The sequence below is a fragment of the Amycolatopsis sp. NPDC031561 genome (assembly GCF_055580625.1).
Genome location: NZ_JBVILA010000001.1, coordinates 828,686 through 870,049, shown reverse-complemented (window position 1 = coordinate 870,049; position 41,364 = coordinate 828,686). Strand labels below are relative to the sequence as shown.

At 68.5% G+C, this 41,364-nt stretch carries 36 protein-coding genes (1 of these 36 running past the window's edge); 20 read left to right on the top strand and 16 right to left on the bottom strand.

The window, feature by feature from the left end:
• The first annotated feature begins 213 nt into the window (after positions 1-213).
• Complete coding sequence (locus ACZ5IK_RS04220) at positions 214-678, top strand: pyridoxamine 5'-phosphate oxidase family protein (RefSeq protein ID WP_465486485.1); 465 nt, start codon at positions 214-216, stop codon at positions 676-678.
• 38 nt (positions 679-716) lie between these two features.
• Positions 717-1,463 (top strand): potassium channel family protein, encoded by a 747-nt coding sequence (locus ACZ5IK_RS04215; RefSeq protein ID WP_465486484.1) that lies wholly within the window; start codon positions 717-719, stop codon positions 1,461-1,463.
• Here ACZ5IK_RS04215 and ACZ5IK_RS04210 read toward each other — a convergent pair.
• The 3 genes from ACZ5IK_RS04210 to ACZ5IK_RS04200 all read right to left on the bottom strand — a co-directional run bounded on the left by ACZ5IK_RS04210 (position 1,420) and on the right by ACZ5IK_RS04200 (position 6,167).
• Complete coding sequence (locus tag ACZ5IK_RS04210; RefSeq protein WP_465486483.1) at positions 1,420-3,306, bottom strand: acyl-CoA dehydrogenase family protein; 1,887 nt, start codon at positions 3,304-3,306, stop codon at positions 1,420-1,422. The two genes, ACZ5IK_RS04215 and ACZ5IK_RS04210, sit on opposite strands and share 44 nt — an antisense overlap.
• Before the next feature lie 95 nt (positions 3,307-3,401).
• Complete coding sequence (locus ACZ5IK_RS04205; protein ID WP_465486698.1) at positions 3,402-3,962, bottom strand: hypothetical protein; 561 nt, start codon at positions 3,960-3,962, stop codon at positions 3,402-3,404.
• Between the two features lie 198 nt (positions 3,963-4,160).
• Positions 4,161-6,167 carry a thioredoxin domain-containing protein gene (locus ACZ5IK_RS04200; protein ID WP_465486482.1) on the bottom strand — a complete coding sequence of 669 codons (2,007 nt, stop codon included), beginning with the start codon at positions 6,165-6,167 and terminating at the stop codon, positions 4,161-4,163.
• A gap of 63 nt (positions 6,168-6,230) precedes the next feature.
• On the opposite strand from ACZ5IK_RS04200, the gene ACZ5IK_RS04195 reads away from it, so the two are divergent.
• Positions 6,231-7,598 carry a 3' terminal RNA ribose 2'-O-methyltransferase Hen1 gene (locus ACZ5IK_RS04195; protein ID WP_465486481.1) on the top strand — a complete coding sequence of 456 codons (1,368 nt, stop codon included), beginning with the start codon at positions 6,231-6,233 and terminating at the stop codon, positions 7,596-7,598.
• Positions 7,595-10,087: a polynucleotide kinase-phosphatase gene (locus ACZ5IK_RS04190; protein WP_465486480.1), complete on the top strand. Its 2,493-nt coding sequence runs from the start codon at positions 7,595-7,597 to the stop codon at positions 10,085-10,087. Before ACZ5IK_RS04195 ends, ACZ5IK_RS04190 begins: the two co-directional genes overlap by 4 nt.
• Positions 10,088-10,159: 72 nt before the next feature.
• On the opposite strand, the gene ACZ5IK_RS04185 is transcribed toward ACZ5IK_RS04190, so the two are convergent.
• A complete protein-coding gene (locus ACZ5IK_RS04185; RefSeq protein ID WP_465486479.1) occupies positions 10,160-10,504 on the bottom strand; it encodes a hypothetical protein in 345 nt (114 codons plus the stop codon).
• A complete protein-coding gene (gene mca, locus ACZ5IK_RS04180; RefSeq protein WP_465486478.1) occupies positions 10,505-11,404 on the bottom strand; it encodes a mycothiol conjugate amidase Mca in 900 nt (299 codons plus the stop codon). It lies immediately after the preceding gene.
• Positions 11,405-11,549: 145 nt separating this feature from the next.
• Between mca and ACZ5IK_RS04175 the strand changes: the two genes are divergently transcribed.
• The 3 genes from ACZ5IK_RS04175 (at position 11,550) to ACZ5IK_RS04165 (ending at position 13,761) form a co-directional block, all read left to right on the top strand.
• Positions 11,550-12,005, top strand: a complete 456-nt coding sequence (locus tag ACZ5IK_RS04175; RefSeq protein WP_465486477.1) for a DUF4307 domain-containing protein — start codon at positions 11,550-11,552, stop codon at positions 12,003-12,005.
• A gap of 202 nt (positions 12,006-12,207) precedes the next feature.
• Positions 12,208-12,708 (top strand): transcription elongation factor GreA, encoded by a 501-nt coding sequence (gene greA, locus ACZ5IK_RS04170; RefSeq protein ID WP_101610522.1) that lies wholly within the window; start codon positions 12,208-12,210, stop codon positions 12,706-12,708.
• Positions 12,709-12,957: 249 nt separating this feature from the next.
• The gene (locus ACZ5IK_RS04165; protein WP_465486476.1) at positions 12,958-13,761 is read left to right on the top strand and encodes an MBL fold metallo-hydrolase; all 804 of its coding nucleotides are present in this window, start codon (positions 12,958-12,960) and stop codon (positions 13,759-13,761) included.
• Here ACZ5IK_RS04165 and ACZ5IK_RS04160 read toward each other — a convergent pair.
• Positions 13,758-14,231: an Lrp/AsnC family transcriptional regulator gene (locus ACZ5IK_RS04160; RefSeq protein WP_465486475.1), complete on the bottom strand. Its 474-nt coding sequence runs from the start codon at positions 14,229-14,231 to the stop codon at positions 13,758-13,760. The genes ACZ5IK_RS04165 and ACZ5IK_RS04160 overlap by 4 nt on opposite strands.
• Positions 14,232-14,353: 122 nt before the next feature.
• Between ACZ5IK_RS04160 and hppD the strand changes: the two genes are divergently transcribed.
• The 8 genes from hppD (at position 14,354) to ACZ5IK_RS04120 (ending at position 22,930) form a co-directional block, all read left to right on the top strand.
• On the top strand, positions 14,354-15,553 hold the full coding sequence (gene hppD, locus ACZ5IK_RS04155; RefSeq protein ID WP_101610525.1) for a 4-hydroxyphenylpyruvate dioxygenase: 1,200 nt from the start codon (positions 14,354-14,356) through the stop codon (positions 15,551-15,553).
• 240 nt (positions 15,554-15,793) lie between these two features.
• On the top strand, positions 15,794-16,336 hold the full coding sequence (locus ACZ5IK_RS04150) for a YbaB/EbfC family nucleoid-associated protein (RefSeq protein ID WP_101610526.1): 543 nt from the start codon (positions 15,794-15,796) through the stop codon (positions 16,334-16,336).
• 31 nt (positions 16,337-16,367) lie between these two features.
• Entirely contained in the window at positions 16,368-16,682 is a 315-nt protein-coding gene (locus ACZ5IK_RS04145; RefSeq protein WP_101610527.1) for a type VII secretion target, read from the top strand.
• The gene (locus tag ACZ5IK_RS04140) at positions 16,682-20,692 is read left to right on the top strand and encodes a hypothetical protein (RefSeq protein ID WP_465486474.1); all 4,011 of its coding nucleotides are present in this window, start codon (positions 16,682-16,684) and stop codon (positions 20,690-20,692) included. Before ACZ5IK_RS04145 ends, ACZ5IK_RS04140 begins: the two co-directional genes overlap by 1 nt.
• Complete coding sequence (locus tag ACZ5IK_RS04135) at positions 20,689-21,129, top strand: hypothetical protein (RefSeq protein ID WP_465486473.1); 441 nt, start codon at positions 20,689-20,691, stop codon at positions 21,127-21,129. The genes ACZ5IK_RS04140 and ACZ5IK_RS04135 overlap by 4 nt, the downstream gene beginning before the upstream one ends.
• Before the next feature lie 64 nt (positions 21,130-21,193).
• The gene (locus tag ACZ5IK_RS04130) at positions 21,194-21,646 is read left to right on the top strand and encodes a hypothetical protein (RefSeq protein ID WP_465486472.1); all 453 of its coding nucleotides are present in this window, start codon (positions 21,194-21,196) and stop codon (positions 21,644-21,646) included.
• An 8-nt stretch (positions 21,647-21,654) separates the two neighbouring features.
• Complete coding sequence (locus ACZ5IK_RS04125; protein ID WP_465486471.1) at positions 21,655-22,521, top strand: ferredoxin; 867 nt, start codon at positions 21,655-21,657, stop codon at positions 22,519-22,521.
• 130 nt (positions 22,522-22,651) lie between these two features.
• Positions 22,652-22,930 (top strand): hypothetical protein, encoded by a 279-nt coding sequence (locus tag ACZ5IK_RS04120; RefSeq protein WP_101610531.1) that lies wholly within the window; start codon positions 22,652-22,654, stop codon positions 22,928-22,930.
• Between the two features lie 130 nt (positions 22,931-23,060).
• Here ACZ5IK_RS04120 and ACZ5IK_RS04115 read toward each other — a convergent pair whose 3' ends face one another.
• The 5 genes from ACZ5IK_RS04115 to ACZ5IK_RS04095 form a co-directional block, all read right to left on the bottom strand.
• Complete coding sequence (locus tag ACZ5IK_RS04115) at positions 23,061-24,218, bottom strand: cystathionine gamma-synthase (protein ID WP_465486470.1); 1,158 nt, start codon at positions 24,216-24,218, stop codon at positions 23,061-23,063.
• A 51-nt stretch (positions 24,219-24,269) separates the two neighbouring features.
• The gene (locus tag ACZ5IK_RS04110) at positions 24,270-24,851 is read right to left on the bottom strand and encodes a hypothetical protein (RefSeq protein WP_465486469.1); all 582 of its coding nucleotides are present in this window, start codon (positions 24,849-24,851) and stop codon (positions 24,270-24,272) included.
• Positions 24,852-24,940: 89 nt separating this feature from the next.
• Positions 24,941-25,498, bottom strand: coding sequence for a hypothetical protein (locus ACZ5IK_RS04105; protein ID WP_465486468.1), 558 nt, complete (start codon positions 25,496-25,498; stop codon positions 24,941-24,943).
• A 151-nt stretch (positions 25,499-25,649) separates the two neighbouring features.
• Positions 25,650-27,044, bottom strand: coding sequence for a hypothetical protein (locus ACZ5IK_RS04100; protein WP_465486467.1), 1,395 nt, complete (start codon positions 27,042-27,044; stop codon positions 25,650-25,652).
• 233 nt (positions 27,045-27,277) lie between these two features.
• A complete protein-coding gene (locus ACZ5IK_RS04095; protein ID WP_465486466.1) occupies positions 27,278-28,648 on the bottom strand; it encodes a cystathionine beta-synthase in 1,371 nt (456 codons plus the stop codon).
• 177 nt (positions 28,649-28,825) lie between these two features.
• Here ACZ5IK_RS04095 and ACZ5IK_RS04090 point away from each other — a divergent pair, with 177 nt between their 5' ends.
• Complete coding sequence (locus ACZ5IK_RS04090) at positions 28,826-30,046, top strand: acetyl-CoA C-acetyltransferase (RefSeq protein ID WP_465486465.1); 1,221 nt, start codon at positions 28,826-28,828, stop codon at positions 30,044-30,046.
• Positions 30,047-30,298: 252 nt separating this feature from the next.
• Here the strand turns inward: ACZ5IK_RS04090 and ACZ5IK_RS04085 are convergent, their stop codons facing one another.
• The 5 genes from ACZ5IK_RS04085 to ACZ5IK_RS04065 form a co-directional block, all read right to left on the bottom strand.
• A complete protein-coding gene (locus ACZ5IK_RS04085) occupies positions 30,299-31,831 on the bottom strand; it encodes a DHA2 family efflux MFS transporter permease subunit (RefSeq protein WP_465486464.1) in 1,533 nt (510 codons plus the stop codon).
• A gap of 235 nt (positions 31,832-32,066) precedes the next feature.
• Complete coding sequence (locus tag ACZ5IK_RS04080) at positions 32,067-33,335, bottom strand: YeeE/YedE family protein (protein ID WP_465486463.1); 1,269 nt, start codon at positions 33,333-33,335, stop codon at positions 32,067-32,069.
• 212 nt (positions 33,336-33,547) lie between these two features.
• On the bottom strand, positions 33,548-34,147 hold the full coding sequence (locus tag ACZ5IK_RS04075) for an LppU/SCO3897 family protein (RefSeq protein WP_465486462.1): 600 nt from the start codon (positions 34,145-34,147) through the stop codon (positions 33,548-33,550).
• 111 nt (positions 34,148-34,258) lie between these two features.
• Complete coding sequence (locus tag ACZ5IK_RS04070; protein ID WP_465486461.1) at positions 34,259-34,780, bottom strand: LppU/SCO3897 family protein; 522 nt, start codon at positions 34,778-34,780, stop codon at positions 34,259-34,261.
• Positions 34,781-34,856: 76 nt separating this feature from the next.
• Positions 34,857-35,693 (bottom strand): Bax inhibitor-1/YccA family protein, encoded by an 837-nt coding sequence (locus tag ACZ5IK_RS04065; protein WP_410664602.1) that lies wholly within the window; start codon positions 35,691-35,693, stop codon positions 34,857-34,859.
• A gap of 315 nt (positions 35,694-36,008) precedes the next feature.
• Between ACZ5IK_RS04065 and ACZ5IK_RS04060 the strand changes: the two genes are divergently transcribed.
• From ACZ5IK_RS04060 to ACZ5IK_RS04045, 4 genes are all read left to right on the top strand, one after another.
• Positions 36,009-37,478: a SpaA isopeptide-forming pilin-related protein gene (locus tag ACZ5IK_RS04060; protein WP_465486460.1), complete on the top strand. Its 1,470-nt coding sequence runs from the start codon at positions 36,009-36,011 to the stop codon at positions 37,476-37,478.
• A 13-nt stretch (positions 37,479-37,491) separates the two neighbouring features.
• Positions 37,492-38,175 carry a class F sortase gene (locus ACZ5IK_RS04055; protein ID WP_465486459.1) on the top strand — a complete coding sequence of 228 codons (684 nt, stop codon included), beginning with the start codon at positions 37,492-37,494 and terminating at the stop codon, positions 38,173-38,175.
• 98 nt (positions 38,176-38,273) lie between these two features.
• Positions 38,274-40,265: an SDR family oxidoreductase gene (locus tag ACZ5IK_RS04050; protein ID WP_465486458.1), complete on the top strand. Its 1,992-nt coding sequence runs from the start codon at positions 38,274-38,276 to the stop codon at positions 40,263-40,265.
• A gap of 118 nt (positions 40,266-40,383) precedes the next feature.
• Positions 40,384-41,364: the 5' portion of a cell division protein DivIVA gene (locus ACZ5IK_RS04045; RefSeq protein ID WP_465486457.1), read on the top strand. Its footprint extends 120 nt past the window's final position; only the first 981 of its 1,101 coding nucleotides appear in the window; the start codon lies at positions 40,384-40,386; the stop codon falls past the right edge of the window.

Below are 41,364 nucleotides of genomic sequence, written 5' to 3'. Positions count from 1 at the left end.
TGGTTTGAACACCCCCCCCCTCCGCCTCCTCGCGATCCCCCCCCCACCCCCCCGGGTTCTCCAAAACCTCCCTTTCCCCCACCTCTGTTTCCGCGAAAGTGGCTTTCGCGACACCGCCGCTGGGCACCACGAACTTGCGAACACCCGCACGCAGAATCCAGTAGGTACCTCAGGCGCCCTTGGTTCTAACCCGAATCGCCACTCACGACCCACGTGACCAGGACGGACACACGCGTGTTCCCTCTGGCACAAGAAAGTGCCTTCTTCCGCGCCTCCACCACGGGAGCCATGATCGCCACCATGGCCAAGAACCCACCGCCCCGCGCCCTCGACGACGCCGCCCTCAGCGCCTTCCTCGCCGAGCACACCTTTGGTGCCCTCGCGACCCTCAAGCGTGACGGCCGCCCGCATCTCTCCACCGTCGTCTACAAGTGGGATCCCGAGACCCGCGAAATCCGGATCAGCACGACCGAAGACCGTCTGAAGGTCAAGCAGATCCGTAACAATCCGCACGCGTCCCTTTACGTCTCCAGCGCCGATCACTGGAAATTCGCCGTCGTGGAAGGCGAAGCGGAACTCTCCGAAGTCGTTCGGACACAGGAAGACCCGGACGAGCGCAGGCTTTTCATCACCCTCAAAACCGGGAAACTCTATGGCACGGCCCTCGACATCGCTTAACGTACGCACCTGGAAAAGGCCAGGTGAGGAGACGCCCGATGTGGGAAAAGCGGATGGAGTGGCCGCTCAACGCCGCCGCCGTACTGTTCCTGGCCGCCTACGCGTGGCCGATCCTCCAACCCTCGCTCGGGCACACCGGCAGGGTCTGGTGCGAGGTGGTCACCTGGATCTCCTGGGCGGTCTTCGCCCTGGACTACGGCGTCCGCCTCAAACACGCCGAGGACAAACGGGTTTTCCTGAAGAACAACATCTTCGACCTGCTGATCATCGTGCTCCCGCTGATCCGGCAGTTGCGGCTGCTCCGGCTGGTCACGGTGCTCAACGTCCTCAACCGCAACGCCGGCCTGTCGCTGCGCGGCCGTGTCGTGATCTACACGGTGGGCGCGACGGCGCTCATCGTGTTCTGTTCGGCACTCGCCGTACTCGACGCCGAGCGCGCCGCGCCGGACGCGCCGATCTCCGACTTCCCGGACGCGGTGTGGTGGTCGATCACGACGATCACCACGGTCGGCTACGGCGACCGGTACCCCATCAGCGGCACCGGTCGCGTCGTCGCGGTGGGACTGATGGTGGCCGGGATCGCCCTGCTCGGTGTGGTCACCGCGACGCTGGCGTCGTGGCTGATCCGCCGGGTGACCGAAGCCGACGAGAACGCGCAAGCCGTCACTCGCGAGCACCTCGACGAGCTGACCCGCGAGGTCAAGGCGTTGCGGGTCGAGCTCGCCGAGCAGCGTGCCGGGCTCAGTCCTGCAACATCGGAGCCGCTAGGTACTGCTCGGGGATAGCGAAGGCGTCCACGAGCGTCCGCGCGTGCGGGCGCAGGTCGGCGCACAGCGCGTTCACCGCGGCGGTGACGGCCTTCGAGCGCCCCGAAGTCAGGCGTCCGTGTTCGAGGAACCAGCCTCGATCCGCCTCGATGTTCGCGAGCGCGTAGAGGTCGCAGACGCGCTCGAGCAGTTCCCGCGCCTCCGCGTCGGCACAGCGCTCGATCGCGCCGATGAACGCCTCCAGCACCACTCGATCGACGTGCACCCGTCCGGCGCGCAGCACGTGGTCCTGCGCGTCGTTGAAGACGCCGAAGGGGTCCGAGCCTGCCTTACGCAGACGTTGCGCGACTCCGCCGAGTACGTGCTCTTCGCGGTCTTCGAACAGCTTCAGGTGCCATTCCCGCGAGTAGAGGACGTCGCTGTCGTCGGCGTCGGTGAGCCGCTCGACGACCTTGCGCGCCGACGTCCGTTCGATCACGGCCTCGACGAACTGCTCCGCCACGAACCGCGCGGTCGCGAGCGGGCTCAGGTCTTCGAAATGGTCCTTGTAGCTGGTCAGCAGGCCCTTCGCGACCAGCTGCAGCAGCACGGTGTTGTCGCCTTCGAAGGTGGTGAAGACGTCCGTGTCGGCCTTCAGCCCGGCGAGCAGGTTCTCCGAGAGGTAGCCGGAGCCGCCGCACGCCTCGCGAGCGGCCTGGATGGTGGCCGTCGCGTGCCAGGTCGAGACGGCCTTGATCCCGGCGGCCCGCGATTCCAGCTCTCGCTGCTCTTCCTCCGGCGCGTCCTCGGCGATGTCGTGAAGTGTCGAGACGAGCGCTTCCTGTGCGAAGTGCAGCGCGTACGACGTCGCCAGCGCGGGCAGCAGTTTCCGCTGGTGGGCGCGATAGTCGAGGATCACGACCTCGTCACCCTCGGGGCGCGCGAACTGCCGCCGCTGTTCGGCGTACCGGACGGCCAGCGCCAAAGCGCGCTTCGTCGCGCTGCCGGCACTGCCCGCGACGCTGACCCGTCCGCGGATCAGCGTGCCGAGCATCGTGAAGAACCGGCGGCCGTCGCTTTCGATCGGGCTCGTGTACGTACCGTCCTCGGCGACATCACCGAACCGGTTGAGCAGCGCCTCGCGCGGAACCCTCACCTGGGTGAAAGTGAGCCGCCCGTTGTCGACGCCGTTGAGGCCCGCCTTGCGCCCGCAGTCCTCGATCTCGACACCGCTCGCGCCCTCACCGCGGATCGGCACCACGAACGCGTGCACGCCGCGCGACTCGCCGCCGGTGATCAGCTGCGCGAACACGACCGCGAGTTCGCCGTCGCGGGCGGCGTTGCCGATGTACTCCTTCATCGCGCCGCGGTCCGGCGTGTGCACGACGAACTCGCGCGTGGCCGGGTCGTAGGTCGCGGTGGTGCGCAGGTGCTGGACGTCCGAGCCGTGGCCGTGCTCGGTCATCGCGAAGCAGCCCAGCAGGTCCAGGTCCTTGATCTTGCGCAGGTAGCGCTCGTGGTGACGCTCGGTGCCGAGCAGCTGCACCGCGCCGCCGAACAGTCCCCATTGGACGCCTGCCTTGACCATCAGCGAGAGGTCGCCGAACCCCAGCATCTCGAACGACATCACCGAACCGCCGACGTCGCCGCCACCGCCGTGCGCCGGGTCGAAGCCGAGCCCCGGCCGGTCGGTGCGGGCGAGCAGCCGCAGCCATTCGAGGACCTGCGCGCGATGCGCCTCGACGTCGAGGTCGACGGGGTCCTTGAAGTTCTCCGCGGCCATCTGCGCGCGAACCGCGCGGCGAAGCCCGGCCCACCGTCCATCGAGGACGGTGGTCAGCGCGTCCGGGTCGATCTTCGCGGGAAGTCCCGGTGTGTCCACGATTCCTCCGATGCGGTGCGGTCTGCGCTCAGCCTGCCGCACCGCATCGGGGGGCGCAGCACGAATCGGACCGGCTTCCCGCGGAGACGCCCGCCTCAGGAAAGGTCCGGTCCCTGTGAGCGGAGATCGTCGACCTTGGTCATCGCTTCCCGGAGCTCGGCGAGCCACGTGTCCGCGTGCTCCCCGACCAGCCGGACCGCCCAGGCCAGCGCCTCGGACCGCGACCGCGCGACGCCTGCGTCGACGAGGGTGTCGAGGACCAGGCGTTCGGGCTGCCGCAACCTGGTCATCACCGGCGCCGAATGCGTGGTGAACAGGTGCCTCGTGCCACCGAGGCTCGCGCCCCAGGCGACCTTGCGCTGATACCGGTGCTCGGCCTGGCGCGCGATCTCGATCCGCTCGTCGCGGGTCTCCTCGCGGAACCGGCTGATCCGGCCGTCCTCGGCCGCCGCGCGGGCGGCGTCGTCGGCGTAGTCACCGGTGAGCGGCTGGAGCTCGCCGACGATGACGATCTCCTCGCGATCCACCGTGACCTGGGGGTCTCCGGTGAACCAGCTCTCCGGGAGCCGTCCGCCGAACCACGCCGCCGCGTCGTCCGCCGAGGGGATCTCCGCCTGCTGCCAGCCGCCCCGGCCCTTCCAGCCACCGCGTCCCATATGTCTCGCCGTCCTGAAGTAGGTGTGCATGCTCGACTCCGCGATTACATGATTACAACGCTACCGACGCTACGCTCGCAATGGCCGAAAGACAGCCGTGTTCTCCCCCGGCGAAACCTGCGGTCGTCGTACCCGCGCGCGCTAGGAAAGGCCCGTTACTTGCAAAATTTGCCAGTAACGGGCCTTTCATTGCACTGCTCAGCCGAGCTGGGCGCGCAGCTCCTCCACCGTCGTGACCGGGCGCTCGCACACGTACCCGCGGCACACGTAAGCGGCAGCGCCACCCTCGACCAGCGGGCGGTCGGCGAGCAGCGGCACGCCGTCGGCATCCGGAGTCCCGCTCACGACGACAGCGCCGTCCGGCAGCGAAGCGAGGGCCGCGGCCAGCAGATCCGAGCGCGAAGCGGCATCCGGACCGACGACGGCAACCTGCACCGGGCCGGCAACGGCGGCTTCGGCGGCGGTCAGCCAGTGCCCGGCGAAACGCGGCGCGCGCGAGGCGAGCAGTCCTGAGCGGGACAGCGCCTGCTCGGCCGCCTCGCGGTAGCGGCCCACCCGGTCGTGCCCGGCCAGCACGGACGCGGTCAGCAACGCGTTCGCCAGCTCCGAGGCTCCCGACGGGCTCGCGTTGTCGGTCGGGTCGGAGGGCCGCTGCACCAGCACCTCCGCGTCGTCGGCCGTGTCGTAGTAGGCACCCGGCGAGTCCGGGACGCCGAAATGCGCCAAGGCGAGGTCCAGCAAGGTGATCGCGTCCGCGAGCCAACGCGGCTCTCCGGTCGCCTGGTGGAGTTCGAGCAGCCCCTCGGCGAGACAGGAGTAGTCCTCCAGCACCCCGGCCGTCGTGCCGACGACGCCATCGCGCGAGGTTCGCCGCAGTCGTCCGTCCACGAAATGGGTGTCCATCAGGAAAGCCGCCGCGCGGGCGGCCGCATAGATCCACTGTGGACGATCGAGCCGGGCGCCCGCCTTGGCGAGCGCGCCGATCGCGAGCCCGTTCCAGGCGGCGATGACCTTGTCGTCACGGGCGGGCTGAGGGCGTCCGTCCCGCGTGGCCAGCAGGGCACGACGGACGCGCTCGTAACGCAATTCGTCCTCTGGATGCGGCTCACGCAGCCGCAGGGTCGACGCGCCGTGCTCGAAGTTGCCCCGCTCGGTCACCTGGAACAGCTCGGCCGCCCAGGCGCCGTCCTCCTCGCCGAGCACCTCGACGAGCTGCGCGGGGGTCCAGACATAGGTGAGCCCCTCGACGCCCTCGGTGTCCGCGTCGAGCGAAGCGGCGAATCCACCTTCGGCCGTCCCGAGGTCACGCAGCAGGAATTCCGCGGTCTCCTCGACCGTCCGCCGCGCGTACTCGAGCCCGGTCACGCCATGGAACTGAGCGTAGAAACGCAACAGCAACCCGTTGTCGTACAACATCTTTTCGAAGTGTGGAACTTCCCAGCGCGCGTCGACCGAGTAGCGCGCGAAGCCACCGGCGAGCTGATCGTTGAGCCCGCCGAGGGCCATCGCCTCCGCCGTATGCTCGACGGCGCCGAGATCGGATCCGGTGCGCTCGTGGTGCCGGAGCAGAAAGTTCAGCGCCATCGTCGGCGGGAACTTCGGCGCTCCACCGAAACCGCCGGTCTCGGCGTCGTATTCCTTGTGCAGCAGGGCGACAGCGGCGTCCAGCGCCGCGGCGTCCACAACGGACTCGGGCAGCGGCCCGCTCTTCTCCGTGAGATGCGCGATGATCTGCTGGGCGCCGGACCGCAATTCGTCCGGACGCTCACTCCATGCCTCGGCGACGGCGACGAGCAACTGGGAGAACGACGGCATCCCCGGCCGCGGCGACGGCGGGTAGTAGGTGCCGCAGTGGAACGGTTCACCCTCCGGGGTCAGGAAACACGTCATCGGCCAGCCGCCCTGACCGGTCATCGCCTGCGTGGCCGCCATGTACACCGAGTCGATGTCCGGGCGCTCCTCGCGGTCGACCTTGATGTTGACGAAGTTCGCGTTCATCAGCGTCGCGGTGGCTTCGTCCTCGAAGGATTCGTGCGCCATGACGTGACACCAGTGACAGGCCGCGTAGCCGACCGAAAGCAGGATCGGCACGTTACGCCGGTTCGCCTCGGCCAGCGCCTCTTCTCCCCAAGGCCACCAGTCCACCGGGTTCTCGGCGTGCTGCAGCAGGTACGGACTGGTCGCGGCCTTCAGGCGGTTCGACATGCCACCAGGGTCGCACGCGGAAAAGCGGGCGCGCGGAACGGCCGTCTGCGCGACACTGACGCGGTGTTGCTGACCATGACGACCACCCGGACACCCGCCACCGACCTGGGCTTTCTCCTGCACAAGCATCCGGAGAAGCCGCAGTCGTTCACGCTCTCGGCCGGGACGGCGCACGTTTTCTACCCCGAAGCGGCCGAAGATCGCTGCACCGTCGCTCTGCTGGCCGAGATCGACCCGATCGAGCTCGTGCGCGGCGGCGGGACGTCGTTGACCCAGTACGTCAACGACCGGCCGTACGCGGGCGGCTCGTATCTGGCGGTGGCGCTGCGGGCCGTTTTCACCACCGCGCTGGCCGGCCGGTGCGCGAACCGGCCGGAGCTGGTCGACGAGCGATTCCCGCTGGAGATCCACGTGCCGTCACTGACCGCGCGTGGCGGCGCCGAGGTCGTCCACAAGCTGTTCGAGCCGCTGGGCTGGCGGGTCGAGGCGAAGCCCATCCCGCTCGACCCCGAATTCCCGCGGTGGGGCGATTCCCGCTACGTCGATCTCCGGCTGACCGGGACGCAGCGCGTCGTCGACGCGTTGCGGCACCTGTACGTCCTGCTGCCCGCGCTCGACGGCGACAAGCACTACTGGATCGGACAGGACGAGGCCGACAAGCTGCTGCGGGTCGGCGAGGGCTGGCTGGCCGGACACCCGGAACGGGAGCTGATCACCAACCGGTACCTCGAACGGCGGCGGCCGATCGTCTCGTACGCGCTCGATCGGCTGGCCGAGGCGGACGACGTTCCGGCCGAGGCCGAAGCGCTGGTCACCGAGCTGCCGGACCGGCCGGAGCCGCTGGCCGTCCAGCGCCACGGCAGTGTGCTCGCGGCGCTCCGGGCCGCGGGCGCGCGGCGCGTGCTCGACCTCGGATGCGGCGCCGGCGCATTGCTGCGCGTGCTCCAGAAGGATCCGTCGTTCACCGAGATCGTCGGTGTCGACGTGTCCGCGAGCGCGCTCGACATCGCCGAAAAGCGGCTCAAGGACAAGGCCCGGATCACCCTCCGGCAGTCCGCGCTGACCTACGCGGATCCGTCACTGGCCGGGTACGACGCGGCCGTGTTGATGGAAGTGATCGAGCACGTCGACGAGGAGCGCCTGCCCGCGCTGGAGCACGCCGTTTTCGGCGTCGCCGCACCGCGGATCGTGCTCGTCACGACGCCGAACGCCGAGTTCAACCGGCATTTCGAATTCCTCGAAGAGGGCCGGTTCCGGCACGCCGACCACCGTTTCGAGTGGACGCGCGAGCAGTTCCGTTCGTGGGCCGAGGGTGTCGCGTCCCGGCGCGGCTACGAGGTCTCACTACTTCCGGTGGGACAGGAGTCCCAGGAATCAGGACCGCCGACCCAGATGGCGGTCTTCACGTCTCGAAAGGAGGCCGTGGCATGAAACTGACCATTCCCGACATGTCCCTCGTCGTGCTCGTCGGGGCCTCCGGCTCCGGCAAGTCCACCTTCGCGCGGACGCATTTCGCGCCGACGCAGGTGTTGTCCAGCGACTACTTCCGCGGTCTGGTGGCCGACGACGAGAACGATCAGAGCGCGTCGGCCGCCGCTTTCGACGTGCTCCATTACGTCGCGGCGAAGCGGCTCGAAGCCGGACGGGTCACCGTCATCGACGCGACGAACGTCCAGCGCGCCTCCCGGGCGAGCCTGCTGAAACTGGCGAAGGAGTACGACGTCATGCCGACGGCGATCGTGCTGGACCTGCCGGTCAAGCTCTGCCACGAACGCAACGAGTCCCGGCCGGACCGCGACTTCGGCGAACACGTCGTCCGCCGCCAGCGCGGCGAACTGCACCGTTCGCTGAAGTCGTTGGAGCGCGAGGGTTTCCGCCGCGTGCACGTGCTGCGGAGTGAAGCCGAGGTCGCCGAAGCGGAGATCGTCGTCGAGCCGCTGCGCAACGACCGCCGCGACCTGACCGGACCGTTCGACGTCATCGGCGACGTCCACGGCTGCCGCGAGGAACTGGAGGAGCTCCTCACCGAACTGGGTTACGTCGACGGCGTGCACCCCGAAGGACGCACAGCGGTGTTCGTCGGCGACCTCGTCGACCGCGGACCCGACACCCCGGGTGTGCTGCGCCGCGTGATGGCGATGGCCGAGGCGGGCAGCGCGCTGGTCGTCTGCGGGAACCACGAGCAGAAACTGGTCCGCGCGATGAACGGGCGCAAGGTAAAGGTGGCGCACGGTCTCGCGGAGTCACTGGAGCAGTTCGCCGCGCAGGACGAGGAATTCCGTGTCAAGGCGCGGGAATTCTGCGACGGCCTCATCGCGCACTTCGTCCTCGACGGCGGCAAGCTCGTCGTCGCGCACGCGGGCCTGCCCGAAAAGTTCCACGGGCGCGCGTCCGGTCGGGTGCGGAGCACCGCGCTGTACGGCGACACCACCGGCGAGACCGACGAGTACGGCCTGCCGGTGCGGCTGCCGTGGGCGCGCGACTACCGCGGGACCGCGACAGTCCTCTATGGACACACGCCGACGCTGGAACCGGAGTGGGTCAACGGGACCATGTGCCTCGACACGGGCTGCGTCTTCGGCGGCAAGCTGACCGCTTTGCGTTACCCGGAGCGGGAAGTCGTCTCGGTGAAGGCGAAAAAGGTCTGGTACGAACCGGCGCGCCCGCTCGAACCGGAGCGGCCGCTGGGCGGCCGCGAGCCCGCGGTACTGGAGCTGGGCGACGTCACCGGGAAGCGGATCGTCGAGACCCGCCACCACGGCCGGGTCGGGGTCTCCGCCGAGCAGTCGGCGGCGGCGCTGGAGGTGATGAGCCGGTTCGCCGTCGACCCGCGCTGGCTGCCGTACCTGCCGCCCACCATGGCGCCCTGTGCGACATCCGCCTTGGACGACTACCTCGAACACCCGGAGGAGGCCTTCGCCGAGTTCCGCGCGGCAGGCGTCCAATCGGTCGTGTGCGAAGAGAAGCACATGGGATCGCGGGCGGTCGTGCTCGTGTGCCGTGACGACGACGTGGCTCCCGCGCGATTCGGGATCCGGGGACCCGGCGCGGTGTACACCCGCACCGGGCGGCCGTTCTTCGCACCCGAACAGAACACCCGGCTGCTCGACGGCGTCCGCGAAGCCGCGTCGGCGCTGTTCGACGAGCTGAACACCGGCTGGCTGCTGCTCGACGCGGAGTTGCTGCCGTGGAGCGCGAAGGCGGACTCGCTGATCTCGGACCAGTACGCGTCCGTCGGCGCGGCGGCCCAGTCCGTGCTGCCCGCGGCCGTCGCTTCACTGGACGCCGCGGCCGCTCGCGGGGTCGACGTGTCGGAGCTTTTGGCGCGGACGCGGGTGCGCGAGTCCGCCGTCGACGCGTACCGGCAGGCCTACCGGCGCTACTGCTGGCCGACCGACGGCCTCGACGGCGTCCGGCTGGCGCCGTTCCAGGTGCTCGCGTCGGAAGGGAAGTCGTACCACGACCGGCCGCACGACTGGCATCTCGCGCGACTGGACCGGCTCACCGGCGACCTGTTCACGCGCACGCGGACCCTGTCGGTCGACACCACCGACCCGGCGTCGGTGGCCCGCGGCGTCGAATGGTGGCTGGACCTGACCGGCGCGGGCGGCGAGGGCATGGTCGTCAAACCGGCGGCGAACCTGTCGCGCGGCACGCGTGGCCTGGTGCAGCCGGGAGTGAAGGTGCGCGGGCGGGAGTACCTGCGGATCATCTACGGGCCGGACTACACGCTGCCGGAGAACCTCGCGCGGCTTCGCAAGCGCGGGCTGAACCGGAAGCGGGCGCTGGCGCTGCGCGAGTACGCGCTGGGGCTGGAGGCGCTGGAGCGGCTGGCGCGCGGGGAACCGCTGTGGCGGGTGCACGAGTGCGTGTTCGCGGTGCTGGCGATGGAATCGGATCCGGTCGACCCTCGCCTTTGACTCGGTCCGGAAACGCTATGAAAGGCCCGTTACTTGCAAAATTTGCAAGTAACGGGCCTTTCATAGCAGCGCTCAGTCAGATTTGACGGCCGGTTTCTCCGCGGCCCGAGCGGCGGCGGGCTCCTCGGCGACGGCCTTCTCGACAGGAGTCTCGTCGGCGGGCGTCTCCGAGGCGGCGTCCGACGAAGCGGCAGGCTCGTCGAAGCTCTCCGGGAGCCGCTTCAGGTGCTTGGTCATCGACCGCACCAGCAGCGCGACGGCGATCAGGAACAGGATCAGGATCAGGAAACCCACCGGCGACGACTTGCCGAAGTCCTCACCCTGGCCGCCGTTGTCGCCGTTGCCGGGCTGCTGTGCCAGGAACTGCGACGACACCGTCACCGGAACGACGGCGAACGCCGGCACGACAAAACTCATTTAGCCCACCTTCTCCTTCAAACCGGCGAACAGATCGTCCTCCGGCAGGGTGCTGTCCACCAGTGAGCGGACCAGCTCGTACTCCTCGGTCGGCCAGACCTCGCGCTGCAGGTCGCGCGGGACGGCGAACCAGCGGCTGTTCGGGTCGATCTGGGTGGCGTGCGCCTTGAGGGCCTCGTCACGCTGCTCGAAGTAGTCGCCGCACTCGACGCGGGTGGTCACCCGGTCCATGACGTCGGCCTTCTCCGGGTCCCACGACTTGAGCCACTCTTCGTACGGCGACTCGAGGCCACGCGCGAGCAGGCCCTCGTGGAACACGGTCATCCTGGCGCGCGAGAACCCGTGCACGTAGTAGAGCTTCAACGGCTGCCACGGCTCGCCCGCGTCCGGGTAGCGCTCCGCCTCGCCCGCGGCGTCGAAGGCCGCGACCGAGATCTCGTGCGTGCGGATGTGGTCGGGGTGCGGGTACCCGCCGTTCTCGTCGTAGGTGACGATCACGTGCGGGCGGAACTCGCGGATGACCTTCACCAGGGCACCGGTGGACTCTTCGAGCGGGACGACCGCGAACGAGCCTTCCGGGACCGGGGGCAGCGGGTCTCCCTCGGGAAGGCCCGAGTCGAGGAAGCCGAGCCAGACGTGGCTCACGCCGAGGATCTTGGCCGCGCGGGCCATCTCCTCCCGGCGGATCTCGGTCATGTTGGCCAGTACGTCGGGACGGTCCATGGCGGGGTTCAGCACGCTGCCCGCTTCGCCACCGGTACAGGTCACGACCATGACCTCGTGCCCTTCGGCGGCGTACCTGGCCATCGTGGCGGCACCCTTGCTCGACTCGTCGTCGGGGTGCGCGTGCACCGCCATCAGGCGGAGGCGTGACTTCGGCGGTTCATCGGCTAGCACCATGCTCCGAACGTCCCCTTCTCGTTCCCTATTCCCCTGCGACCCTGCCTGACGGCCCGCCCGACCGGGCGCGGATACTCGAGGGGAACCACTCGCATACGACCCCATTGTCCCTGCGAGCACGACGACACCAACCGGGAGGCCCGGGTTGAGCACGGGACAGGACGCTCCCACCGCGGAAAGCGCCCGGACGGACTCACTGGACGCCCGGTACGGCAAGACCCGCGCCGCGCGGCCCGCCCGCTGGCGGCGCCTGGTGTTCGGCGTGATCGCACTGCTGGTCAGCGGCGGTATCGCTTACGCCATGTACGTGAACTTCGGCAGCGCGCCCATCGACGGCGAACGCGTCTCATTCGCCGAGAAGCCCGGCGACGCGATGGAGATCACGATCAACGTGACCAGGGACGACGTGAACCGTCCGGGGGTGTGCGTCGTCCGGGTCCGTGACAAGGCGGGCGCGGAAAGCGGCCGCAAAGAGGTCCTGATTCAGCCTGGTTCGAAGAACAGCAGGGTGACAACCACCATCAAAAGCATCGGAAAGCCCGTCACGGCTGATATCTTCGGGTGCTCATACGACGTACCACGGTACCTGTCAAGGCCATAGCGGCCAACGGGGTGAAACGGGCGCCCAACGCCGAGGCGCGACCGAATTCCACCGGCGGCGATGCCTCGCGCCGTGTTACTCTGATCTACCGGCACGGCCCAAGACGGGCCGTGTTTTTCCTTTTATCTCACCCAGGTTCGGCACGCCATGCCGAACCTGGCGGCCGGCTTGAACACCCAAGCCTGGCAGGCCCCACGAGGAGATGGTGACCGTGAGCGACACAAAGGTGACCTGGCTGACCCAGGATGCCTACGACAGGCTCAAGCAGGAACTCGACCACTACATCGAGCTCCGCCCGGTCATCGCTGCGAAGATCAACGACAGCCGGGAAGAGGGCGACCTCAAGGAGAACGGCGGTTACCACGCCGCCCGCGAAGAGCAGGGCCAGCACGAAGCCCGCATCCGCCACCTCCAGGAGCTCCTCCGTTCGGCCAAGGTGGGCGAGCCGCCCGCCAACGACGGCAGCGCGGGACCGGGCAAGGTCCTCACCGTCCGCTACGACGGTGACGACGAGGACGAGAACTTCCTCTTGGCGACCCGCGAAGAGGGCACAGAGGGCGGTCTGGACGTCTACTCACCGGAGTCCCCGCTCGGCAAGGCGCTGCTCGGCGCCAAAGAGGGCGAAACCCGTGAGTACGAGCTGCCCAACGGCAGCATCCAGAAGGTGACGCTCGTCAAGGCCGTGCCGTACACCGACAAGTGAGTCGCTGGTCTCCCCAAGGGCGCCCAGCGCCCGACGGAGACTTCACCCGCGCGCCGCTTTGCGGCCGAAGGCCCCGGAAACTCGATGAAGAGGCGCCCTCCACACGCAGCGCGAGTTGACTGCGAAACGGCGCCTCTTCGGCGATTTTTCGTCAGCGCGCGACAATCGACACCGCGCGCCCGGCCCGATATGGCCGGGCGCGCATATGAGCCGTTAGCGTTTCCCTCCAGATCAACCTGGAGGGAAACGATGAGCGAGCTACCGATCTGCGTCGCCTGTGGCATGCAGTACGCGGAACCCCGGTCCGACTGCCCGGTCTGCGAAGACGAACGTCAATACATCCCGCAGGCCGGACAACAGTGGACCGATCTGAACACCATTCGCGCCAGTGGCACGTACACGGCCCGCGTCGAAGAGCAGGGCCCCGGTCTCCTCGGGGTCGGGTCCACCCCCAATTTCGCCATCGGCGAGCGGGCGTTGCTGATCAAGGCCGAATCCGGCAACTTCCTGTGGGACTGCGCGGGCTTCATCGACGACGACCTCGTCGCGAAGGTCCGCGAACTCGGCGGGATCACCGGCATCGCGATCAGCCATCCGCACTACTACACCACCATGGTCGAGTGGGCTCACGCCTTCGACGTGCCCGTCTACCTGCACGAGGGCGACAGGCAGTGGATCGGCAGGCCGGATCCGGCGATCAAGCTGTGGAGCGGCGCGACCCTCGACGTCGCCCCCGACCTGCGGCTGATCAACCTCGGCGTGCATTTCGACGGCGGGACCGTGCTGCACTGGCCCGGTGGGGAGAACGGCCGCGGCGCGCTGCTTTCGGGCGACATCCTGCAGGTCGTCCCGGACCGCCGGTTCGTCGGCATGATGTACAGCTACCCGAACCTGATCCCGGAGCGTCCGGAGATCGTCCGCCGCGCGGCCGAGATGCTCGAACCGTACGAGTTCCAGGCGATCTACGGCGCCTGGTGGGACGCGATCATCCGCACCGACGGGCACGAGGCCGTCCAGCGGTCGGCCGCGCGGTACCTGCACCAAGTGCGCTAGTTCCGCGCCAGCCGTTCGAGCAGCGGCCGTACGCGCGGCGGAACCGGCGTCGACAACGCGATCGACGTCGACGTCCGCCGCACGTACGGCGCGCCGACCACCTCGTCCACCACTCGTTGCAGGTCGTCGTTGTTGCGCGCCACCATCCGCACGAAGAGGTCGCCCTGGCCTGTCGTCGCGTAGACCTCGCACACCTCGTCGATCGCGGACAGCGCCTCCGCGACCTCGGCCCGGCGGCCCTGCGCGATCTCCAGGACGGCGAACGCGGTGAGGCCGTATCCCATCGCCGCGAGGTCGAGCTCGGGCGGGAATCCGCCGAGGATCCCGCGTTCGGTCAGCCGGTCCAGCCGGGCCTGCACGGTGCCCCGCGCGACGCCGAGACGCCGCGCGCATTCGAGCACTCCGAGCCGGGGCGAGTCGGTGAGCAACAGCAGCAGCCGTGCGTCCAGCTCGTCGAGCACTTCCGACATCGTGCCTACCTCCTACACAGGTTGTCCACTTTGACCGCGCAACCCCACACTCCACTGGACATAGTGCGCAGCGAAATCTTTGACCATTGCACATTTTGTCACGCGCTCGGATGCTTCATGGCATGACGCACACAGTGGAACCCCAGGGTGCTCTTGACGACGTGAGCTACGACCAGCTGCGTCAGCTCGTCGGCCTCGTCGACCACGACTCTTCGACCGATCCCTTCCCGGTGAAGTCGATGGACGCGGTGGTGTTCATCGCGGGCAACGCCACGCAGACCGCGTGGTTCTACCAGGTCGCGTTCGGGATGCGGCTCGTCGCGTACTCCGGCCCCGAGACCGGGAACTTCGAACGCAAGTCGTTCGTGCTGAAGTCCGGCTCGGCGCGCTTCGTGATCACCGGCGGCGTCAAGCCCGACTCCTCGCTGCTCGACCACCACCGCCGCCACGGCGACGGCGTCATCGACCTCGCGCTCGAGGTCGCCGACGTCGACCGCTGCATCGACCACGCCCGCGCGCAGGGCGCCACCGTCCTCGAAGAGCCGCACGACGTCTCCGACGAGCACGGCACCGTGCGTATCGCCGCGATCGCGACCTACGGCGAGACCCGCCACACACTGATCGACCGGTCGAAGTACACCGGCGTCTACCTGCCCGGCTACGAGCCGCGCGAGAGCAAGATCGTCCGCCCCGAAGGCGCGCCGAAGCGGCTGTTCCAGGCCGTCGACCACTGTGTCGGCAACGTCGAGCTCGGCAAGATGGACTACTGGGTCGACTGGTACCACCGCGTCATGGGCTTCGTGAACATGGCGGAGTTCGTCGGCGACGACATCGCGACCGAGTACTCGGCGCTGATGAGCAAGGTGGTCTCCAACGGCAACCACCGCGTCAAGTTCCCCCTCAACGAGCCGGCGATCGCGAAGAAGAAGTCGCAGATCGACGAGTACCTCGAGTTCTACGGCGGCGCGGGCTGCCAGCACATCGCGCTGGCCACCAACGACATCGTCGCGACGGTGAAGGCGATGCGCGCGGCGGGCGTCGAGTTCCTCGACACCCCGGACTCCTACTACGACGACCCGGAGCTGCGTGCGCGGATCGGCGAGGTCCGGGTGCCGATCGAGAAGCTCAAGGAGCACCGCATCCTGGTCGACCGCGACGAGGACGGCTACCTGCTGCAGATCTTCACCAAGCCGATCGGCGACCGCCCGACGGTGTTCTACGAGCTCATCGAGCGCCACGGCTCGCTCGGCTTCGGCAAGGGCAACTTCAAGGCCCTGTTCGAGGCCATCGAGCGTGAGCAGGAGCGCCGAGGCAACCTCTAACGGCGAGGCGCCGTCAACGCAGCCTCGCGGCAACCTCTGACCCCGGCAGTTCGCAGGGCGTGAAAGGGCTCTTCATCGCACTTTGTGTGGTGAAGGGCCCTTTCGCTGCGTGACGGGGCCGACTTTGTCGGCGCGGGGTGGTACACCGGACGGGAACTAAACTTCGAGCACTCCGGAACCGAAGGCTCCTTCGGACCGTCAGTGTGAAGACGTCAGCATGCAGCTTGTGGAAGGGTCCCGATGCCGGACAACGTCGACGCCAGCGAACAGATGGTGGACAACTGGACGAAGCAGATCCAGGAGACCGCCGCGCGCTATCAGGCGATGGCCGCCCGCATGCAGGGGCAGACCGTGACAGAGCGGTCGAAGGACAACACCATCGAGGTGACGATCGACTCGAAAGGCCTGCTGACGAACCTGGTCATCGCCGAAGCCGCGAGCGGCAAGCGGATGGCCGAGGTCTCGTCGCAGGTCATGCGGCTCGTGCAGCTCGCGCAGTCACGGATCCCGGAACTGCTGCAGGCGGCGATGGCCGAAACGGTCGGCACCACCGACGAGACGGCGAGCAGGGTGATCGCGGAGGCGCAGAGCACCTTCCCGGAAGCTCCGCCGGAAGAGGACCTCGCTCCGCCGGAACCCGAGCGGCACCACCGCTTCGGCCCGGAGGACGAAGAGCCCCCGCCGCCCGCGACGGGCACCCCGCCGCAGCCCAAGCAGGTCCCGCGCCGCCGCCGCGCGCAGGACGAAGACGACGACGATTTCGGCGGCAGCATTCTTTCTTAGTGTTCATCCGGCCTGGTAGAGGGGAGAAACCATGGCAGGCAAGGGTTACGAGCTCGGCGCCGACCTCGACGCGCACGCCAAGCAGGTCGACGGCATCGCCGACGGGCTGCGCACGGCGGTCGACGCCGCCCAGCAGGTGAGCATGCCGACCGACGCGTACGGCATCATCTGCCAGCCGTTCCGGATGATGCTCGACCCGGTCGAGGAGTTCGGCATCAACGCGCTGAACAAGGCCGTCGAAGCCGCGACAGCGGTGGCGAACAACGTGCGCTCGGCGTCGAACGCCTACCAGGCACAGGACGAGAACTTCGCGGCGGAATTCAAGAACGTGCAGGTGCCTGACTGATGCCCGAGGGAAACCCGCTCGTCGCGAAGGCGCCGACGGACGGCGACGGCCCTGGCCCGCTGACGGCCGGGAACAGCGAATACGGCTACGCGGCGGGCATCGGTGTCGCCGAGTCGGCCATGGACGCCTTCAACGGCATCTCGAACGGCGACTGGGTCGGCGGCGGGCTCGGCGTGCTGAGCCTCGCGGGCGAGATAGCCAGCGCCGCGATCGATCCGTTCGGTTACCTCATGTCGTCGGTGGCGTCGTTCCTGATGGAACACATGCAGCCGCTGAAGGACATGCTGGACGCGGTGGCCGGCGATCCACCGGTGATCCAGTCGTACTCCGAGACCTGGGGCAACGTCGCCAAGAAGCTGGAAGACACCCAGGTCGACCTGGCGAACAAGGTCAAGAACGGCACTTCCGGCTGGACCGGCGAGGCCGCCGACCAGTACCGCAAGCAGGCCGCGGAACAGGCGGAGGCGATCAGCGCGGCGGCGACGGTCGCGGGCGGCATCAGCACCGTCGTGATGATCTTCGGCGAGATCGTCGCGTTCGTCCGCGAATTCATCCGCCAGCTGATCGCGGACGCGGTCGGCAAGCTCATCGCGTGGGTCATGGAGACGGTGTTCTCCCTAGGTTTCGGCACGCCCATCGTGGTCGCGCAGGCCGTCACCGCGATCGCCAAGTGGGCCGCGAAGATCGCCGACAAGCTCAAGGAACTGTGCGACGCGATGCGGCGGGTCTCGCCGCTGCTCGGCAAGCTGGTCGACGTCTTCGAGAAGATCATCAAAATCTTCGGCAAGATCGCGGGCAAGATCACCGGTCTCGACGCGCTCAACCCCAAGAACATCAAGGCGGGCGGCTTCGTCCAGCGCGGTGGCCGCGGCGGCGGCTCCGGCGGGCCCGACGGCGGCGGCACGGGATCCGGCGACGGACCGGACGGCGACGGTTCCGGCAGCGGCTCCGACGACGGCTCCGGCGACTCCGGTTCCCACGGCTCCGACGGCGACTCGGATGGTTCGGGTGACTCCGGCCGCTCCGGTGACGGCTCGAGCGACTCGGGCTCAAGTGACTCCGGTTCGAGTGACTCCGGTTCGAGTGACACAGGCTCGAACGGCGACTCGCGCACCGGCGACACCCCGTCGAGCACCACCACCCGCGGTGGCGACGGCGGCTCATCGTCCACAAGGGACGGTGGCGGCTCGCCGACCCGTTCGGACAGCGGCTCTCCCAGCCGCACCGGCGATGGCGACTCACCGTCCACTTCGGACGGAAACCTCGGCAGCACACCGGACGGCGGTGGCGGCTCTCCCAGCGCCGCCCGCTCCGACGGCGGATCACCCGGCGATTCCGGCACTCCGAACCGCACACCCGACAGCGGTTCACCGAGCCCGAACCGGGCGGACAGCGGCCCGGCACCTCAGACACGGGCCGACAGCGGCGGCTCGCCCAGCCACGCACCCGACGGAGGTTCCCCGGCACCGCACACACGGACGGACACCGGCGGTTCTCCCACTCACGCACCCGACGCCCCGAACACCCGGGCCGACAGCGGCGGCGGCTCTCCCGCTCCCCACACCAGGGCCGACAGCGGCGGTTCGCCGAGCCACGCCCCGGACGGTGGATCTCCCACCCCGCACACGCGAGCGGACACCGGTGGCTCGCCCAGCCACGCACCCGACGCCCCGAACACTCGGGCCGATAGCGGCGGATCGCCCAGTCACACCGGCGACGGTGGCGGCTCGCCCCGTACGCACGGCGGTGACGGCGGCGGTTCGCCCACACCGCGTTCCGATCCGTCGCCCGGCCAGCATGGCGGCAACGACGGCGGCAGCCCCACCCGGCCGACCGACAGCGGCACGACGACCAGCGGTACCGCGCCCACAGCACCGCGCGTCGGCGACGCGGGCCCGTCACACGTTCCTTCGCAGCGCGGCGGTACCGGTGGCGACGGTTCGCCCGGTGTCCCGCCGCAGGGTCAGCCGGTCGCCGGCGGCATGCCGCCCCAGGGCGCTCCGGGTGGCACGCCCGGCGGCACCCCGGGTTCGCCCGGCGGCAGGCCGCAGGGTGGCGGCTGGACGGGTACGCCCGGCTCGCCGCGCACCCCGGACACGCACACCCCGCGCGGTCCCGACACCCACACCGGCCCCAGCCGGGGTCCCGGCCAGACCGGTCCCGGCGGACGGCCGAACCAGCCGCATCAGCCGCAGCCGGTCGCCCGTGGCAACGACTTCGGCCCAGGGGCCCAGCCGCACACCGGTACGCCCGGTACACACGGCCCCGGCAACCGGCCGGGCGGCACGGGTCCCGGCAACTCCGGCCCCGGAGGCCGCGGTCCAGGCGGTCACTCCGGGCCGCCGCGTTCGCCGGACGGTCACGGCCCCGACGGGCACGGCCCGCGCCAGGACCAGAACGGCTCACCGCACGACCGGGGTCCCGACGCCGAGCCGGACCGCCCGCTGACGCCGGACGAGGTCAACCAGCGGCATTCCGAAGGCACCCCCGCGGGCAGTTCGTACCACCGCGGCGACGGCGACATGGGCGACCTGCCGCACCGGGTCCAGCCGGATCCGGACGGCCGCTACACCGTCGACGTGCACGTGACGCCGGACGGGCACGCCCGCATCGGCAACCGCACGTACACCCCCGAGGAATTCGCGGACATCCTGCGGCGCAACGGGGACTACGACGGCCGCCCGATCAGGCTGATCGGCTGTGACGCCGGCTCGAACGATTTCGCGCGCCGTCTGTCGCGGGAACTCGACACCGAGGTGATGGCGCCGAGCAAGCCGGCGTGGACCGACTCGAACGGGCGTGTCTTCTCGTCCGATTACGAGATCGGCCCCGACGGCCGCACCCGGCCGAGGATCCCGCCGAACGGCGAATGGGACGTCCACAGCCCCGACGGCACCGCCCGCCGGGCAAGCGACGACGGCTTCACTCCGGACACCTCGCACGCGGACAAGCAGGACGTCGACGCCGAGAGCGCCCAGAGCCGCGGCGACGGCGACGACGCCGGTCATCCGCCGTACGACGACGTTCCCAAACCTCGGACGATCCGCCCGGACTCGCCGGAGTTCAACGAGCGGTTCGCCACCTGGAACCGAGGGGCCGACTCGGAGTTCGCCGGGCCGCGGGACCGGCCGGGCGGGCACGATCCGATCGACTCGCCCAAGACCATCGACGACGTCAAGCCACGTACCCGGAACAGTCAGCCGGATCCCGAAGGGGTTCCGCAGGCTCTGCGCGGTGAGAAGCCGCTGGCGATGAACGCCGAGTACAAGGTGGAGTACAAGAACGGTGCCAGCAGCCGGTTCTTCACCGACGACACCGGGAAGGTGACGCACGTCGAGACGACGCTGCCGACCTCGAAGCCCTTCCACAACCCCGACCTGCGCTACCCCCTGCAGCCCAATACGCAGTATCGCGTCCCCAACTTCCACGACCCGACAAAGCACTGGACCTTCGAAGTCGGTGACAACGGGAAGCCGAGCGCGATGACCGGCGACCCGGTCTTCAAGGGGAAACACGACGACTTCCGCGACAACACGTCGCAGAACAGGTCGGGCCAAGAAGGTAAGGCGGCCTACCAAAGTCACCCGGTGCACGGGAGCACGTACGCACACGTCGAATGGGCGGGCGGGCACTTCTCGGCGCATGAGATGGGTGGTCCCGGCGAGTACGTCAACATGCATCCCCAGATGGCCGCTTCCAACAGCGGTCACTACAGGGACAGCTGGATCCATGACGCGTCCTGGCGGGCTCAAGAGGCCGAACTGGGCAAGTTCGACGAGGTGCCCGGCCAGAAGGTCGAGAACTATCAGGTCAGGATGGAAGGCGAGAGCAACGGCATTCCGGAGAACGTGGTCATGCGCTGGCAAGAGGTCGTGTACGCCGTCGACGGTCAGGGGAATCTTCTCCCCGGACCGGTCGAGGTGTCGCGAGTGACCAGACAACGCGACTTCCCGAATGATCCTTCCAAGGTCAACTACGGCCCGGACACCCATTACGGAGCGACCCCATGACGGACGAGCTGACCACCGGTATCGCATCCGCGCTGACCGAGGCCGCGCCGGACGGCTGGGCGAAGGTCAGCCTCACCGTGTCCGCGACCGTGCTGGCCTACGACTACGCCACGGAAATCCGGCTGGCCGACGGGCGGAGCGGGGACATCGACCTGCCCGCCGAAGTACGGGGCGGGTTCCGCGAACTGCGGACCCGGATGTACGAACCAGGTCGCGGAACGTGGTTCTCGGCGAAGGTCGTGCTGACGTCCGGTCTGGCACCCGAGTTCACGTTCAACTTCGACGAAGACCCGAAATGGTGGCCGCCGTTGCATCCGACCACCTTCACCCGCGACCTGGAAACGTTCCCGCGCGACGAGCAGCACGTTCCGGCGTGGTTGCGGAATCTGGTTGCCCAAGGCACACAGCTGGAGCAGGAACGGGACACCCCGGCCTGAACCGGCACCCGTGCCATGATGGGTCACCGCTATTCCAGCGGTGACCACGAGGAGGATTTACCGGATGGCTCAATGGCCCCAGCTCGACCCCATCGCGCAGAACGAGCTTCTCGGCGAGATCACCTTGTCGGTGGTCGGTGCTTTGCCGCAGGGCTGGCGTGAGGTGATGCTGGACTACCGGGTGGTCGGCAAGAACATCGACGTCGCGGTCGGCGTGCTCGACCCGAACGGCACCTACCAGGTGTGGGAACCGTCCGTCGAGACGTGGCGCATGTTCCAGCGGCTGCGCGGCGGCATGTACCAGGAAGGCGAAGGAACCTGGTTCTCGGCCAGGCTCGTCATCGAACCCCCGTCGCGGTTCCGCGTGCAGTACAACTGGCAGAACGAACCCGACTTCCAGCCGTACCCCGCACCGGGCGAGTTCGCCCTGGAGCAGGAACGGTTCCCCCGGGGCGAGGCGTACATGCCGGACTGGTTCAAGCGTGGATTGGCCGCCTCCGGCGCCAAGACCGACTGAGGAAGACGATGACCCAGCCGCCGACGCCGTTGAGCCAGCAGCAGCAACAGCAGCTCGTCTGGCAGATCGGTCATGCCCTCGCGACTCCGCTTCCGCCTGGCTGGCAGCAGATGCGCGTCGAGTACCGGGCGGCGGGCAGGCATGTCGAGGCCGACCTGCTCGTCACCGGACAGGACGGTCTGCCGCGTCCGGTGCAGCCGAGCCCGGAAGCCGTGCAGCTGCTCGGAAACCTGCGTGCGGGGATGTACCGGCCCGGCCGCGGGACCTGGCTGAGCGCGATCCTGGTCTACGGCTCGGCGACGGTGCTCAGCACGGACTTCCTCCCGGATGTCGAGCCGCCGTGGCGGCAGGCGCCGCCTCAGATCGGGTTCCAGGACGAACTGCGGTTCTTCCCGCGGGCCGAGCAGAACATCCCGAACTGGCTGCGACAGCGAGCCGGACTCGAAGCCGCACCGCCGGCCGAGCAGCTGGTCGCCACTCCGCCGGCCGAAGCCCCGGAAGCCCTGCGCTCGCCACGGGTCTACGACGGCCTCGACGAGTCAGGCCGTCCGGTGGTGAACCGCGAGCCGCTGTCCCCCGCCGAGCGAGACCGTGTACTGGAGTACCTCGACGGCGCGCCGGTCGTGCTGGCGTCGCGGACCTACGACGCCGACGCGTTCGAGCCCGACCGGGAACCGTTGGTGCCGTTGAACTTCCGCACGGACGGCAGCTGGTACTGGCCGGGTGCGGTCGCCTACTACCTGCGCGAGCACGATGTGGCGCCCGATCCCGAACTGCTCACTCACATCCGGGCGTCGCGGTTCACCCTGCCGGAGGTCGGCGAGCCCGAACGCGAACTCGCGGTCGCCGCCATCACCGGCCAGCAGGCGTCCTGAAGCGCGGCGTTCTCAGGGCGTCAGCGACCGGAGCGCTGACCGGATGATGCCACCTGACGGATACGTCACGTGACAAGTTCACCATCCAGGTACTCTTGACGACGGCGGCGAAGGCGACCAGGGAGCGCGCATGACACGGGGGAACATCGGCAGGGCCCGGGCGACCCGTTCAGCCGGGCTGCTCCCGGTCGTGCTGGCCCTCACTTCGGCCGCTCTGCTGACCGGTGCCGCCGTCTACACGGTCGATCGCGCCGGTTGCGTGGACCCTGGCCAGTACATCCGGCACGACAACCACATCGAGCTCGTCGGTGGCTGCGTCGACGGCTCCGAACTGCCTGCCGCCCCTCAGGGCACTACGCACGAAGCGGACGCGAAGAGCGGCATCGAGCCCAGTAACTTCCGCCCGTAACCGGGCGATTCTCCCACCACACCGCGCTGACCAGTGCAAAGAGAGCAAGGGACCTTTGCTGTCATTCAGTTAGCATGGGTACGCTAACGATAGCAAAGGTCCCTTGCTCCCACCCTGGGCTCGGCGGCGGTCAGCCCAGGGCCTTGGCCAGATCGGTGACCAGGTCACTGCCGTCCTCGATGCCGACGGACAGGCGCAGCAGGTTGTCCGGCACCTCGAGGGTGGACCCGGCGGTGCTCGCGTGGGTCATCCGGCCGGGGTGCTCGATGAGCGATTCGATCCCGCCCAGCGACTCGGCGAGGATGAACAGCTTCGTCTTCGACGCGACGTCGAGCGCGGCCTGCTCACCGTCGACGTGGGTGAACGAGATCATCCCGCCGAAGCGCCGCATCTGCTTCGAAGCGATCTCGTGGCCGGGGTGTTCCGGCAGGCCCGGGTAGTAGACGCGATCGACCTTGGGGTGCTTCAGCAGCATCCGGGCGATCAGCTCGGCGTTGTCGCTGTGCCGCTCCATCCGCAGCGCGAGCGTCTTGATCCCGCGCAGGGTCAGCCACGCGTCGAACGGGCCGGGCACCGCGCCCGCCGCGTTGCGCAGGTAGAACAGCTGCTCGCGCAGCTCGTCCTCGTTGGTCAGGATCGCGCCGCCGACGACGTCCGAGTGCCCGCCGAGGTACTTGGTCGTCGAGTGCAGGACGACATCGGCACCCAGCGAAAGCGGATTCTGCAGGTACGGGGTGGCGAAGGTGTTGTCGACGACCAGGCGGGCGCCGGCGCCATGCGCGACCTCGGCCAGCGCGGCGATGTCCGCGATCCCCAGCATCGGGTTCGTCGGCGACTCGCACCAGATCAGCTTCGTCTCCGGCCGGATCGCGGCGCGGACCTCGGCGATGTTCCCCAGGTCGGCGACAGTGTGCTCGACGCCCCACAGGCTGAGCACCTTGTCGATCAGCCGGAACGTGCCGCCGTACGCGTCGTTGCCGAGCACGAGGTGGTCGCCGGGCCGCAGGGTCGCCCGCAGCAGGACGTCACTGGCCGCCATCCCCGACGAGTAGGCCAGACCGTGCCGGGCGCCTTCGAGTGCCGCGAGCGCGACCTCCAGCGCGGTGCGCGTGGGGTTCGCGGTGCGGGAGTATTCGTAGTCGCCTTCGCGCGTGCCGCCGACGCCGTCCTGCGCGTAGGTCGAGGTCTGATAGATCGGCACGATGACCGCGCCGGTCCGGGGATCAGGGGTCTGCCCGGCGTGGATCGCGCGTGTCTCGAAGCCCAGCAGAGAGTAGTCGTCGGCCATACCTCCCAGGGTACGACCACCTCCTCGAGATCCCATCGACTGGGATTGAACTCACCACTGTCCGGGTGTAGGACCCTGCTGCTGTTGCTGCTGCGGCGGGTAGCCGTGGTGAGGCGGCGGCATGATCCCCGCGGGCTGCTTCTTGGCCGCCACCCAGCGCGCGGTCGGCGGGATCAACGCCAGCACGAGGGTCGCGATCGCCGGGGCCAGGACCACGATGAGGAGCACGCCGACGCCGAACTGCAGGGTCACCCCGCTGTACGTGAAGTAGAAACCCGCGCCGATCGCCCGGAGCACGAAGGCCAGGGCCACGAAACCGAGCGTGGCCCCGGAGCCGACGACGGTGAGCACTCGCCCGGCGCCTTTGCGCAGGAGCAGCAGGATGCCACCGCTCAAAAGCAGGGCCGCGGTGAGGAGGTCGAGTATCGCGCCGACCACGAGGAACGAAATGGTGAAATGGGAGAGTTCGATGATGTGGAACGCGACGCCGGCAAGGAACCAGAGCCCGCCGAGAATCGCGAGGATCCCGGCGATGATCCCGGTGGCGCCGTTCGGTTGCCGCGGCATTCCCGGCGGCGGGTAGGCGCCGGGCGGCGGATATCCGCCGTGCGGCGGGTACTGCTGGTACGTCATCGCTCCCCCTGTCGAAACCCTCGCCTCATCCTGTCAGCCCGGCTACCGGCCCGGAAGGCGATCCTGTTTCCGCGGCTCCCGCTCAGGACTCACCAACCGCTTTGCCGGGGAGCCTCATTCTGCGGCCGGTAGGGCTGGGCCGGGGAAGGGCGCCAGCGCAGATACTTCAGGGTCGGCGGGATGATCGCGAAGATCAGCGTGAACGGGACGACCGCGAACATGACCACGCGCACGAGGGCGACGAACGTCTCGAACTCGAACTGCATGCGGAAGTACAGGCCGTAGGCCCCGTTGAACGCCAACGGTTCCATCAGCACGGCGGTGATCACCATCAGCGAACCGAGCACCAGCAGGATGGCACCCGCGACGGAGCGGAAGAACGCCGACAGCGAGCCGACCAGAAGGAGCAACGCGGCCAGCAGGTACAGCCCCAGCGCGGTGAGTACGAGACCGGGCAGATCACCGATGCTGAATCCGGACGGCAGTTCGAGGAAGAAGTAGACCGGGAGGTATCCGGCGGTGCCCGCGGCGACGAGCCCCAGCAATGCCGCGATGATCGCCGTCGCCGCGCTCGGCCGGATCTGCGGTGCGTGATAGCCGAAGTTCGCCGGTCCGGGCTGCGCGGGATATCCGTACGGACCGGTCACGTCGCCCCCATCAGCCGGGTGTGGGTTAACGGCGCTAACCCTAGCCCGGTGGACCCGCACGTGGTCGGCGAATCCGGCGACCTCGCGAAAACAGAACACCCCCGGCCGAAAGCCGGGGGTGTTCTGAGCAAAACCGTTCAGTAGCGGCGAATCACCACTGCTGCGGAGGCTGACCGGGCTGCTGACCCGGCTGGCCGAAACCGCCACCGGGCTGACCCGGCTGACCGGGCTGCTGCCCGAAGCCACCGTGCTGCTGCGGAGGCTGGCCGTAGCCGCCCTGCGGCGGCTGACCAGGCTGGCCGAATCCGCCGCTGGGCGGACCGGACTGTCCGGGCTGCTGCCCGAAACCACCGTGCTGCCCCTGCTGCGGGAAACCACCCGAAGCCGGGCCGGGCTGACCGTGCTGGCCATAGGGGCCGGGCTGCGGCTGGCCGTACGGGTTGGGCTGCCCCGGCTGGCCGAAGCCGCCCTGCGGCGGGCCGCCGAAACCACCGGGCTGGCCGCTCTGCGGCGCGCCGAGCACCGAGCCGCCGCCACCGAGACCGACGAACTGCGCGGTCGGCGGGATCAGGCCCAGCACTCCGACGATCAGGATCAGGATGCCGAAGATCAGGTGCGGCAGGCCGATCCCGATGCTGACCTCGTTCGGGACACCGTCGCCGGACGCGGTCGTGGCGCCCAGGAGCAGGATGCCGAAGAGAAGCAGCAGAGCACCGCCCGCGGTGACCGCGATCGGGACGATCTTCTTGATCGAAGCCGGGAGCTTGCTCGCCAGCGCGAGACCGGCACCGGCCGCCGTCGCGATGATCGAAGCGACCAGCAGCAGGATCACGTAAAGCCAGACGGTGCCGGGCGACGCCAAGCCGAACTGGTCGAGAAGCTTGTTCACCGCCTCCTCACCGAGCTTGGAGGACTGGCTGTCGACACCTTCGGAGAACTCGCTCGCGTCGCCGAAGTAGACGAAGCTGAAGATCAGCGCGAGAAGACCGAGGAGGCCGACGAGGCCACCGGCGATGAACCCGAACAGCGGGTTACCGCCTCCGCCACCGGCGGGAGCGGGGCTGTAGCCCTGCGGCGGTCCGCCGAAACCGGGCTGCTGGCCGAATCCGCCCTGGGGCGGTCCGCCGAAGCCCTGCTGCGGCTGGCCGTAACCGGGCTGCTGCTGCCCCTGCGACGGGTCGAACCCGCCCTGCGGGGGTCCGCCGAAGCCTTGCTGCTGACCGAAACCGCCACCCTGGGCGCCATAGGCACCCGCGGCGGGGTTGTCGGCCGCGCTCGGCGGCGGGGCGTACGGGATGGCGGGCGGCTGCGAACCCGGCGGCACGAGCTGGGTGGACTCACTGGCGGGGGTCTCCCCGCCAGGGCTCACCGGCTGCACGACCTGGGTCGCGTTCGCGTCGCCCGAACCCGGCTGGACCGGCTGCACGACCTGTGTGGGCTCCGGCGTGTCGCCGAACCCGCCACCCTGGGGCTGCTCGTACGAGGGCTGCTGCCCGTACTGCGGTTGCCCGTAGTCGGGCTGGGCCGGCTGTCCGGGCTGCACCACCTGGGTCGGTTCCGGGGAACCGAACGGGTTGTCTTGCTGCGGCTGGGGGCCACTCGGGGGTCCTTGCGGTGGCTGGGCGCCACCCCAAGGCTGATTCGGTGGCTGCGGAGCACTCATTTGGGTCTTGAACCCCCTTGACGAGGACATAAAAGTTCAACTCACCCAACACGCTATCGGATAGCCGGGTGGGCCGCTCGTAACGCCCCGGCCCGACCATCCGATGAAATGCCTCTTTACCGTCCCGCGAGAAACGCGAGCAGGTCGTGCCGGGTGACGACGCCCGCCGGCTTGCCGTCCACCAGCACCAGCGCGCCGTCGGCACCCGAGAGCGCGTTCATCGCCGAACTCACCTGTTCACCGGCGCCGATGGTCGGCAACGGCTGCGACATGTGCTGCTCGAGCCTGTCGGCCAGCTGTGCCTTGCCGGTGAAGAGTGCTTCGAGCAGATCGCGTTCGTTGACCGCGCCGACGACCTCGGCCGCCATGACCGGCGGTTCCGCGCTGACCACGGGCATCTGGCTGACGCCGAACTCGGCGAGGATCGCCACCGCTTCGGCGACCGTCTCGTTCGGGTGGCTGTGCACCAGGCTGGGCAGTGAGCCGCTCTTCTTCATCAGGACCTCGCCGACGGTCGCGCCGCTGGAGTCCGGCGGCAGGAAGCCGTAGGAGGACATCCAGCTGTCGTTGAACACCTTGGTGAGGTAGCCGCGGCCGCCGTCGGGGAGGAGCACGACCACGACGTCGTCCGGGCCGAGCCCCTCGGCGAGCTTGAGCGCGGCGGCGACGGCCATCCCGCACGAGCCGCCGACGAGCAGTCCCTCTTCGAGCGCGAGACGACGGGTGATGTCGAAGGAGTGCGCGTCCGAGACCGGGATGATCTGGTCGGCGACGTTCCGGTCGTAGGTCTCCGGCCAGAAGTCCTCGCCGACGCCCTCGACCAGGTACGGCCGTCCGGAACCGCCGGAGTACACCGAGCCTTCGGGGTCCGCGCCGATGACCTGGACGCGGCCGTCGCTGACCTCCTTGAGGTACTTGCCGGTGCCCGAGATGGTGCCGCCCGTGCCGACGCCCGCGACGAAGTGCGTGATCTTGCCCTCGGTCTGGCGCCAGAGCTCCGGACCGGTCGAGTGGTAGTGGCTGGCTGGGTTCTCCGGGTTGGCGTACTGGTTCGGCTTCCAGGCGCCCTCGATCTCACGCACGAGACGGTCGGAGACGTTGTAATAGGAGTCCGGATGTTCCGGCGCGACCGCGGTCGGGCAGACCACGACGCGGGCGCCGTAGGCCTTGAGCACGTTGCGCTTGTCCTCGCTGACCTTGTCCGGGCAGACGAACACGCACTTGTACCCCTTGCGCTGCGCCACCATGGCCAGCCCGACGCCGGTGTTGCCGGACGTCGGCTCGACGATGGTGCCGCCGGGCTTCAGCTCGCCGGAGCGCTCCGCGGCTTCGATCATCCGCAGCGCGATGCGGTCCTTGACGCTGCCGCCGGGGTTGACGTACTCGACCTTGGCCAGGATGAGCGGTTGCAGCCCCTCGGCCAGTGCGTTCAGCTTGACCAGAGGGGTGTTGCCCACGAGGTCCACGATGTGCTCGACGTAATCCACGCTGACAGCCTAAACGCCGCAGGTCGGGATGTGTCCACTCAACCGGGGGCGGGAGAACCGCACTTTCGGAGAGTGGCGTGGGTCGCGTTCGCCTTTGACCCGCACCTCCCTCCGGTGGAGGATGCGGGTGAGCAACCGCTTAGCGCGTCTGGATCGAGAACAAGGGAGTGTCGTTCCATGCCCGAAGCCGTCATCGTCTCCACCGCCCGATCCCCGATCGGCCGCGCCGGCAAGGGATCGCTGGTGAGCATCCGCCCGGACGACCTCACCGCGCAGATGGTCCGCGCCGCGCTCGACAAGGTCCCCGAACTCGACCCGGCCCAGATCGAAGACCTCATGCTGGGCTGTGGTCTCCCCGGTGGCGAGCAGGGCTTCAACATGGGCCGCACGGTCGCCGTCGAACTCGGCTACGACCACCTGCCCGGCTGCACGGTCACGCGGTACTGCTCCTCCAGCCTCCAGACCACGCGCATGGCGCTGCACGCGATCAAGGCGGGCGAAGGCGACGTGTTCATCTCCGCCGGTGTCGAGACCGTTTCGCGCTTCGCCAACGGCAGCTCGGATTCCTGGCCGAACACGCACAACCCGCTGTTCGCCGACGCCGAGGCCCGCACCGCGCAGGTGGCCTCCGAAGGTGCCGACAGCTGGAGCGACCCGCGCGAGAACGGTGTCCTCCCGGACGTCTACATCGCGATGGGCCAGACCGCCGAGAACCTCGCGCGCCTGAAGAACGTTTCGCGCGAGGAGATGGACGAGTTCGGTGTCCGTTCGCAGAACCTCGCCGAGAAGGCCATCGCGGACGGCTTCTGGGCCAAGGACATCACCCCGGTGACCCTGCCGGACGGCACCGTGGTCTCGAAGGACGACGGCCCGCGCGCCGGTGTCACCCTCGAAGGTGTTTCCGGCCTCAAACCGGTCTTCCGCCCCGACGGCCGGATCACCGCGGGCAACTGCTGCGCGCTCAACGACGGCGCCGCCGCGGTGATCATCATGTCCGACACCAAGGCGAAGGAACTCGGCCTCACGCCGCTCGCGCGCGTCGTCTCGACCGGCGTTTCGGGGCTGTCGCCGGAGATCATGGGCTACGGCCCGGTCGAGGCGTCGAAGCGTGCTCTCGCCCGTGCCGGGATGTCGGCCGGCGACATCGACCTCGTCGAGATCAACGAAGCGTTCGCCGCACAGGTCATCCCGTCGTACAAGGACCTCGGGATCGACCTCGACAAGCTGAACGTCAACGGCGGCGCGATCGCCGTCGGCCACCCGTTCGGCATGACCGGCGCGCGGATCACCTCGACGCTGATCAACTCGCTGCAGCACCACGACAAGCAGTTCGGCCTCGAGACGATGTGCGTCGGCGGCGGCCAGGGCATGGCGATGGTGCTCGAGCGGCTGTCCTAGTCTCGTCGCGCGCTGACGAAAACTCGTCGAAGGGGCGCCGTTGCACTAGTCCGCAGCGAAAGCGGTGAGGCGCCCCTTCACCGAGTTTTCGGGGCCTTCGGCCAAAAGAGGCGCGCGAGGTGAAGTCTCCGTCGGGCGCTGAGCGCCCTTTGGGAGACCTCTCGGTCACCTCAAGAACAGCAAGGGACCTTTGCTCACGTTCGTTAGCACGCTAACTGACGTGAGCAAAGGTCCCTTGCTTCCTTCCAGGCCCTAGTGGGTCATGATCGGCGGGGCCGCGGGGACCTCGCCGTCGACTCCCTCGGGCAGCGCGGGCTTGGTCTTCGGCAGGAACGCCGCCGGGATCAGGCACAGCGCGAGCAGGATCATCGACCACAGGAACGTCGTCGAGAACGCGTCCGCGGTCAGTCCCGAAGCCACCTCGTGGGTCGCCGGGTTGAACACCGCAGCCGTCGCCGCCAGCTGCCCCTGCGCGGTCGGCACGCCGAACTTCCCGGCCAGCAGCGCCGCCAGGATGATCGACAGCACCGCCGCGCCGATCGCGCCCGCGGTCTGCTGCACGATGTTCGTCGCCGTCGACGCCTTCGCCATGTCCTCCGACTTGAGCGTCTGCAACGCGGCCGAGGTGATCGGCATCATCGTCGCGCCCATGCCGAGCCCCATCACGAACAGCGCCGAGAGCAGCAGCCAGTACGGCGTCGTCGCGGTGAGCTGGGTGAAGGCGATCAGCCCGGCGAGCATCAGCACGAGACCGGGCAGCACGATCTTCCGCGAGCCGATCTTGTCCGCGAACCGGCCCGCGATCGGCATGGTCAGCATCGCGCCGAAACCCTGCGGGGCGAGCAGCAGACCGGCGTTCATCGCCGATTCACCGCGCGCCAGCACGAAGTACGTCGGCAGGAGCAGCATCGCGCCGAAGAAAGCGACGCAGAAGAAGGTCATCGTCACCATCGCGACCGAGAACGACCGGTTCTTGAACAGTTTCAGGTCGACCAGCGGGTTCGAGACCCGGCCCGCCCGGAGCACGAACGCCACCAGCAGCCCGACCCCGGCCAGCGCGGGCAGCCAGACGTCCACCGCGCCGACACCGCCCGCCGACGGGATGTTCGAAACGCCGAAGATCAGCGCGGCAAGACCCGGCGACACCATCAGCATGCCGACGAAGTCGAAGCGCTCGCTGGGTTCCGGCCGGTCCTTCGGCAGCAGGCGCCAGGCCAGGACCATGGTGATCAGGCCGATCGGCAGGTTGATGTAGAAGATCCAGCGCCAGCTCACCGCGTCGACCAGCCAGCCGCCGAGGATCGGGCCGCCGATCGGGCCGAGCAGCATCGGCACGCCGAGCACGCCCATCACGCGCCCGATCCGGTGCGGACCGGCCGCCCTGGTCAGGATCGTCATACCGGCGGGCATCAGCATGCCGCCGCCGAAACCCTGCAGGACCCGGAAGACGATCAGCGATTCGACGTCCCATGCCATGCCGGCGAGCATCGAGCCGATCAGGAACAGCCCGATCGCGGTCATGTAGAGCCGCTTCGTGCCGAACCGGTCCGAAGCCCAGCCGGTGATCGGGATGACCGTGGCCAGCGCCAGCATGTAACCGGTCGCGATCCACTGGATGGTGTCGAACGAGGTCTGGAACTCGATGGTCAGTTTCTGGAGCGCGACGTTGACGACCGTCGTGTCGAGGATCGCCATGATCGCGCCGAGGATGACGACGACGGCGACCTTGAGCACGCCCGCGTCGAGTTTGTCGCCGCCCGGCGCGGCCGGACTTTGCGTTGACATGAAAAACCCGTCCCTGAGACTCAGTGTTTCCCTCGGACGCGACAACCCCCGTGGTCGCGACTACGGAATTCGACGCCCGACGTCATCGCCAGGCCTTCCCCGACCGAGCTTGTGCATTAAGGCGCAAGCTCGGGTATGTAGCCGAGGGTAGCCGAACACGGGTTTTACATGCCAACTTTTTCCCCGTACGCGCACCGAAAAGGCAGTCCCGCATACGGGACGTCACAAAGAGTGATCAGCAGACGCTGTCCTTGGGAGCCGGGTTGCCGAGCCCGAACAGCGGTCGCAGCTTGAGCCCGATCCAGGTGCCGCCGAGCGCGAAAACACCCCACAGCCACCCGTGCAGGCTGCCGACCGAGATCCCGCCGAGGTAGGCGCCGATGTTGCAGCCGCCCGCCATCCGCGCGCCGACCCCCATCAGGATCCCGCCGAGCACCGCGGCCGCCGCGGTGCGCCACGGGATCGAGCTGTGGATCTTCCACGCGCCCGCCGCCGCGGCGGCGACCCCCGCGCCGATCATGATGCCGATGTCGGTGAGGCTGTTCTTGTCCTTCCAGATCGGACCCGCCAGCGAAGCCGCGTTCGCCTTGATCCGCCAGAACTCCCAGGTCTCCGGGTGCAGCCCGAACACCTGCAGGATCTTGGCGCCCCACAGGCTGAACGCGCTCGTGACGCCCCAGATGCCGCCGGAGACCAGGAAGACCGCGCCCGCCAGCACGCCCAGGACGACGGCGCCGACGAGGATCGGCCAGGAACCGCGGTAGATCCGGGCGAAGCCGCGCGCGGTCGGGACGACGTCGACCGGCGGCGGGTTGCGGCGCTTCTGCACGAACCGGGTGCCCAGCACGATCGCGGCGAGGACGGCGACGGTGATCGCCCACGAACCGAACCAGCCGACGTGGTCGGACAGCAGGATCCCCTTGAACTCGGGCCAGCCCGACAACAGCGGGTACGCCCACGTGTAGAGGACCGAGCCGGTGATGAACCCGCCGAGGGTCAGCACGATCGTCGACTGCCCGGAACCGACCGCGAACAGGGTTCCGGAAGCGCACGCACCGCCCAGCTGCATTCCGATGGCGAAGACCGTCGCGCCGACGAACAGCGCGAGCCCCAGGCCGCCCGCGGTCGGATTCGGTTTGCTGCCGAACAGCCCGGAGCCGGTGCCGACGATCAGCGCGATCAGGGTCGCGGCGGTGCCGAGCAGCAGCGTGTGCGCCCGCAGGCCCTGACCGTTGCCGACCGCGATCAGCTGGCGCCAAGCCGAGGTGAACCCGAAACGGGAGTGGAAGAGCGCGAGCCCGAGCAGCAGCCCGAGGATGAGCAGGACCCCGAACTTCGCCCCGTGCGCCGCCCAGACGTACCAGGTCAGGCCGATCGCGAGGACACCCGCGACAGCCAGCGGCACGATCTTGACCGGCTCCTCCGGTTGCGGGACCGGGGCGGCGCAGGAGGTCGGGAAGTCGAGGAACTTCTTCTCACCGGCTTGGGCTTCTGTCGTCGCCACCAGGACTCCAGGTCGATCGGCGGGTTGGGGACGAGCAACGTTAGGACCGGTGACCGTCCGATCGCAGCCCGTCCCACACTGTGCGACGAATGGGGGCTCACACGCGGCCGGATGGCGGCGGCGATACCAAAGGTCCCTTGCTTCCCCAGCGCGTGAAGGCCCCCTTCCCTCGGCTGAGCCGAGGGAAGGGGGCCTTCACGCGAAACGAAGGATTATTTGTCGCCCTTGATGACGCACATCGTGGTCGGCGGGGTCGAGTAGCTGATGGCGTTGGTGGCTTCAGTGCCTTCGCACGCCGCCTTGTCCGCCTGCCCCTCGGCGATCTTCACGAACTCGACCTCCTTGGCCGGGTCCGAACAAGGCACCTTCTTGTAGCCCGCGGTGCCCGCGCCGAAGTTGGTCAAGCAGTCACCCTGCTTGGCGTTGATCATCAGGCAGAGCTTGTACGAGATGCGACCGGACTGCGAGTACTCGTCGTACGGGCCTTCCGGGCAGGACTCGTTGTCGCCCACCTTCGCCGCGACCTTGACGTTGGCTTCGGCGACCCCGCAGTCGGCCTGCTTCGGGTCGGCCTTGCTGGTGAATTCGGTGACCGCGAGGCAGTCACCGACCTTGGCACCGTCGGTGCCGGTCAGGTAGTTGACCGCGTAGCCGCCGGCGACGAGGACGACGATCACGATCGGAAGCGCGAACTTCAACCACGCGAGCTTGGACCGCTTGGGCGCCGCCGGCTGCACGCCGGGAGGCGGTCCGAAAGCGTCGGGCTGTCCCACCGGCATTTGGCCCCCAGGGGCCGGCTGGGAAGTGGTCACCGAGAAACCTCACAGTTGTGAAGAGGAATGAGAACCTCGGTATCAAACACTCACCGTGATCAACCTCATGAACCGGGCCCCCGAAAGAGTGAATGGCCCTGGTCGAGGATGCTATTTGCCGCTCTTGATGCAGAGTGTCGAAGGCGGTGTCGAGTACACCTCGAGGTGGGTCGCCTGGGTGTCCTCGCAGGCTTTGTCGCTCGCGACACCGTCGGCGACCTTCACGATCTCCGCGTCCTTCGTGGGATCCGAGCAGGCCACCTTCTGGTACGCCACCGTGTCGGCCAGGAAGTTGACCAGGCAGTCGCCCTGTTTCGCGTTGATCATCATGCAGAGCTTGTACGAGGAGAACGTCCCGTCGACGGTGAGTTCGTCGTACTCGCCGTCCGGGCAGGCGACGCCGCCTTCGGTCCTCGCGCCGACCTTCGCGTTGGCCTCCGTAGAACCGCAATCCGCCTTCGCCGGATCGACGCCGACGGCGCCGAAGGTGGTGATCGCGTAGCAATCGCCCACTTCGGCGTTGTCCGTGCTGGACGTGTAGCCGACGATCCAGGTCGCGGCGCTGATCAGGACGATGGCGACCGGCACCAGGATGCCCACCCAGAACCACTTCGAACGCTTGTGCTCGGTCATGTCAGCAAGAGTATTCACCACGACGCGAAAAGGGCGCCCCGATCGCTCGGAGCGCCCTTTCACGGAGAGACGTCGGTCATTCGCGGAAGTACGACAGCAACCGCAGGATCTCGAGGTACAGCCAGACCAGCGTGGTCATCAGGCCGAAGGCGACGTACCAGGACCACTTCGACGGTGTGCCTTCGCGGATCATCCGGTCGGCCTGGTCGAAGTCGAGCAGGAAGCTGAACGCCGCGACACCGATCACCACGAGGCTGAAGATGATCGCGATCGGACCACCGTCACGCAGCGGGTTGAAATTGAAGAAAAGGCTGGTGACGAGGTTGACGAGCATCATGATCGCGACGCCGACCACGGCGCCGATGATCCACTTCGTCAGCTTCGGGGTGACCTTGACTGCACCCGTCTTGTAGACGACCAGCATCGCGATGAAGACACCGGCGGTACCGACGATCGCCTGCAGCGCGATACCGGGGTACAGCGCTTCGAACAGACCGCTGAGCGCACCGAGGAAGACACCCTCGACGGCCGAGTACGCCAGCGTGAGCGGGCCGCTCGGCATCTTCTTGAAGATGATCACCAGCGAGATCACGAGGCCGACGATCATCGAGCCGACGAGCGCGCCGATCACGGCACCGGGGATGCCCATGATCTTGCCGGACGCCGACAACGGGATCTGGCTGATCGCCCAGATCGCGGTGAGCACACCGGTCACCAGCGCGGTGCCGAGGCTCAGCGCCGTCTTGATGACGACGTCGTCGACGGTCATCGGACGGTCGTCGGCACCGGCGGAGGTCTGCGGAGGGCCGTAGCCGGGCACGCCGCCCTGGGGTTGGTTGAAGCCTACGTTGGGTCCGTACTGCGCCGCGCCACGCGGCAGGTTCCGGAACGCCGGGTTGCTACTGGATCGCACCTGATCCTCCTGGATCTACTGGCACCTGCATGGGGTTCAACGACCGCGGGGGCCGCCCGGTTCCCGTCGAAGTAAAGACGACTTTACCCACATTCCCGGCGAGACCCATCCCCCACACCGTATGCGGCGGAGATCACCGACCGTTCACCGATACCCCACCTGATGCCCTATTGCCAAAACAGCTGCTCACAGGACACCCTGCACGTTGCGTGTTCGGATAATCACCGAAGGCGTGTCGGGGAACCTATCGATCGTGTGACCTGCATCGACGTAAAAGGCGCCGGGGCAGAGCACGGCCAAAGGAGTCAACACACCATGGGGTGGACCACACGCCCGAGCGTGCGTTCGCGCGCCTTGACCAGCCTGATCGCGACGTGCCTGCTCGGCGCCCTGTCCGCCACCGTCGCGGTGACACCGGCCTCAGCCGCACCGAAGCAGGAGGGTGTCGGCTACGAAGTCACACCTGGCCAGCCCCACAAGGCCGCGACCGGCAGAGACTGGCTCGGTTCCTACGTCGTGAACGGCAAGCACGTGTTCTGTGTTTCCTTCCAGCTGAAGGCGCCGGGCACGGACGAGGCGTACAAGCCCGGCGACGAGCTGCTCGACAAATGGGGCCAGAAGCTGCCTGCTGACGTCGCGGCCAACATCTCCTATCTTCTGCTGCGCTACGGCGCGGCGGAGAACAAAGCCGATTCCGCCGCGCTGGCACACCTGCTCCACTCGTGGACGTCCAAGCCCCGCACTCCTGCCGATCTCAACCCGAACCGGAACCCGGACGAGCTCGGCTACGACGTCGGTTTCCATCTGGAGAGGCTGAAGGCACAGCACTCCGACGCCGCCGCGGCCGTCGAGAAGCTGACCAAGGACGCCGAGGCCAACCGGGGACCTTGGACCACCGCCATCACGCCGCCGAAGGAAGACCAGCACATCGGCACCGCGGGCGAGTGGACGATCAGCGTCAAGAACGCCAACGGCAAGGGCATCTCCGGGGTGCCGGTGAAGCTCACGCCTTCGAACGCGACCGTCGACGGCGGTGAGACCACCAAACCCGCGTCGACCTCGACCGCCAAGGCCGAGAAGGCCACCACGGTGAAGACCGGTGAGGACGGCACGGTCGCGGTCAAGGTGACGCCGACCGGTGACCAGCCGAAGCTGGCCAGCTCGCTGTCCGCCCCCGCGGACCGGCCGTACGTGCAGTTCCCGGTCGACACCGGTGTGCAGAAGGTCGTCTCGACCGGTGGCGAGAAGGAACTGAAGGCGCAAGGTGTCGCCGTCGTCTCGAAGCCGGGCAAGGTCCAGGTGACCAAGGTCGACGCGAAGACCGGCAAGGGCATCGCGGGCGCCGCGCTGCGGATCACCGCCAAGGACAAGTCCGCCGCCGCTCTCGGCCAGGACGGCAAGCCGCTCAACGGCGCCGACGGCAAGCCCGCCGTCGTCACCACCGAAGGCGAGACCGGGACGGTCACCGTGGAGAACCTGCGGACCCCGCAGGAGATCTGCGTGGTCGAGGTCAACGCGCCGCCGGGCTACACCAACGCGTTCGACCCGAAGAATCCGCCGTCCGCCTGCGGCGAGGTCAAGCCGGGTGAGACGCTGGCGCTCAAGGTCGCCAACACGCCCAACGAGGTACCTCGCACCATTCCCGCCGGCGACCGGCCGGTGGCGATGATGCAGGGCACCGTCGAGAACTCGGCGTCGACCGCCGGGATCCTCGGCGTCGGCGCGCTCGCGCTGCTCGGTTCGCTGATGGTGGGCGTGGCCGCGCGGCGGTCTTCGCGACGCTAAAGAGGGTTCAGGAATGTCAGTACGACGCGGGTTCGCGCTGGGAGCCGTCACGGTCCTGTGCGCGGACCTCGTCGCGGCCTTGATCATCTGGCCGCCGACGACCGTGGTGGCGGGGACGGCTCAGCCCGTCTCCGTCCCCGTCGCGGGCGGTGCACCGGCCGCACCCGCGCAGCAGGAAGTCGCTCCGCCGCCGGAGATCGTCCCGACGACACCTTCGGCCACTCCGCCGCCGCCGAAGGAACCCGAAGCCCCGAAACCGCAGGGCCCGGGGACGATCCGGCTGCCCGCGGGCGGCGCGGCGAAACTCGTGCGCAAGGAACTCGGGCCGGGCGCGGAGCTGCCGGTGCCGGAAAACCTCGGTGAGGTGACCTGGTGGGGCGCCGAGCTGAGTTCGGCGACCGGGGCGAGCGTGTTCGCCGGGCACGTGAACTGGAAGGGCGCGACAGGCCCGTTCGCGGAGCTGTGGACCGAGCGGATCGGTGGCGCCGTCACCGTGGTCGACAAGGCCGGGAAGTCTTGGCAGTACAAGGTTTCCCAGCTGATCACGCTGAAGAAGAACGAACTGCCGCAGCGGGCGGACGAGCTGTTCGGCCAGTCCGGTCCACATCGGATAGTCCTCGTCACCTGCGGCGGCCGCTGGGTCGGCGGAGAGACCGGCTACGCCGAGAACCGGGTCGTCATCGCCGACCCGGCCTAGTTACCCGTGAGTAACTTCACGGGTGCCGTGGTGGTCAGCGCCGTAGTGATGCAGCAGAATGCCGGTGGACGCGGCGAACACGGTGAAGGGTGAGGCAGATGGCGACTTTTCTGGTGACCGGGGCGACCGGACTGATCGGGCGCCAGTTCACCCGGCTGCTGCTCACCAGGGAGGACGTCGACAAGGTCGCGCTCGTCGTCCGCGCGTCCTCGCGGGACAAACTCGCGAAACTCGTGAACGCCTGGCCGCATCCGGAACGCGTCACCCTCGTCACCGGTGATCTCGGCGAGCCTCTGCTCGGCGTCGGCCAAGAGGACCGCGAGACCCTTCGCGGTGTCGACCACGTCGTGCACCTCGCCGCCCTTTACGACCTCACCGCCGACGACGAAGCCAGCATCAAGGCCAACGTCGAAGGCACCACGCAGGTGATCGCGCTCGCCGCCGAGCTGAACGCCGGCTGCCTGCACCACGTGTCCTCGGTCGCCGTCGCGGGTGACCACGAAGGCATGTTCACCGAGGAGATGTTCGACGTCGGCCAGCGGCTCGTCACGCCGTATCACCGCACGAAGTTCGAAGCGGAGCGCCTCGTGCGCGAGCAGCAGGACGTGCCGTGGCGGGTGTACCGGCCCGCGGTCGTGGTCGGGAACTCCGAGACCGGCGAGATGGACAAGATCGACGGCCCGTACTACCTGTTCCCCGCGATCAGCAGGCTGGCCGGGCTGCCCGACGTGCCGATCGTCGGCCCCGACCTCGGCGACACCAACGTCGTCCCGGTCGACTACGTCGCCAAGTCGCTGCTCGCGCTGGTCACCACCAAGGGCCTCGACGGACGCGCGTTCCACCTGGTCAACCCGGAGCCGCAGCCGGTCGTCTCGGTCTACAACGCCTTCGCGAAGGCGGCGGGCGCACCGACGATCTCCGTGCAGCTCAACGAACGCGTGTCCAAGGGCATCGTCAACCTGGTGAAGCTGAGCGAGCACATCCCCGGCTTCACGATCGCGCGCGACGCCGTGATGGAGCGGCTCGGCATCCCGCCGGTGCTGCTGGAGACGATGGCGTTCCCGTCGGTGTTCTCTTCGGCGTCGACCCGCAAGGCGCTCATCGGTTCCGGTGTCGAGGTGCCGCGGATCGAGGACTACGCGCCCACCCTGTGGCGCTACTGGCGCGAGCACCTGGACCCGTTCCGCGCGCGCAAGCACGGCCCTCGCGGCGAGCTGGACGGCCGTCGCGTGATCATCACGGGAGCGTCGTCGGGGATCGGCCGGGCGACCGCGATCAAGGTCGCGGCGGCGGGCGGGGTGCCGCTGCTGGTGGCGCGGCGCCAGCACGAACTCGAAGAGGTCCGGGACGAGATCATCGCCGCGGGCGGCACGGCGTCGGTGTACCCGGCCGACCTGACCGACGAGGAGTCGGTGCACAAGGCCGTCGACGCGATGCTCGCCGACCACGGCCGGATCGACATGCTCGTGAACAACGCCGGCCGGTCGATCCGGCGTTCGATCAAACTGTCGTACGACCGGTTCCACGACTACGAACGCGCGATGGCGATCAACTACTTCGGCGCGGTCCGGCTGATCCTCGCGGTACTGCCGCATATGTCCGAACGGAAATTCGGGCACGTCGTCAACGTCTCGTCGATCGGTGTGCAGGGAATCGCGCCGCGCTTTTCGGCGTATGCGGCGTCGAAGGCCGCTTTGGACTATTTCTCCCGGATCGCCGCGACCGAGACCCACGGCGACGGAATCACCTTCACGACCATCCACATGCCACTCGTGCGCACGCCGATGATCCGGCCGACGAAGATCTATGACGCGTTTCCGACGAAATCGCCGGATCAGGCCGCGGACATGGTGATGAAGGCGCTGAAGGAACGTCCGAAGCACATCGGCACACCCGCCGGGCAGGCGATCGGTCTCGCCTACACGCTCACCCCGGGACTCACGGATGCCGTGGCCTACCAAGGATTCCGCGTGTTCCCGGACTCGGCGGCCGCGGGTGGCGGCGGCGGGCTCAAGATCGGTAAGGGCGAGCAGCATCTGTCCCGCGCCGCGATGGCCCTCGCCCGGCTCAGCCGCGGCTTCCATTGGTGACACTGCGCACACGGGTGGCGGCCGTTCAGGTGAGGAACAGCTGCTGAAAGACGACACACGTCGGTGAATCACCAAGCCTGACAACGGCGACGCCGGGTACGCAGGTACCGTCGTGACCATGGTTCCCGAGCGAGACAACGGCCTGTTGCCCCTGCGGCGCGAGTACACCCAGGCCTGGCACGGCTTCGACCGGAACGAAGTGCGCCAGTATCTGGATCATCTCGAAGCCCAGCTGCATCGCGTGATCACCGACCGCGACGCCGCGATCGCCCAGGCGACGTCGGCGTCGCGCGAACTCGAAACCGTGCGCCACGAGGTGGCGAAGCTCAACGCCAGGATCGAGGAGCTCAAGAAGCCGCCGGAGCGGCTCGAGGACCTCGACGAGCGGATGCAGCGCACCGTCACGCTCGCGCAGGCTCGTGCCGAAGAGGTCACGAAGCGTGCCGAGGTCGCGGCCGAGAAGCACTGGGCGTCGTCGAGTGAGGCGTCGAAGAAGCTCCGTGAGCGCTACACGCGGCTCGTCGCCGAACTGGACAAGCAGGCGGACGCGCTGCACTCCGAGCACGAATCCGCGCTCGCCGAGACGCGGGCCGAGGTCCACCGGCTGACCGTCGAGGCCGCCCAGCGCCGGGAACTGCTGGACAACGAGGCCGAGCGCAAGCGCCGGAAGATCGAGCGCGAGTTCGAGCAGACGATCACGGCTCAGCGCACGTCGCACGAGAAGCACATCGCCGACCAGCAGACGGCCAGCAAGAACCAGGCCGAACGCCGGATCGCGGAAGCGACCGCGGAAGCCAAGCGCCGTGTCGACGAGGCGACCGCCGAGGCCAAGCGCCGGCTCGACGAGGCCACGACGACAGCCGCTCAGCGCACGACCGCCGCCCAGCGGAAGGTCGAGAGGCTGGCGGAGATCCGCGAGCAGGCCCGCAAGAGCCTGCTGCAGGCCGACGAGGTCCTGAAGGGCAGCGAGGCGATGCTCGCGGCACTGCCCGAGGAGTCGGTGATCCCGCACGCTTCGAAGCTCGTCGGCGGCGACAGCAAGGCCGAAGAGACGAAGCCTGCCGCCAAGCCCGCCGAGCAGCCCGCGTCGAAGGCGACC

Excerpts from the sequence above, each read along its gene's own strand:
- ACZ5IK_RS04115 (WP_465486470.1), bottom strand. The coding sequence starts at position 24,218 with ATGGCCGACGACTACTCTCTGCTGGGCTTCGAGACACGCGCGATCCAC.
- ACZ5IK_RS04090 (WP_465486465.1), top strand. The coding sequence starts at position 28,826 with ATGCCCGAAGCCGTCATCGTCTCCACCGCCCGATCCCCGATCGGCCGC.
- ACZ5IK_RS04140 (WP_465486474.1), top strand. The coding sequence starts at position 16,682 with ATGCCCGAGGGAAACCCGCTCGTCGCGAAGGCGCCGACGGACGGCGAC.
- ACZ5IK_RS04060 (WP_465486460.1), top strand. The coding sequence starts at position 36,009 with ATGGGGTGGACCACACGCCCGAGCGTGCGTTCGCGCGCCTTGACCAGC.
- ACZ5IK_RS04110 (WP_465486469.1), bottom strand. The coding sequence starts at position 24,851 with ATGACGTACCAGCAGTACCCGCCGCACGGCGGATATCCGCCGCCCGGC.
- ACZ5IK_RS04125 (WP_465486471.1), top strand. The coding sequence starts at position 21,655 with ATGACCCAGCCGCCGACGCCGTTGAGCCAGCAGCAGCAACAGCAGCTC.
- ACZ5IK_RS04120 (WP_101610531.1), top strand. The coding sequence starts at position 22,652 with ATGACACGGGGGAACATCGGCAGGGCCCGGGCGACCCGTTCAGCCGGG.
- ACZ5IK_RS04070 (WP_465486461.1), bottom strand. The coding sequence starts at position 34,780 with ATGACCGAGCACAAGCGTTCGAAGTGGTTCTGGGTGGGCATCCTGGTG.
- ACZ5IK_RS04205 (WP_465486698.1), bottom strand. The coding sequence starts at position 3,962 with ATGGGACGCGGTGGCTGGAAGGGCCGGGGCGGCTGGCAGCAGGCGGAG.
- ACZ5IK_RS04190 (WP_465486480.1), top strand. The coding sequence starts at position 7,595 with ATGAAACTGACCATTCCCGACATGTCCCTCGTCGTGCTCGTCGGGGCC.
- ACZ5IK_RS04055 (WP_465486459.1), top strand. The coding sequence starts at position 37,492 with ATGTCAGTACGACGCGGGTTCGCGCTGGGAGCCGTCACGGTCCTGTGC.
- hppD (WP_101610525.1), top strand. The coding sequence starts at position 14,354 with ATGACGCACACAGTGGAACCCCAGGGTGCTCTTGACGACGTGAGCTAC.
- ACZ5IK_RS04135 (WP_465486473.1), top strand. The coding sequence starts at position 20,689 with ATGACGGACGAGCTGACCACCGGTATCGCATCCGCGCTGACCGAGGCC.
- ACZ5IK_RS04150 (WP_101610526.1), top strand. The coding sequence starts at position 15,794 with ATGCCGGACAACGTCGACGCCAGCGAACAGATGGTGGACAACTGGACG.
- ACZ5IK_RS04160 (WP_465486475.1), bottom strand. The coding sequence starts at position 14,231 with ATGTCGGAAGTGCTCGACGAGCTGGACGCACGGCTGCTGCTGTTGCTC.
- ACZ5IK_RS04085 (WP_465486464.1), bottom strand. The coding sequence starts at position 31,831 with ATGTCAACGCAAAGTCCGGCCGCGCCGGGCGGCGACAAACTCGACGCG.
- ACZ5IK_RS04130 (WP_465486472.1), top strand. The coding sequence starts at position 21,194 with ATGGCTCAATGGCCCCAGCTCGACCCCATCGCGCAGAACGAGCTTCTC.
- mca (WP_465486478.1), bottom strand. The coding sequence starts at position 11,404 with ATGGTGCTAGCCGATGAACCGCCGAAGTCACGCCTCCGCCTGATGGCG.
- ACZ5IK_RS04050 (WP_465486458.1), top strand. The coding sequence starts at position 38,274 with ATGGCGACTTTTCTGGTGACCGGGGCGACCGGACTGATCGGGCGCCAG.
- ACZ5IK_RS04185 (WP_465486479.1), bottom strand. The coding sequence starts at position 10,504 with ATGAGTTTTGTCGTGCCGGCGTTCGCCGTCGTTCCGGTGACGGTGTCG.
- ACZ5IK_RS04215 (WP_465486484.1), top strand. The coding sequence starts at position 717 with ATGTGGGAAAAGCGGATGGAGTGGCCGCTCAACGCCGCCGCCGTACTG.
- ACZ5IK_RS04165 (WP_465486476.1), top strand. The coding sequence starts at position 12,958 with ATGAGCGAGCTACCGATCTGCGTCGCCTGTGGCATGCAGTACGCGGAA.
- greA (WP_101610522.1), top strand. The coding sequence starts at position 12,208 with ATGGTGACCGTGAGCGACACAAAGGTGACCTGGCTGACCCAGGATGCC.
- ACZ5IK_RS04200 (WP_465486482.1), bottom strand. The coding sequence starts at position 6,167 with ATGTCGAACCGCCTGAAGGCCGCGACCAGTCCGTACCTGCTGCAGCAC.
- ACZ5IK_RS04145 (WP_101610527.1), top strand. The coding sequence starts at position 16,368 with ATGGCAGGCAAGGGTTACGAGCTCGGCGCCGACCTCGACGCGCACGCC.